Source organism: Sphaerisporangium sp. NPDC088356 (genome assembly GCF_040685555.1).
GTDB lineage: Bacteria > Actinomycetota > Actinomycetes > Streptosporangiales > Streptosporangiaceae > Sphaerisporangium.
This window is the reverse complement of sequence record NZ_JBFBIK010000054.1, coordinates 1-47,324: the sequence shown is the minus strand read 5'-3', so window position 1 is coordinate 47,324 and position 47,324 is coordinate 1. Positions and strand designations below refer to the sequence as shown.

Annotated in this window: 37 protein-coding genes and 1 pseudogene; 19 read left to right on the top strand and 19 right to left on the bottom strand. The window is 69.7% G+C overall.

Going from position 1 to position 47,324, the window contains the following annotated elements; genetic code table 11:
• The first annotated feature begins 890 nt into the window (after positions 1-890).
• Positions 891-2,666, top strand: a complete 1,776-nt coding sequence (locus tag AB0O34_RS20850) for a family 43 glycosylhydrolase (protein WP_363917605.1) — start codon at positions 891-893, stop codon at positions 2,664-2,666.
• 449 nt (positions 2,667-3,115) lie between these two features.
• Here AB0O34_RS20850 and AB0O34_RS20845 read toward each other — a convergent pair whose 3' ends face one another.
• Positions 3,116-5,500 carry a ricin-type beta-trefoil lectin domain protein gene (locus AB0O34_RS20845; RefSeq protein ID WP_363917603.1) on the bottom strand — a complete coding sequence of 795 codons (2,385 nt, stop codon included), beginning with the start codon at positions 5,498-5,500 and terminating at the stop codon, positions 3,116-3,118.
• 1,105 nt (positions 5,501-6,605) lie between these two features.
• Entirely contained in the window at positions 6,606-10,586 is a 3,981-nt protein-coding gene (gene eccCa, locus AB0O34_RS20840; protein WP_363917601.1) for a type VII secretion protein EccCa, read from the bottom strand.
• 280 nt (positions 10,587-10,866) lie between these two features.
• On the opposite strand from eccCa, the gene eccD reads away from it, so the two are divergent.
• Positions 10,867-12,285 carry a type VII secretion integral membrane protein EccD gene (eccD, locus tag AB0O34_RS20835; RefSeq protein WP_363917599.1) on the top strand — a complete coding sequence of 473 codons (1,419 nt, stop codon included), beginning with the start codon at positions 10,867-10,869 and terminating at the stop codon, positions 12,283-12,285.
• A 94-nt stretch (positions 12,286-12,379) separates the two neighbouring features.
• Positions 12,380-12,820: a YbaB/EbfC family nucleoid-associated protein gene (locus AB0O34_RS20830; RefSeq protein WP_363917597.1), complete on the top strand. Its 441-nt coding sequence runs from the start codon at positions 12,380-12,382 to the stop codon at positions 12,818-12,820.
• 19 nt (positions 12,821-12,839) lie between these two features.
• On the opposite strand, the gene AB0O34_RS20825 is transcribed toward AB0O34_RS20830, so the two are convergent.
• Together AB0O34_RS20825 and AB0O34_RS20820 are read right to left on the bottom strand one after the other, a co-directional pair.
• On the bottom strand, positions 12,840-13,499 hold the full coding sequence (locus AB0O34_RS20825) for a hypothetical protein (RefSeq protein ID WP_363917595.1): 660 nt from the start codon (positions 13,497-13,499) through the stop codon (positions 12,840-12,842).
• Positions 13,496-14,701, bottom strand: coding sequence for a hypothetical protein (locus AB0O34_RS20820; RefSeq protein WP_363917593.1), 1,206 nt, complete (start codon positions 14,699-14,701; stop codon positions 13,496-13,498). Before AB0O34_RS20820 ends, AB0O34_RS20825 begins: the two co-directional genes overlap by 4 nt.
• 207 nt (positions 14,702-14,908) lie before the next feature.
• Here AB0O34_RS20820 and eccB point away from each other — a divergent pair, with 207 nt between their 5' ends.
• The 5 genes from eccB to AB0O34_RS20795 all read left to right on the top strand — a co-directional run bounded on the left by eccB (position 14,909) and on the right by AB0O34_RS20795 (position 19,073).
• Positions 14,909-16,345 (top strand): type VII secretion protein EccB, encoded by a 1,437-nt coding sequence (eccB, locus tag AB0O34_RS20815; RefSeq protein WP_363917591.1) that lies wholly within the window; start codon positions 14,909-14,911, stop codon positions 16,343-16,345.
• A 173-nt stretch (positions 16,346-16,518) separates the two neighbouring features.
• The gene (locus tag AB0O34_RS20810) at positions 16,519-16,836 is read left to right on the top strand and encodes a WXG100 family type VII secretion target (protein ID WP_363917589.1); all 318 of its coding nucleotides are present in this window, start codon (positions 16,519-16,521) and stop codon (positions 16,834-16,836) included.
• Positions 16,837-16,867: 31 nt separating this feature from the next.
• Positions 16,868-17,182, top strand: a complete 315-nt coding sequence (locus tag AB0O34_RS20805; RefSeq protein WP_363917587.1) for a WXG100 family type VII secretion target — start codon at positions 16,868-16,870, stop codon at positions 17,180-17,182.
• An 87-nt stretch (positions 17,183-17,269) separates the two neighbouring features.
• Positions 17,270-17,665, top strand: coding sequence for a hypothetical protein (locus tag AB0O34_RS20800; RefSeq protein ID WP_363917585.1), 396 nt, complete (start codon positions 17,270-17,272; stop codon positions 17,663-17,665).
• Between the two features lie 28 nt (positions 17,666-17,693).
• Positions 17,694-19,073 carry a hypothetical protein gene (locus tag AB0O34_RS20795; protein WP_363917583.1) on the top strand — a complete coding sequence of 460 codons (1,380 nt, stop codon included), beginning with the start codon at positions 17,694-17,696 and terminating at the stop codon, positions 19,071-19,073.
• A 339-nt stretch (positions 19,074-19,412) separates the two neighbouring features.
• On the opposite strand, the pseudogene AB0O34_RS20790 reads toward AB0O34_RS20795, so the two are convergent.
• The 5 genes and pseudogenes from AB0O34_RS20790 to AB0O34_RS20770 form a co-directional block, all read right to left on the bottom strand.
• Positions 19,413-19,523, bottom strand: a pseudogene (locus tag AB0O34_RS20790) (PadR family transcriptional regulator); the annotation flags it as partial.
• Positions 19,520-20,830 (bottom strand): hemolysin family protein, encoded by a 1,311-nt coding sequence (locus AB0O34_RS20785; protein ID WP_363917581.1) that lies wholly within the window; start codon positions 20,828-20,830, stop codon positions 19,520-19,522. The pseudogene AB0O34_RS20790 and the gene AB0O34_RS20785, both read right to left, overlap by 4 nt.
• A complete protein-coding gene (gene ybeY, locus AB0O34_RS20780) occupies positions 20,827-21,306 on the bottom strand; it encodes an rRNA maturation RNase YbeY (RefSeq protein WP_358548156.1) in 480 nt (159 codons plus the stop codon). The genes AB0O34_RS20785 and ybeY overlap by 4 nt, the downstream gene beginning before the upstream one ends.
• A gap of 8 nt (positions 21,307-21,314) precedes the next feature.
• Positions 21,315-22,271, bottom strand: a complete 957-nt coding sequence (locus AB0O34_RS20775) for a PhoH family protein (RefSeq protein ID WP_363917607.1) — start codon at positions 22,269-22,271, stop codon at positions 21,315-21,317.
• Positions 22,272-22,516: 245 nt separating this feature from the next.
• Positions 22,517-22,867: a histidine triad nucleotide-binding protein gene (locus tag AB0O34_RS20770; RefSeq protein WP_363917579.1), complete on the bottom strand. Its 351-nt coding sequence runs from the start codon at positions 22,865-22,867 to the stop codon at positions 22,517-22,519.
• A 267-nt stretch (positions 22,868-23,134) separates the two neighbouring features.
• Between AB0O34_RS20770 and AB0O34_RS20765 the strand changes: the two genes are divergently transcribed.
• On the top strand, positions 23,135-23,614 hold the full coding sequence (locus tag AB0O34_RS20765; protein WP_262842804.1) for a SigE family RNA polymerase sigma factor: 480 nt from the start codon (positions 23,135-23,137) through the stop codon (positions 23,612-23,614).
• Complete coding sequence (locus tag AB0O34_RS20760; protein ID WP_363917577.1) at positions 23,611-24,336, top strand: hypothetical protein; 726 nt, start codon at positions 23,611-23,613, stop codon at positions 24,334-24,336. The genes AB0O34_RS20765 and AB0O34_RS20760 overlap by 4 nt, the downstream gene beginning before the upstream one ends.
• A 118-nt stretch (positions 24,337-24,454) precedes the next feature.
• Here the strand turns inward: AB0O34_RS20760 and AB0O34_RS20755 are convergent, their stop codons facing one another.
• The 3 genes from AB0O34_RS20755 to hrcA all read right to left on the bottom strand — a co-directional run bounded on the left by AB0O34_RS20755 (position 24,455) and on the right by hrcA (position 27,407).
• Complete coding sequence (locus tag AB0O34_RS20755; RefSeq protein ID WP_363917575.1) at positions 24,455-25,180, bottom strand: 16S rRNA (uracil(1498)-N(3))-methyltransferase; 726 nt, start codon at positions 25,178-25,180, stop codon at positions 24,455-24,457.
• Between the two features lie 73 nt (positions 25,181-25,253).
• Positions 25,254-26,396: a molecular chaperone DnaJ gene (dnaJ, locus tag AB0O34_RS20750; RefSeq protein ID WP_363917573.1), complete on the bottom strand. Its 1,143-nt coding sequence runs from the start codon at positions 26,394-26,396 to the stop codon at positions 25,254-25,256.
• A complete protein-coding gene (hrcA, locus tag AB0O34_RS20745) occupies positions 26,397-27,407 on the bottom strand; it encodes a heat-inducible transcriptional repressor HrcA (RefSeq protein WP_363917571.1) in 1,011 nt (336 codons plus the stop codon).
• A 311-nt stretch (positions 27,408-27,718) separates the two neighbouring features.
• Here hrcA and AB0O34_RS20740 point away from each other — a divergent pair, with 311 nt between their 5' ends.
• Positions 27,719-28,540, top strand: coding sequence for a DUF3097 domain-containing protein (locus AB0O34_RS20740; RefSeq protein ID WP_363917569.1), 822 nt, complete (start codon positions 27,719-27,721; stop codon positions 28,538-28,540).
• The gene (locus AB0O34_RS20735; RefSeq protein WP_363917567.1) at positions 28,537-29,139 is read left to right on the top strand and encodes a DUF4870 domain-containing protein; all 603 of its coding nucleotides are present in this window, start codon (positions 28,537-28,539) and stop codon (positions 29,137-29,139) included. The genes AB0O34_RS20740 and AB0O34_RS20735 overlap by 4 nt, the downstream gene beginning before the upstream one ends.
• A gap of 110 nt (positions 29,140-29,249) precedes the next feature.
• Here AB0O34_RS20735 and hemW read toward each other — a convergent pair whose 3' ends face one another.
• Positions 29,250-30,467 carry a radical SAM family heme chaperone HemW gene (hemW, locus tag AB0O34_RS20730; RefSeq protein WP_363917565.1) on the bottom strand — a complete coding sequence of 406 codons (1,218 nt, stop codon included), beginning with the start codon at positions 30,465-30,467 and terminating at the stop codon, positions 29,250-29,252.
• Positions 30,468-30,529: 62 nt separating this feature from the next.
• Positions 30,530-32,356 (bottom strand): translation elongation factor 4, encoded by a 1,827-nt coding sequence (gene lepA, locus AB0O34_RS20725; protein WP_363917563.1) that lies wholly within the window; start codon positions 32,354-32,356, stop codon positions 30,530-30,532.
• Positions 32,357-32,723: 367 nt separating this feature from the next.
• Here lepA and rpsT point away from each other — a divergent pair, with 367 nt between their 5' ends.
• The 5 genes from rpsT (at position 32,724) to AB0O34_RS20700 (ending at position 41,018) form a co-directional block, all read left to right on the top strand.
• On the top strand, positions 32,724-32,996 hold the full coding sequence (rpsT, locus tag AB0O34_RS20720) for a 30S ribosomal protein S20 (protein ID WP_363917561.1): 273 nt from the start codon (positions 32,724-32,726) through the stop codon (positions 32,994-32,996).
• 295 nt (positions 32,997-33,291) lie between these two features.
• Positions 33,292-36,597, top strand: coding sequence for an ABC transporter permease (locus AB0O34_RS20715; RefSeq protein ID WP_363917559.1), 3,306 nt, complete (start codon positions 33,292-33,294; stop codon positions 36,595-36,597).
• Positions 36,594-39,296 carry a hypothetical protein gene (locus AB0O34_RS20710; RefSeq protein ID WP_363917557.1) on the top strand — a complete coding sequence of 901 codons (2,703 nt, stop codon included), beginning with the start codon at positions 36,594-36,596 and terminating at the stop codon, positions 39,294-39,296. The genes AB0O34_RS20715 and AB0O34_RS20710 overlap by 4 nt, the downstream gene beginning before the upstream one ends.
• 1 nt (position 39,297) lies before the next feature.
• The gene (locus AB0O34_RS20705; protein WP_363917555.1) at positions 39,298-40,245 is read left to right on the top strand and encodes an ABC transporter ATP-binding protein; all 948 of its coding nucleotides are present in this window, start codon (positions 39,298-39,300) and stop codon (positions 40,243-40,245) included.
• Positions 40,242-41,018 carry an ABC transporter ATP-binding protein gene (locus AB0O34_RS20700; protein ID WP_363917553.1) on the top strand — a complete coding sequence of 259 codons (777 nt, stop codon included), beginning with the start codon at positions 40,242-40,244 and terminating at the stop codon, positions 41,016-41,018. Before AB0O34_RS20705 ends, AB0O34_RS20700 begins: the two co-directional genes overlap by 4 nt.
• A gap of 93 nt (positions 41,019-41,111) precedes the next feature.
• Here the strand turns inward: AB0O34_RS20700 and holA are convergent, their stop codons facing one another.
• Complete coding sequence (gene holA, locus AB0O34_RS20695) at positions 41,112-42,080, bottom strand: DNA polymerase III subunit delta (RefSeq protein ID WP_363917551.1); 969 nt, start codon at positions 42,078-42,080, stop codon at positions 41,112-41,114.
• A 680-nt stretch (positions 42,081-42,760) separates the two neighbouring features.
• On the opposite strand from holA, the gene AB0O34_RS20690 reads away from it, so the two are divergent.
• Positions 42,761-42,910 carry a hypothetical protein gene (locus tag AB0O34_RS20690; RefSeq protein ID WP_363917549.1) on the top strand — a complete coding sequence of 50 codons (150 nt, stop codon included), beginning with the start codon at positions 42,761-42,763 and terminating at the stop codon, positions 42,908-42,910.
• A 20-nt stretch (positions 42,911-42,930) separates the two neighbouring features.
• Here AB0O34_RS20690 and AB0O34_RS20685 read toward each other — a convergent pair whose 3' ends face one another.
• The 3 genes from AB0O34_RS20685 to AB0O34_RS20675 form a co-directional block, all read right to left on the bottom strand.
• Complete coding sequence (locus AB0O34_RS20685; RefSeq protein WP_363917547.1) at positions 42,931-43,278, bottom strand: transposase; 348 nt, start codon at positions 43,276-43,278, stop codon at positions 42,931-42,933.
• A gap of 108 nt (positions 43,279-43,386) precedes the next feature.
• A complete protein-coding gene (locus AB0O34_RS20680; RefSeq protein ID WP_363917545.1) occupies positions 43,387-43,623 on the bottom strand; it encodes a helix-hairpin-helix domain-containing protein in 237 nt (78 codons plus the stop codon).
• Between the two features lie 706 nt (positions 43,624-44,329).
• A complete protein-coding gene (locus AB0O34_RS20675) occupies positions 44,330-45,151 on the bottom strand; it encodes a hypothetical protein (RefSeq protein ID WP_363917543.1) in 822 nt (273 codons plus the stop codon).
• 388 nt (positions 45,152-45,539) lie between these two features.
• Between AB0O34_RS20675 and AB0O34_RS20670 the strand changes: the two genes are divergently transcribed.
• The gene (locus AB0O34_RS20670; protein WP_363917541.1) at positions 45,540-46,970 is read left to right on the top strand and encodes a hypothetical protein; all 1,431 of its coding nucleotides are present in this window, start codon (positions 45,540-45,542) and stop codon (positions 46,968-46,970) included.
• On the opposite strand, the gene AB0O34_RS20665 is transcribed toward AB0O34_RS20670, so the two are convergent.
• On the bottom strand, positions 46,947-47,324 hold a 378-nt coding region (locus AB0O34_RS20665), incomplete at its 5' end, for a transposase family protein (RefSeq protein ID WP_363917539.1). The genes AB0O34_RS20670 and AB0O34_RS20665 overlap by 24 nt on opposite strands.

Genomic DNA, 47,324 nt, shown 5'->3' with positions numbered 1-47,324 from the left:
TGGGGGGTTTTTGGTTTTATCTGGTGTCCCCCCCCCCCCCCCGCCCACCCCCCCCCCCCCGGGCCGGGGGGGGGGGGGCCCCGCCCCCCCCCCCACCACAGGCGTCCCCTCCTCCGGAAAGCCGCCGGGGGTCCCGCGGGAACCACCGAATCGTCGCCCCGATCTCCTCCTCGGAGACAGCCCATCAGGCCGACCGTCACTGAAAATTACATCGCGCGCACCCCACGGCTAACCGGCTTCACCCTGGTAGAAGCGAAGACGGAACATCCGGCACGGCCGGACCGGCGCGCACAATCGCCCGGACCTTGACGGGACTCCGTCGCGTCGTATTTGCTCCGCCGCACCACCACCAATCGAGAAGGCGTGCGCGGCACTGTGGACGTCAGCGATAACAGATGCCGGATCGATCTCGACCGCCGGACGAGGCGGGGCCGCCGACGCCCCCATCCGAACACGGAGACCGACGAATGAGATGTTAGCGCTAACAAAGCCTTGGTGAGGAGACGCCAGACCTCGATCTCAAAGGACATGCGTGAGACGACGGCTCAGGGCCATACTCGCGGCGGACACCCCGCCCCTGGTGGTCGCGGGCATGCTGCTGGCGCCCGACCGGTGGCGGCCGCGTCGTCCGGCACGGTCCCTAGGCCCCCACCTTATTCATCCTCAACGGCGCGGCCTGCTCCATCGCTTGATCTGCTCCGCGGTGCGGCGGCATCCACCGTCGCCATTCAGATCCACCGGATTTCCATGTAGCGACGGCAGGTGGTCAGAGCACGGAGTGTTTACGCGCGTGCACACCATCAGGGGCATGAGCGGGCATGTCGCTCGCCAGAAAGCCGCCCCCCGAATGACGGCGCGCCAGGTGAGAAATTACCACCTCAGGAGTGAACGTGAGATCAGCATTTCCACTTCCGGTCAAAGCCGGGTTCAGGCGCGGAGCCGCCTGGCTCGCGGCCCTGCTGTGCATCATGACGTTGCTTCCGGCGGCTGCGGCCCGGGCGGACAACCCCATCATCCAGACCATCTACACCGCCGACCCGGCTCCACTCGTCTACAACGGCCGGGTGTACCTCTACACGGGGCATGACGAGGACGGCTCGACGTACTTCACCATGAAAGACTGGCGCGTGTGGTCGTCCGCGGACATGGTGAACTGGACCGATCACGGCTCCCCGCTGAGCGTAGCGAGCTTCAGCTGGGCGAAGTCCGACGCGTGGGCGGGCCAGACCATTTACCGGAACGGCAAGTTCTACTGGTACGTTCCGACGACCAACCGGGCGACCGGGCGGATGGCCATCGGGGTGGCCGTGTCCGACAGCCCCACCGGACCCTTCAGGGACGCCATCGGGCGCCCGCTGGTCGAGAACGGTGAGATCGACCCGACGGTCTTCATTGACGACGACGGGCAGGCATATCTGTACTGGGGCAACCCACACCTGACGTACGTGAAGCTCAACACCGACATGATCTCGTACTCAGGTAGCCCGACACAGATTCCCCTCACCACCGCGGGATTCGGCACTCGCACCGGCGACGCCAACCGTCCGACCCTGTTCGAGGAGGGGCCCTGGGTCTACAAACGCAACGGCATCTACTACAACGTGTTCGCGGCGAAATGCTGCTCGGAGTTCATCGCCTACTCGACGGCCACCGGCCCTACCGGCCCGTGGACCTACCGGGGAACGATCATGCCCACGCAGGGCGGCAGCTTCACCAACCACCCCGGCGTCATCGATTTCAACGGCGGTTCCTACTTCTTCTATCACAATGGCGCGCTGCCGGGCGGTGGCGGTTACACCCGTTCGGTCGCCGTGGAGAAGTTCGCCTACAGATCCGACGGCACCATTCCCACGATCAACATGACCACGACGGGTGCTCCTCAGATAGGCACCCTGAATCCCTACGTCCGCCAGGAGGCCGAGACGATCGCCTGGGAGTCCGGCGTCGAGAGCGAGCCCGCCAGCGAAGGCGGAATGAACATCGGGTTCATCGAGAACGGGGACTATGTCAAGGTCAAAGGCGTCGCATTCGGCACCGGCGCGACGTCCTTCAACGCAAGGGTCGCCTCGGCGGCCGGCGGCGGCAAGATAGAACTGCGTCTGGACGGCGCCAACGGCACACTGGTGGGAACATGCACCGTCCCGGGCACCGGCGGCTGGCAGACCTGGACCACCGTCTCCTGTCCGGTCAACGGCGCGACGGGAACCCACGACCTGTACTTCAGGTACACCGGCGGAAGCGGCACCCTGTTCAATGTGAACTGGTGGCAGTTCAACGGCGGTGGCGGCCCGACGCCCACGCCGACCCCCACGCCCACCCCCACGCCCACGCCCACGCCGACCCCGACGCCCACGCCCACGCCCACGATCAGCGGTGCCTGCAGTGCGGTCTACCGCACCACCAACTCGTGGTCCGGTGGCTTCCAGGGCGAGGTCACGGTGACGGCCGGCAGCTCGGCGATCAACGGCTGGACCGTCAAGTGGACCCTGACCGGCGGCCAGACCATCACCCAGCTCTGGAGCGGCACGCTGAGCACCAGCGGCTCGGCCGTGTCGGTGACCAACGCCCCCTACAACGGCTCGCTCGGGGCGTCCGCCTCGACGACGTTCGGCTTCACCGGCGGCGGCACGCCGTCGACACCGACCCTCACCTGCACCAGCCCGTGAGAGCGACGGCGCCCTGATCGGTGACGAGAGTGTGGGTGCACCGCTGTGCCGGTGCACCCACACCGCGCTGTTCCCTACTGGCTCACGCTGAAGTCACTGAAGTTGAGGTGTCCCGTCACGCCGGCGGCGTGAGAGGTGGCGATCAACCCGGCGTGACGACCAGGGCGGCGTATCCGGGCGACGACGCGGCGGCGGTGAGATCGTTGCGGATCACCACACCCGCCTTGGCCCATGAGTTGGTGTTGTCCATCCAGGTGACGACCCGTGGCCAGAACGAGAAGTGCCGCGAACAAGACAGTGAGGGGGCCTCTGGCCAGGCTCCTGCAAGGTCACGAGCCGCGTGAGTGCAGATGAGCGCCTCCCAGGCCGGCAGATCGCGTTGAGAACCCTGCGATCAGTCAGTGGTCGGGTCAGACCCTACCGGGAGGCGCTCACCTACATCCTCACTGTCAGTTACGGCTCCACTTCTGGTTGGCGCCGCCGGTGCAGGTCCACAGCTGTACGAGCGTGCCGTTGGCGGTCGCCTCGCCGGTGACGTCCAGGCACAGGCCTGACTGCACGCCGGTGACCGTGCCGTCGGCGTTGAGGTTCCACTGCTGGTTGGTCCCGTTGCCGCAGTCCCAGATCACGACCTTGGTGCCGGGTGTGGTGCCGCCCGCCTCGGCGTCCAGGCACTTGGTGCCGTATACCTGGAGTTGCTTGCCGGAGGTGAGGTTCCACTGCTGGTTGGTGCCGCCGTTGCAGTCCCAGATCGCCACCTGGGTGCCGTTGGCCTGCGACTGGGCGGGGACGTCCAGGCAGCGGCCCGATGCCGTGCTGCGCAGCACGTTGGAGGGGCCGTTGCCGGGGCCGGGGGTGATTGACAGGTTGTCGAACTGCGCCGTCTCGGTCGCCCCGGTGCCGATGCCGACCTGGCCGGCGCCCCACATGGCGTCGGTGACCGTGCCCACCGTCACGCCGTCGATCTTGGCGGTGATCGTGGAGCCGGAGAAGCCCAGCGACAGGGTGTGCCACCGGCCGGTGCCGAGGGCGGCCACGGTGCCGCTGCGTAGTGTCGTGACGGCGTTGGCGGCGGTGTTGCGCTGGATGGACCAGGCGCCGGTGTCGGTGACCCGAAGGTAGTAGGCGTTCTGCCCGGCCGGGCCGTAGTGCTGGGTGCCTCCTCTGCCGATGAGCTTGACGTAGCCCGCCTGCTCCAGCAGGACGTCGGAGGACACGGTGTAGTTGCTCCAGTTCACATCACCGAGCAGCGCGTACGGGTCGTAGTCGCCGTCCCAGGTGATAGGCATGCGCGGGGACATCTGGCGCACGCACCGGCCCGCGCGGCCCGCGCCGCAGGCGGTCACCTCGAAAGCCCCCTGCTGGTCCATCAGGTACTTAGCCTCCTTGCCCACCGCGTACCCGTCGTAGTCGTCGGAGTACGGCAGCGCCAACGACCCGGGCGCGGGGCTCGTGGCGGTGCCCTTGCCCTGCCCCGTGGTGGTGGTGATGGTGTACACGCGGCCGGGCTGGACGGTCAGCGAGTAGGCGCCGCCCGAGGGCGTGATGTCGCTCCCGCGCGCCATGTAGTCGGCGGGGTTGGTGGAGTTGAGGTTGGTGGACCACACGTGCACGGTGCCGGTGGGCAGGCCGCCGGTGACGGTGAAGTTCAGCGTCTGGGCCGCGCTCGCGTCCACGGTCTCGATGACCGTGCTGTACCCGGAGTTGTCGGGCGACTTCAGCGACACATAGCTGCCGTTGGCGCGCACGCCGCCGATGTAGCCGCTGGAGGAGTCCAGGTAACGCCAGCCCGGTGCGGTGAACTGGGTGGTCTGCGCCATCGTCCAGGCGTTCTTGCCGACCGCGTAGTAGCCCGACCACGGCTGGGGCGCGATGGCGACGCCCATCGTGGGCCACGGGATGTTGGGGGTGATGGCGGCGACGATCGGCCAGTTCAGGTAGGCGGTCATCTTGCCGTCGATGTAGTCGCGGTTGATGCCGCGCGCGAGGGCCTTGGCTCCGTCGTTGTAGTCGTCGGACCCGTTCTCACTGGCCCACAGCTGCTTGCCGGAGTTGACGGCGTTGGTGGAGCTCGGGCAGTTGGTCTGCCCGCTGCGGTAGCCGCACACGTAGTGCGATCCGAAGATGTCCACCGCGTTGCGGAAGGCCGCGTTGTTCACCGCGTCGTCGGCCGCGCCCCAGCTGGTGTCGTCGGCCACGATCTTGACGTTGCCGAAACCGTTGGCATCCAGCGCGGTGTTCAGGTTGATGTACCAGTTCAAATCGCGGCCCCGCTCGTTCCACCCGCCCAGGTAGTCGATGGTCAGCCCGTGACTGTTCTTCGCGCACTTCAACCAGTCGACCAGGTAATTGATCATGTCCTGCGACCAGAAGTTGCGGTTGCCGATCCACCCCGGCGCACCCCACGCCAGGCCCGCCAGCTTGATGTTCGGGTTACGCGCCTTGGCCTGCTCCATCAGCCACCACTCATAACCCCGGCCGCAGTCCAGATCGGCGGCGGTGTGCCGGTGACTCGGCTCGGCGCCGCTGGTGGAGTTGGTGTCGCCGCCGATCTCCACCTTCATGATCTGCACCGCCGCCCCGTAGCCGGGCTTGAACATGTAGTCCAGGATCTGCCCGCGCTGAGGCTCGGGGTAGTCGACGAGCAGGCGGCTGTTGCCTCCCCCGCCGCTGATGGCGCCCACACCGTCGAGTGCACGGCCGCCCGAGCCACCGTTGATCGTGATCGCGACGGCGGCCTGCGCTGACGAGAAACCGATCACGCAGATCGCCGCCGTCAGCAGCGCGACCACAAGCGTCGAGGCGAACACCTTGGTCTTACTTCGTCGGCTCATCAAGCGAGTTCCTTTCGATGTGGGTGAGCGATGGATGGTCGACCGGCCTCGGCCGATGGTGGTTTTCGCGTGGTGCGACCGGTGACGGCGGGGTCGCGGCCGCGCGGCCCTTGGCCAGGACTCGCCAGAGCTTGACGGCGAGGCCGCCGTACGCCCAGGCGTGACCGTCACCTGCGACCGCTCCCGTACCTGGTTTCTCGTGGGCCGCCGTCGCACCACCTCGAGGACGCCCGGATCGATCACCTGCCGGCCATGGCGGAACCGCAGAACCTGGACGTAGGTGCCGGGTCGTCTGTGTGGACGCCGATCCCGTCGTGCTGGTCACGGTCGCGGATCGTCGCTGATCCGTATCGCAGCCGGAGACTCCTGCCGCTCACCACCGACTCCGGCAGGAGGAAGCCGCCATGGAGACCAAGTGTGGAAACCCCCACGAAACATGTCAAGACCATCGACGAATCGGTTCGACAAGATATCTGGGCTCCCGGCAGGCCTGTGTTTCATGTGCGACTTGGTCCCGCACGTCGTCAGGCGAACGCGCCGCCCCGCCACGCCACGCAGCGAACGCATGAACGTTTCATCACCTCGACCCCTCGCGGAAGTGCGACCGCGTCCTGTCAGGGCAGATGACGCCACATGGGCGGGTCGACGAACCGTGATGGACAAGAGGCGGGGCCTTGACAGAGCCTGTCGCGTCGTATTTGCTCCGCCACACCACCACCTCAGCCCACCCCAGTGAAGAAAGGCATCGGTTCACCCTCATCGAAATGTTAGCGTTAACAATATGATCTGAAGCCGTCTCACCGCCGAGTCCGGCCAGGCCACACAGTGTGGGCTGGGCCTTCCACGCGTGGCCGTCTCACACCGGCCCGATCAGTCGCCGGCTTCTCCCCGAAAGGGAGGTTCTCTGGTCCACAACACAGGGTTTGGCGCTTCGCCAAGCCCGTACGCGGGCATCGGGGTGCGAACGCTGGTCGCCGCGTGACCGCGCCAGTTCCCGGATCTCGGCACCACTACCACCCTGAAACCCGGGATCGGGTGCCGTGGCACCGCGACCGGCTTCTCGCGAAGCCGCGGGCCTGGGCGACCATCACAGGGCTCCGTGCGCTCAGCTCTCCGGGCCCGGGGGCGCGGACGGGGGCAGGAACGCCGTCTGGATGAGGCGGGAGCCGTACCTGCGATCGACGTAGTAGGCGCGGCCGGGCGGCAGCGGGTGCGGCCGTACTCCGAACAGCACGCCCTCGTCGCGGTCTCCCGACAGGATGACGGCGGGGCTCGCCATGTCCTTGAGCCGCTGCATGACGGGGTCGAACATCGCCCGCCCCGCCCCGCCCATCGCCCGGGACAGCACGAGGTGCAGCCCGATGTCGCGCGCCTGCGGCAGCAGGTCGAGCAGCGGCGCCAGCGGGTTGTTGCCGGTGGCCACCAGGTCGTAGTCGTCCACGACGAAGTAGAGGTCGGCGCCCTTCCACCAGTTGCGCGAGCGGAGCTGGTCCGGGGTGAGGTCGGCCGGGGGCAGCCGCTTGACCAGCGCCTCCCTGGCCTCGGCGATCATCTCCACCGCCGCCGTGCTGGAGGCCGCGTAGCCGATGCGGTGCTCGGTGTACGCGGCGTCCAGCAGCGAGCGGCGGTAGTCGATGACGATGAGCCGCGCGTCGGCCGGGGCGTGCCGGGCGACGACGCCCTCGGCGACCAGCCGCAGCAGGTTGGACTTGCCGCTCTCGGTGTCGCCGATGACCGTGAGGTGCGGGTCGATGTCGAACTCCGCCGAGACCGGGGACAGCGTGGCCTCGTCGATGCCGATGGGGACGCGCGGCCCGGACTGGTCGGGGCCCGGCAGGGCGTCCACCTGCAGGACGGCGGGCAGCAGCCGCACCCGGGGCGCGGGCGCGCCCTTCCACGCCTCCCTGACGCCGTCGACGAGCGCCCGCACGCCGATCGTCAGGTCGTCGGCCTGGCGTACCCCGTCGACGCGGGGCAGCGCGCTGAGGAAGTGGAGCCCGTCACGGGTCAGGCCCCGGCCGGGGACGCCTTCTGGCACGGCCAGCGCGGTCTTGCGGTTGACCTCCGACTCGTAGGCGTCGCCGAGGCGCAGCTCCAGCCGGGAGCCGAACAGGTCGCGGATGCCGGGCCGGAACTCCGACCACTTGTTGGTCGCGGCGACGACGTGGATGCCGTACCCGAGGCCGCGGGCGGCGAGGTCGGTGATGGTCGGCTCCAGCGAGTCGAAGTCCTGCCGCACCGTGAGCCAGCCGTCCACGACGAGGAAGACGTCGCCGAACTCGTTGCCGGTGATCGCTCCCTCGGCGACCTGGCGCCGGTAGGTCGCGAACGAGTCGATGCCCCGCTCGGCGAACTCGCGTTCACGCTGCTGGAGCAGGCCGGTCACCTCCGCGACCGTACGGCGCACGCGGTCGCTGTCGAGCCGGTTCGCCACGCCGCCGACGTGGGGCAGGCCCTCCAGGGACGCCAGCGTGCCACCGCCGAAGTCGAGGCAGTAGAACTGCACCTCGCGCGGGGTGTGGGTGAGCGCCAGCCCGGCGATCAGCGTGCGCAGGATCGTGCTCTTCCCGCTCTGCGGCGAGCCGACGACGGCGAGGTGCCCCGCCGCGCCCGACAGGTCGACCCCGAGCGGGTCGCGCCGCTGCTCGAACGGCCGGTCGACGATGCCGAGCACGGCGCGCAGCTTGCCGCGTCCGGCCCAGCCGGCGGTGGTCAGGCCGTGCTCGGGCGTGATGCTCAGCGGCGGGAGCAGGTGGCTCAGGGTCAGCGGCTCGGCCAGCGGCGGCAGCCAGATGCGGTGCGCCGGCGGCCCGTACCCCTCGAACTGGCGCACCATGATGTCCAGCAGGCTGTCCCTGCCGGTCGCCGCGGGCTCCGGCTCGGGGTCGGGCTGCTGCGGGGGGACGGGCGGCGGGATGTACGCCGGGCCATACACGACGACCTGGCGCTGGTCGGCCGAGGCGCGGCGCTCCTGGCGTGCCTCCGGCGCGAACGGGCCCGAGACGTACGCCGCCTTGAACCTGGTCATGCCGCTGGTGTCGAACTTCAGGTAGCCGTTGCCCGGCGCGGAGGGCAGCTCGTAGGCGTCGGCGACGCCCAGCACGACCCTGCTCTCCATGGCCGAGAAGGTGCGCAGCCCGATGCGGTACGACAGGTGGGTGTCCAGGCCGCGCAGCCTGCCCTCCTCCAGCCGCTGGGACGCCAGCAGCAGGTGCACGCCGAGCGAGCGGCCGAGCCGACCGATCATCACGAACAGGTCGATGAACTCGGGCTTGGCCGACAGCAGCTCGCTGAACTCGTCGAGCACCACGAACAGCGTGGGCATCGGCCGCAGGTCGGCGCCCTGCTCCCTCGCCCGCTCGTAGTCGCGCAGGGACGCGTAGTTGCCCGCCGAGCGCAGCAGCTCCTGGCGGCGCACCATCTCGCCATGCAGGGCGTCGTACATGCGGTCGACCAGCGGGAGCTCGTCCTCCAGGTTGGTGATGACGGCGGAGACGTGCGGCAGCGACTCCATGCCGAGGAACGTCGCGCCGCCCTTGAAGTCGACGAGCACGAAGTTGAGGATCTCGGAGGAGTGGGTGGCGGCGAGCCCGAGCACCAGGGTGCGCACCAGCTCGCTCTTGCCGGAGCCGGTCGCGCCGATGACGAGGCCGTGCGGCCCCATGCCGCCCTGGGCGGACTCCTTGATGTCCAGCTCGACCATGCGGCCGTCGGCGCCCAGCCCGATCGGCACCCGCAGCCGGTTGCGCGGCGCGCGGGGCCGCCACAGCGCGGGGATCTCCAGGTGGCGCGGGTCCACCACGCCGAGCAGGTCGGTGAGCGTCATGTTGGCGGCGAGGACGTCCTGGCCGTCGCCGCTCTTGGCCGTGGAGGCGCGCAGCGGGGCGAGCTGGCGGGCCAGGCCGTCCGCCTGGAGGAAGGACAGCCGGTCGGGCCGGCCGAGCCCGGTGACCAGCTCCTTGCCCGCGTGGTCGAGCTGGATCCGGTTGAACCGGTCGGGCAGGACCTCCAGCCGCAGGGTGATGCCCTCCTCGGTGAGGGCCGTCGAGCCGCTGAGGTCGATGACGGTGACTCCCTGGATGGCGTCCGCGCCGAGCTGGGAGTCCTGCGGGACGTACCCGCCGTCGACGATCACCACGTGATACGGCAGGGCCTCAAGCGAGGCGCCGGGCCTGAACCTGCCGCGGTCCTTCAGCTCACCGCCGAGCAGCCGGTCGAGATCGCGCAGGTCATCGGCCATGAGCCGCACGGGGCCCGCCGCGTCGATCTCCTCCGGGTGCAGGGCGTGCGGCAGCCACTTGACCCACTCCCACTGGGCCATCCACTCCTTGCTGGCGCACACGGCGACCCGCATCTCCTCCGGGGAGTGGAAGACGGCGAGCTGCCCGATGAGCGCGCGCACGAGGTCGCGGACGGCCCCGGGTTCGCCCGTTGGCATGATGCGGGCGAAGGAGTGGAGCGCCATGGCGATCGGCAGGTCGTCCACGGTCGAGTGGGCCCCGACGAAGCGGCGCAGCGCCCCCGCGGACATGGCGTCGAGGTCCTCGACCGGCTTGGACTCCGGCGGGATGAGCTGCACGGCGAGGCGCTGGGTGCCCGTGCCCACCCGGACGGTGGCGAAGTCACCGTCGCGGGGCCTGCGCTCCCACAGGCGCGGGCCCATGACGACCGACCACAGCGAGTCGGGGTCGGGGCCGTTCCAGTGGAGCGCCTCGCGCTGCTGGCGGGCGGCCCTGCGCACCTTCTTGCGGGTCTGCGACAGGTAGCGGAAGTAGTCGCGCCGCAGGCCGTTGAGCCGCAGCTTGCGCTCTCCCGAGGCCCGGCCGAGCTGGCTCAGGCTCATGCCGACCATCGAGAAGGCGAACATGCCGCTGGCGACGTACATGATGGGGTTGGCGCTGCCGCCCGCCGTGAACATCAGGGCCATCGCGGCCCCGCCCGCCACCATGGGCATGAAGGTGAGCACCTGCGTGAAGCCGCCGGAAGTGGTCTCGGGGATCTCCGGGGGCGACTCCAGCAGGATCTCGCCTCGCGGCGGTGCCGGAGGCGGCCGCCGCTCGGGCCGCCGGACAACGACTATGCCCACGTCGCTCCATAGCTCAGGGGATCTGCCCTGAAACCTCCGTGCCGACCGGGCTCCAGGGACCTTCGTACGACCAACCAACCGTAGCGAATTTCGATCATTCTGCTGGCAGAGTCCCGTGACTACGCCGAACGTCCTAGAAACAGGCACAAATCCTGCTCTCTCGTGTCATGCCATCCCGCTACGGTATTCGCGTGATCTCTTTGGAGCCGGTGTGACGCTGAACCCGATGGCGGGACCCCCCATGCGCGGTCCGGGGGGGCCTGGAGGCGCGCTGGACGTGATGAACGGATCACCGAAGGCCGCGGTCCTCCGCGCGCCCGGATCCGCCGTCGCCATGAGCCGGGTCACCATCGTTACCCCCCGCAAGAGGATCGACCTGGCGGTCCCCTCCGACCTCCCGCTGGCGCACGTGCTGCCGAACGTGCTGGCCGCGGCGGGCGAGAGCGGCGACGAGAGCGTCCTCAGCACGACCGGATGGGTCCTGCAGCGGGTCGGGGGCAAGGGGCTCGACCTGGACGCGAGCATGAGCACGCTCGGCATCCGCGACGGCGAGGTCCTCTACCTCCTGCCCCGCCCCTCCGAGCTGCCCGAGGCCGTCTTCGACGACGTGGCCGACACCATCGCCACGGGGATCAAGGAGAGGTCCGGCCGGTGGCAGCCCCGGCACACGCGGACGGCCGGCCTCGGCACGGCCGTCGCGCTGCTGGTCGCCGGCGCCCTCCCGCTGACCGTGGCCGGACCGCCCTGGACGCTGACCACCCTGGTGGCGGGCCTGTTCGCCCTCCTGCTGGTCGGGGCGGGCGCCGCGCTCTCCCGTGCGCTCGGGGACGCGGCGGCCGGAGCGGTCATCGGGTACACCGCCCTGCCGTACGCCTTCATGGCCGGGGTCCTCGCGCCCACCAAGAGCGGGAGCCTGCTCTCGCTCGGAGCGCCCAACCTGCTCGCCGGCTTCGCCATGACCGCGCTGGCGGCCACGGTCGCCGGATGGGCCATCGCCGAAGGGCTGCCGAACTTCTTCGGCGTCATGGTGGCCGCCATGGCGGGCGCGGCGGGCGCGGCGATCGTGATGGTGTGGAGCGCGCCCCCGGCCGGCGTCGCGGCGCTGGTGGTCGCGGTGGTCCTGGCGTGCACGCCGCTGATCCCGGCGCTCTCGTTCCGGCTCGCCAGGCTCCCGCTCCCGTCGGCTCCGAGGAACGCCGAGGAACTCCGCGACGACAAGCAGGAGCTCGACGGGCCCGACGTGAAGAGGCGCGCGGTCGAGGCCGAGCGGTTCGCCACCGGCCTCGCGGCGGGGGTCGCGCTGGTCGCGCTGGCCTCGCAGCTGTTCCTGTTCGGCGCGACGGGGTGGATCGGCGGGGCCATGGAGGTCGTGCTGGCGCTCGCGCTGACGATGCGTGCCCGCGTGTTCCTCGGGGTCGGGCAGCGCCTGTGGCTGCTCGCCGCCGGGGTGACCGGGCTCGTCGTCGTGCTGGTCTCCGCGGCCCTGGCGGGCCCGCTCGCCGCCCTGCTGGTGAGCCCGGCCCTGCTGGCGATGGCAGGGGTGGGCGCCGGGATGGGTCTCTTCCTCCCCCAGCGGCGCCCCACGCCGTTCTGGGGCAGGGCGGGCGACATCGCCGAGTTCACGCTGATCGCCGCCCTGTTCCCCCTGGCCCTCGGAGTGCTCGACGTCTACAGCTGGGTGCGCGGGCTCGCCGGTTGACGCCGGTGTTCATGCCGGTGTCAGGGTGACTGCCGGGGTTGTAAGGTTCCTCGGTGTCGGCTGTCCGGCGATCATGACGGAAGTTGAGGGGCACGTGACAGAGTTCGGCGACTTCGCGAGCATCGATGTGGACAAGCTGCTCGGCTCGGCCCAGAAGCAGCTGGCCCAGGTGGAGGAGCTGCAGCGCCGCACCGCCGAGCTGGTCGGCCGCGCCCTGGACAAGGACGGGCTCGTCACCGTCGGATACACCGCGCAGGGGCTGCACGAGCTGGAGCTGAACCCCCGTGCGATGCGCCTGGCGTCCGCGGACCTGGCCGACATGATCAAGAGCGTGGCCCGGGAGGCGGCGGCGGATCTCGAGCGGCAGACGCACGAGCTCATGGAGGAGATGTTCGGCGCGGACAACCCCATGAACCTGCTGAAGGATCCCGACGCCGCGCTCGCGCAGGTGAAGGAGGCCGAGGCCGCCTACGACCGCACCTTCGAGGAGGTGATGTCCGATCTGGAGCAGATCCGGCGTCGCCTCCAGTCGTGAGCCATCCCTGGACGCACCGCTATATGTTGGAGAGCGGGATGCGCGTCTGCTTCGCCTGTTCCTGCTGCGCGCTCATGGCGGTGACCTTGGACTCCAGCTCCGCCTGCTTGGACTGGACCATCGTGAACACCATCGCCGCGGCGCCGGCCGCCATGCCGTACTTCTTCACCAGGCCGCCTACGGTCACTTGCGCGCCCGTGGCGGCGATCTCCGACGTCGCCTGCGACGCCACGTTGACGACCGGAATGCCCCGTGTCGCGATGGTGTAGATCGTCAGGGCGGTGAGGAGCGCCCCCACGGCGCCCGACGCCATCCCACCGTAGAAGGACAGCTTGGACATCCCGTGCATGATCTTGGCTGAGTCGAAGTGGACGCCCGCGCCGTCGTCGATGTTCTTGAGCATGATGTCGACCGCGCCCTTGAACGCCTCCTCGTCCTGAGCCGTCCAGTCCTTCGGGGGCACGTCGCTGACATGCTTCTTGAGGTCCGCCCCGACGCCTTCCAGCGCCTTGGCGATCTCACCCCATTTGTCCCCCGCCCCTGACAGATTGCCGGGCCTGGAGGCGATGCCCGCGATGGCGAGCCCGATCATGCGCCCTCTCACCGGGTTCACCACGCAGTACGCCAGGGCGCCGAGGGCTCCGGCGACGTACCCGTACTCCCAGCCTTCGTAGCTCACGGCTTCAACTCCGATTTGACCCCGTCGAGGCTCTTCAGCACGTCGCCCTCCTGCAGCTTCCAGGCCTCGCCGGAACGCCTCAGGTCGTCGCGCCAGATCTCCATCTGCTTGCGCACCGCTTCGATGTAGCTGCCGGAGCCGGCGCACACGCCGCCGTGGGCACCGGAGATCGGCATGCCCACGGCACCACAGTCGAGGAAGCCGATGTGGTTGTTCCCCGGTTCCTTCTTGACGGCCTCGGCCTTGGCGCCGGGCCCGTTGTAGATCTTGACACCGAGGTCGATGACGGCGTCGTGCTTGACCTCGCGGGTGGCGCCCGGGTCGCCCTTCCCGTCGCCGGTACCGGTACCAGTGCCTTTCCCCCCGGTCGGAATGCCGGAGACGTTAGGAAAGCCGCTTCCGCCGCCTCCGCCGCTCGGAGCCGGGGGCAGGGAGATGCCCGGGTCGCCGGATGGACTCCCTGCCGAGGGATCGGACGTCGTGGGCACGTTCGGATTGGGGATGTCGGGGATGCTCGGGTCCGGCACATCCGGAACGTTCGGAACGGGGACGTCCGGGATGTTCGGATCGGGGATGTTCGGGTCCGGGATGTTCGGGTCCGGCACGTTCGGGTCCGGCACGTTCGGATCGGGGATGTTCGGGTCCGGCACGTTCGGATCCGGGACGTTCGGATCCGGGACGTTCGGGTCGACGGAGTCCGGGGAGTACGGGTCCGCCTGGGTGGAGCCGTACGGGTCGTGCGCGTTCGGGCCCGCGAGATCGGCAGGTCCGCCGGGATCGATGGGGCCGCCCGGATCGGCGGGGTCGGCGGGGTCGCTCACCTGCGGGTACGCGTCCCGCGCCTCAGGGTACGACGGCCCCGTGACCTGGTACAGCGGATCCCCGCCCGCCGGATCGCCGGGCGAGAAGGGAGCGCCCTGACCGTCCAGATGGCCGAGGCCGGAGAAGCTCGGATCCACCGGCCCTTCGGCCCCCTGAGGCTGGCCGGACCCGCTCGGGCCGCCGGCGTGCGCCCCGGACCCGCCGTCCGGCACGGCGTACGGCCCGCCCACGACGGTACCGCCCGAGTCCGGCGCGAAGGCACCGCCCCCGGACGCGGTCGAAGATCCGGAGTCGACCGAAGAGGCGGAGCTCTCCGACGAGGGAGAGGTCACCGAACTTTGCCCGTTCAGCAGCGCTTCTATGCCCCGTTGCCCGCTCACTCCCGCCCCCGCCTCGCACCCCGACAGCACTTGATCAACCGTAGAAATGCAGACTAGCCCAGCGTCCATCGGCCGTACAGAAAGGCACGAAGCCCGCCTTCCGGTCGCGTCCGTGCGCGAACCCCCACCTCACCGGCACGCATCCCCGTCCCGGCGGGCGCGCTTCTATGCTGTCCGCGATGACCCGCCAGGCAAGGCTGAGGTGGCATGCAGACTCGTCGTGATCTTTACCAGGCGCATCGGCTGATGATGCAGCGCCTCGGCATGGCCCTGCTCCAGGGAGAGCCAGACGTCCCCGAGTCCCCCATGCGCAGGCACAACGTCGCCATGTTCTGCGGCGTGCTGGTGGCGGTGCTGGTCGTGGCCGGCTTCGGCGTCTGGGGGCTGATCAAGCCCGGCGGCGCCACCGCCCTCACCGAGCCGGGCACGCTGATCGTCGAGGAGGAGACCGGCGCGACCTACGTCTACAGCCGGCAGGAGGCGAAGCTCATCCCGGTCGCCAACTACACCTCCGCCAGGCTGCTGCTCGACAGCGCGGAAGTGAAGGTCCGCACGGTGTCGTCGGCGTCGCTGGCGGGGTTCTCCCGGGGCACGCTGGTGGGCATCCCCGGCGCGCCCAACTCCCTGCCCGCGCCGGAGAAGCTGGTCCATGGCCCGTGGACGGCGTGCGTGGCCGAGAGCGTGGATCCGAGCGGCACCCGCAGGCCGTACGTCTCCCTGGTCGGCGGCATGGACGTCGGCGGCAGGCCGTTCGGCGGCGACGCCATGCTCGCCGACGACGGCCAGCAGTCGTGGGTGATCCTCGCGGACCGCCGCATGCGGGTGTCGGACGCGGGTGTTCGCGCCCTGACCGCCGAGCGGCCCCGCCAGGTGCCCGCGACCTGGCTCAACGCGCTGCCCATCGGTCCCGATTTCCGGGGTCCGAGCATTCCGGGCCTGGGCGCGAAGGTCCGCGGGCCGGACGGCCGCCTCTCCGCGGTCGGCCGCGTGTACACCGTGCCGGCGGTGACCGGCGGCGCCCCCCGCTGGCACGTCCTGCTGCGCGACGGCCTGGCCTCGATCACCCAGACGCAGGCGACGCTGCTCCTGCAGGATCCGGCGAGCAAGGGCGCGTACGGCAGGAGCCCCGTGCGCGCCATCGAGCTCGACGCGGCCCGCGCCAACGCGGCCCCGCAGTCGCGCACGTCACTGGCCGCCGACGGCCTGCCCTCGACGATGCCCGAGGTCACCACGCCCGACCCGGCGTCCCAGCTGTGCGCCGTCTACCCCGACACGGCCAAGGGGTCCACCCGCGCGCGGCTGACGATCGGCAGCCGCGTCGCGATCCCCGTACCGCAGGGCGCCGCCTCCGACCAGGACCACGTCGACCAGGTGATGCTGCCTCCGGGCGGCGCGGTGCTCGCGGGCCTGCTGCCCGGAGAGGGACGGCTCGACGCGGTCCAGAACTACTCGCTGATCACCGACCAGGGGCGGAGGTTCGCCCTCGCCTCGGGCGATCTGCTGCCGAAGCTCGGCTACGAGCAGAGCGAGGTGGCGCCGCTGCCGGCCCAGCTGCTGCACCTGATCCCGGAGGGCCCCGCCCTGGACCCGGCCGCCGCTCACGTCCCCGTGCCCGTCGACCGCGCGGAAGTGCTGAAGCCTTGACTGCGCGAGCGACCAGGGGTACGAGAAAGCGTTACTGACTCGCAATGTGACCCCTGTCCACTGTGTTGCGAATGATCCTAGTGTTGAATTGATCAGCATCGCGGGGGCCGACGATGCGTGTCGCAGTGTGGGCCGCCGTGTGCATGGCCAGGCCACTTCCATGGAGGTATCCCGTGGACCAGCAGACCGCAGCCGCGCATCTTCCCCAGATCGTCGAAGCTGGAAAGAAGACCGATCTGACCCATTCGATCATCGGCAGCATCCAGACCCAGCTCCAGGGCCATGTCGCCGAGCTTCGGGCGGGCTGGGGCGGCCAGTCGGGCATGGCATTCGAAAGCGTTTACACCCGATGGAACGACGAGCTCAGCGTCGTGCTCCGCGAGCTCCAGAACCTGTCGATGAAGCTTCACCAGGCGGAGAAGCGGTACCGCGCGACGGAGCACGACCAGACGGCCGTCGCCCAGCGGCTCACCGCCGACATCAACGTCTGACGCGACCGGCATCTGACGAACGGAGATCATCATGGCTGGCATCAACAACGACATCGACCGCACACTGGTCAACTTCGGGTCCATGACCACCGGACGCCAGGACTTCGCCCGCCAGTGGCAGGCGATGGAAGGTACGCTCCAGCAGCTCGAGACCGACCTCGACCTCCTGCTCGGCGAGTGGGCCGGTGACGCCCGCGCCGCGTACTGGCAGGCGAGGGGGAACTGGGACGCGGCCTCCGGGCGTATGGCAGGCCTGCTCCAGCAGCTCGGCGCCGTCATCGAGCAGGGTCACGAGAACTTCTCCCTCGCGGAGAAGGCCAACGTCGCCATGTTCGACGGCAAGTGAGATAGAGCTCGGCGGACTCACGGCGAGCGGACCGCCCTTTTGGCGCGACGCGCCGGCAGGGCGGCCTGAGAGCTTAGGGGGACAGACATGAGCGGCAACGGCGCGAGCGGGTTCGCCTACGACGGGTTCCACATCGAGGAGAAGTGGCCGGGGCTCGACGTCAACGACGGCGTCGACATCCACCATTCGACCGTCAAGAACCTGATCAAGGCACTTGAGGACGACGTCGAACGGCTGAAGGGCATCGGGGCCGGTACTGCGCAGCACCTCAAAACGTACGGGAAGGTCGCGTCCGAACACCTCGGCGAGTGGGACGCGGCCCAGGACCTTGCCCTCGTCTTCACGCAGGGCCACGGGGCGATCTCTTCGGGCTACGAGAGCCTGGTCGCCCAGTACGAGGCCGCGATCGCGGTGACGAAGGCGTCCTTTCTCAACCTGGGCAAGGCCGACCACAGCAGTGATGTGGGCACGACCAGCGCCTGAAGTGATCGACGATTAACGGTGGGTCGATATGGAGCGCATCAGCCAGATTCAGGCGGTCAAGGCGGGCACGGCTCCGCCGCGCGGGGACTCCGGCACGTACGGCGGCGTCGAAAGCGTGCGGAAGAAGCTGGAGAACACCAACCCCGACGCCGTGACCACCGCCGGTGACGCGTACATCTCCGCGGCGGGGTACTTGGAGGACACCTATGCCCTCCTGGAGTCGGTCGCCGGGACGATGGCCGGGGACTGGAAGGACAAGTCCTCCCAGCAGGCCCAGCAGGCGCTCCGGCTGCTGCACGCCTCGGCCAGGGAGCTCGCCGCCAGGGCCCGCCAGGTGGGCGCCGCCCACAAGGACTACGCCGACGAGCTGCGCAAGGCCAAGGCGGACCTCCCCGACAGCGGGACGTTCACCTTCGACGACGACATCTCCGAGAACGTGAAGTCGATCTCGCCCGTCACGATGATCAGTGGATGGATCGCGGGAGAGACCGACACCGACAACGACAAGGCGCGCAAGCACCTCGAAGCCCTCAACGAGCGCATCGTCACGGTGTACAACACGCTGCCGCAGGACGTCACCACGGTCCTTCCCAATCCGGGTCCTCCCGCCATGCCCGACTTCACGCCGCCCACCTACCCGACGAATACCTTTAGCCGCCTGCCAGGCTCAGGATCCGGAGTTCCCGGCTATTCCGGAACCGGGCAGCCGAGCGGTTCGAACGGGTCCGGGTACCCCGGTCCGGGATCGACGGACTTCCCGGCGGGAACGGGCGGCCCCGGATCCGGAGGCACTGACGGCCCAGGGGCCGGCGGCACGGGATCGGGCGGCACGGGCCGGCCGGGCGACGGCTCGAACGGCGTCCCCGGGAACGGCGTGCCAGGGGGCGGCGTCAACGACCCCTCGAACGTTCCGGGCGGCCCGGGAGCGAACGGCGGCGGCACGTCGGGCGGGCTGAACCCGAACGACCCCCGGAACACCGGCCTGGCGGGGCTCGACCCCGCCACCGGGCTCAACACGCCGAACACCACCGGGCTGAACACCCCGACGGGCCTCAACACCCCGAACCTGAACGGCCTCACGACACCGAACCTGACGGGCCTGAACAACCCGTCGGGTCTCGGGACGACGGGTCCGCTGGGCACCGGCCCCTTCGGTTCCACCCCTCTCGGCGCCACCCCCGTCGGCTCCGGCCTCAACGGCGGTTCCTCGTACGGCGGCGCCGGCGGCGTGAACCCGGCCCTGGCCTCCCGTGCCGCCAACGCGCCGGGAATGGGCGGCATGCCGTTCATGCCCATGGGCGGGCAGGGCGGCGAGGGCAACCAGGAACGTGAGCGTTCGACCTGGCTGACCGAAGACGAGAGCGTCTGGGGCGGCGACGGCCCCGTCGCCCCCGGCGTGATCTGCTGATCGAGCCGGATCAGTCCAGGATCGGCACCCGGTCAGATCTGGATCAGAGCCCGGTCAGATCTGGATCAGCCCCGGCAGACCAAAAGGGTGCCCCACCCGCCCAGCGCGGGTGAGGCACCCTTTTCGGCGTGCCGGACCCGGCCGGTCGCCCGGCCAGGGCCGCCACGCGTCCCCCCCGGCTCTGCCGGTGCCCCGCGAACCCCTCCCCGGTGCACCGGCCCTCCCCTTACCGGCGCCCCGAGCCGGTGGGCGCCTAACAACAAGTTTCCATGAACCACTTGCAGAACGCTTAAAGGATGCTTGACGCATATCCCCACAAGTTGCACATAGCGGGGCGGTGGACCACTCGTGCGCGCCCCAGCTCTCCAGATCGCTGCGTACCTGGTAGCCGTGCGCGCGGCCACGTTCGCGGGCGGCGCCGAGCACCAGCAACCTGACGGCCGGCGTCACTCGCGTTCGGCGGAGGCGTGCACGGCGACGTCCTCGGCGGGGACCACACGGTGCACGACGACCGTGCTGATGCGGTTGCGGCGGCCCGCGGTGCTCTCGGCGGTCAGGCTCAGGCCGTCGACCGTGGCGCGGGAACCCGCTATCGGGACCCGGCCGAGGGCGTGGGCCAGCAGGCCGCCGACCGTGTCGACGTCGTCGACCTCCAGCTCGATGTCGAACAGCTCCCCCAGCTCGTCGACGGGAAGCCGGGCGGTCACCCGGGCGCTCCCGTCGTCGAGCCACTCGACGCGCGGGGCCTCCTGGTCGTACTCGTCGGCGATCTCACCGACGATCTCCTCAAGGACGTCTTCGATGGTGACCAGGCCGGCCGTGCCGCCGTACTCGTCGATCACGATGGCCAGGTGGATCTGCCGCGCCTGCATCTCGCGCATGAGCTCGTCGATCGGCTTGCTCTCGGGCACGTAGGTGGCCGGGCGCATCAGCGAGCCGACCTTCTCCTGCTCGGCGTCGCCGCCCGTGGTGGACTCGTGCACCCGCCGGACGATGTCCTTGAGGTAGGCGATGCCGACCACGTCGTCCTCGTTCTCGCCGACCACGGGGATGCGGGAGAAGCCGCTACGCAGCGCGAGCGACAGGGCCTGGTTGAGGGTCTTCCCGCGCTCGATGAACACCATGTCGGTGCGCGGCACCATCACCTCGCGCACCAGGGTGTCACCCAGCTCGAACACCGAGTGGATCATCTGGCGCTCGTCGGGCTCGATGACCCGGCGCTCCTCGGCGAGGTCGACGAGATCACGCAGTTCGGCCTCGGAGGTGAACGGGCCGTCCCGGAAGCCCTTGCCCGGCGTGAGCGCGTTGCCGAGCAGGATGAGCAGCTTGGGAAGGGGCCCGAAGATGCGCGTGAGCCCGTACACGATCGGGGCGCTCGCCAGCGCGACCGGCTCGGCGTGCTGGCGGCCGAGCGTGCGCGGCGAGACGCCGACGATGACGTAGCTGATCAGGATCATGACGCCCGCGGCGGCGGCGTACGCCTGGCCCTCGTCGCCGAACCAGTCGATGAACAGCAGCGTCGCGATCACCGTGGCGATCAGCTCGCAGCTGAGCCTGAGCAGCAGCAAAAGGTTCAGGTAGCGGGGCGGGTCGGCGACGATCGCCTGGAGGCGCTGCGCGCCGCGCCGCCCCTTGCGCGCGAACTCCTCCGCGCGCACCCGCGAGATGCGCGCGAGGGCCGTCTCGGCGCTGGCCAGAAGGCCGCCGATGACGATCAGAAGGGCGGCTGACAGCAACCACCCGCTGGGGGAACTCACGGCTCCCGCCGCACCTCCCGCCACGCGTCGAGCAGCTCGCCCTGAAGGCCGAACATCTCGGCGTGCTCCTCGGGCTCGGCGTGATCGTAGCCGAGGAGGTGAAGGATGCCGTGCGTGCAGAGAAGCTCAAGCTCGTCGCGGGTGCCGTGCCCGGCCTCCGCGGCCTGCTTGGCCGCGACCTGCGGGCACAGCACGACGTCGCCGAGAAGGGCCGGGTCGAGCGGGGCGTCGCCCTCCTGGCGGGAGCCGCCAGGGCTCGGCCGAAGCTCGTCCATCGGGAATGCGAGCACGTCCGTCGGGCCGGGCTCGCCCATCCACTGCTCGTGGAGCTGCGACATGGCCGCCTCGTCCACGATCAGGATGGAGAGCTCGGCGAGCGGGTGGATGCCCATGCGCCCGAGCACGTGACCGGCCAGCTTCACGAGCGAGGACTCGTCGATCTCCACGCCGGACTCGTTGGCCACCTCGATACTCATGGTGTTTCTTATCTCCCCCGAGGGCGCTTGGCGCCCTTGATGGCATGAGGCTCGGCGGTCGCTAGGTCGTAGCGGCTGTAGGCGTCGACGATGTCGCTCACCAGCTTGTGCCGCACGACGTCCGCGCTCGTCAGCCTGCTGAAATGGATGTCCGGAATGCCCTCCAGGATATCCTGGACGACCTTCAGACCGCTCTCCGTGCCGCCGGGGAGGTCGATCTGGGTGACGTCACCGGTCACGACGATCTTGGCGCCGAACCCCAGGCGGGTGAGGAACATCTTCATCTGCTCGGGCGAGGTGTTCTGCGCCTCGTCGAGGATGATGAACGCGTCGTTGAGCGTGCGCCCGCGCATGTAGGCGAGCGGCGCCACCTCGATCGTGCCCGCCGCCATCAGGCGCGGGATCGAGTCGGGGTCGAGCATGTCGTGGAGCGCGTCGTAGAGCGGGCGCAGGTAGGGGTCGATCTTCTCGTACAGCGTGCCGGGCAGGAAGCCCAGCCGCTCCCCCGCCTCGACCGCCGGCCGGGTCAGGATGATGCGGTTGACGTCCTTGTTCTGGAGGGCCTTCACCGCCTTGGCCATCGCCAGATAGGTCTTGCCCGTGCCCGCGGGGCCGATGCCGAACACGATCGTGTGCTTGTCGATCGCGTCGACGTACCGCTTCTGGTTGACCGTCTTCGGGCGGATCGTGCGCCCCCGCGCCGACAGGATGTCGAGCGAGAGCACGTCGGCGGGGCGGGCGGAGCTCATGCGGAGCATGGCGATGCTCCGCTCCACCGCGTCGCCGGTGAGCTGCGCGCCGGACCGGACGAGCTCCACCATCTCCTCGAAGAGCCGCACCAGGAGACTGCTCTCCTCGGGGCTTCCGCTGATGGTGATCTCGTTGCCGCGGACGTGGACGTCGGCGCGAAAGGAGGCCTCGATGACCCGCAGCAGCTCGTCACGGGAGCCGAGAAGGCTCACCATGGGGTACTGGTCGGGTATGACCACCTTGGCCTGCGTGCGTGAGGGGCCCTTGGTGCGCGGCGGTTCGCTGGTCTGCGCGCCGTTCGGCGCGCTGCGGGATTCGTGTGACTCGGACATGGGCGGCCCTGCGGCCTGCTCGCCTCCCGGCCTGGTGTACTTGTCTGTCGCGCTCGCTGGGATGACCGTACAGCCTGGCATCCGGCCCGACCGCGCCGCTGGCTAAGCCCATCGTATCCGGGCGGGGCTCAGCCCGGAGGCCAGTGCATGGCCCTGCCGCCGAGCACGTGGCCGTGCACGTGGAAGACCGTCTGACCGGCCTGCGGGCCGGTGTTGAACACCAGGCGGTAGCCGTCGCCGGCCACTCCTTCCTGGACGGCGACCGCGTGGGCCGTCTTGAGCACCTCGTCGGCGAGCCCGTCGTCGGCCGCGGCGAGCACCGCGGCGTTCTCGTAGTGATCCTTGGGGATCACCAGCACGTGGGTCGGGGCCTGCGGGTTCACGTCGCGGAAGGCCACCGTGCGGTCGGTCTCGTAGACGATCGCAGCCGGGATCTCCTTGGCCACGATCTTGCAGAACAGGCAGTCTGTCACGCCCAAAGGGTAGTCACCTCTGTTGCCAATCGGTAATACCGAGGAGGTGCCGTCGAAAGATCCTCGGGGCTAGGGTTGGTGTGCGACACTTCAGCGTCAGAAAGCGGTCAGTGTCGGCGAGGCCACCGGCGAGGACACAACTGGGTCATGCCCCCTAAAGAACCGGCAGAGAGTAAACCCTCTGGGAAGGCCGTGCGTCCAACAGATGTGACCACCGAGACCCTCGTGGCCGAAAGGTCGCTGGGGGCGGTGCCCGTCGGATGGGACGCCGACATGGCCGTTACGGCGCTTTACAGCGCCCACTATCGGTCGCTCGTGCGTCTCGCCATGCTGTTGGTGCGCGATACCGCCACCGCGGAGGAAGTCGTGCAGGACGCGTTCGTCGCCCTCCATGGGGCGTGGCGCCGTCTGCGCGACACCGACAAGGCACTCGCCTACCTGCGCCAGTCGGTCGTGAACCGATCGCGCTCAGTGCTCCGTCATCGTGCCGTCGTGGAGAAGTACGCCCCCAAGGGCCTCCCCGACGCGCCGAGCGCGGAGAACGGAGCCATAGGAGAGCTTGAGCGGTCCGCCGTGATCGAGGCGCTCCGCGGGCTCCCCACCAGGCAGCGCGAGGCGTTGGTGCTGCGGTACTACGGCGACCTCTCGGAGGCGGAGATCGCCAGCGCCATGGGCATCAGCAAGGGTGCGGTGAAGAGCCACACAGCCCGCGGCATGGCCGCCTTACGCACCGTACTGGAGCAATTGTCATGACCGAGTCCCCCGACGAGTACGGCGAGGTCCTCAGCCGTGTCTTGCGCGCGGAGGCGGATTCTGTCGTGCCCTCCGCAGAAGGACTGCAGATCATCCGCACCCGCATCGACCAGCGGGGCCTGCGGGGTGTCTTTTGGTGGCGAGCCGCCGCGTCGGCGTGCGGTGCCGTCCTGGTGGCCGCCACGGTCGTGATGATCGTGCCACCACTTCGCGAGCACATCAGCACGGACCAGCGCATCACCCAGGTGCAGTACGACACCTCGCCGCCTGACGAGTCGAGCACGCGCAGGCCCTGGACCGGCGTCCAGCCCTCGGCCGGCGGCACCCAGCGCGCCGCGCAAAGCCCCAGCGGCACCACGACGCCGCTCATGACGCCGACGCCGGCCCCGACGAGCTCTCCGGGCAACGACTGCGCCGTCCCGGTGCCGACGACGGTGGACGAGCCGGAGCCGGAGCGGCCCTGCCCCTCGGGCACGGGCGACTCCCAGCCGGAGGGGACCACCAAGCCGGCGCCCCCCAGTTCGAGGCCCCCCACCCCCACGCCGACGAAGACCACCGCCAAGCCGACCGCCAAGCCGACCGCCAAGCCGACCACGAAGCCGACGGCGGACCCGACCCCGGACCCTTGCCAGACGTGCTCTCCCACGCCCACGGATCCGCCGCCGCCCACGATGACTCCGCAGATGACGACGGACACCGAGTCGGCGGCGCCCCAGAACTAGGCGCTCTCCGAAAGGCCGGACTCCAAGGAGTCCGGCCTTTCGGCGTGTCACCAACGAGCCGGGCGGTTCCGGACAGGGCCGAGCCGCACGAAATCAGGTCACCGGACAGGAAGCCGGGTCACCAGCGGCCGGAGCGGGTGAGCAGAACCGCGGCGGCGGCCACACCGGCCGTGGAGGTGCGCAGCACGGTGGGGCCCAGCAGGGCCGTCGTGGCGCCCGCCTCCCTGAACCGCTCGACCTCCTCGCCGGTGATCCCGCCTTCGGGGCCGACCACCGTCACGATGTCGCCGGCCGCCGGAAGCTCAAGGTGGGACAGCGGCTCGGCGGCCTCCTCGTGGAGCACGGCCGCGACCGCCGCGCCCCGCAGCAGAGCCGCCACCTCGGCCGTCGTGGCCTGCTCCGTGACCTCCGGCAGGTGGAACCGCCGGGCCTGCTTGCCGGCCTCCCTCGCGGTGGAGCGCCAGCGGGCCAGCGCCTTGCCCGCGCGTTCGCCCTTCCACTGGGTGACGCACCGGGCGGCGGCCCAGGGGACGATGACGTCGACCCCGGCCTCGGTCATCATCTCGACCGCAAGCTCGCCCCTGTCGCCCTTGGGCAGGCCCTGGACGACCACCAGGCGCGGGGCCGGCGCGGGCACCATGTGGCGGCCGAGCACCTCCAACCGGAGCGAGTCCCTGCCGACGTCTCTCACGACGCACTCGGCGACCGCGCCCTTGCCGTCGGTCAGGTCGACGCGCTCGCCGGCGCGCAACCTTCGCACGGTGGCGGCGTGCCGCCCCTCGGGGCCGGAAAGGACGATCTCCTGACCGGACAGGTCGTCGGCGAGGAAGACGGGGACGCTCACCCGCAAACCTTAGCCACGCGCGCGCGAACTCCGCGAACCACGGGGCCCATGCCGGTGAAGCGTCCCCCTGGGGTCAGCGACCGTTGAAGGCGTCCCTGAGGCGGGAGAAGAAGCCCTGCTGCCCGGGGGCGAACTTGCCGGGCGGGCGCTCCTCTCCGCGCAGCTTGGACAGCTCCTTGAGGAGCTCCTCCTGGGCCGGGTCGAGGCGCGTGGGCGTCTCCACGTTCACGTGGATCAGCAGGTCGCCGCGGCCGGTCTCGTTGAGCCGCTGGATGCCGCGCCCGTACAGCGGGAGGACGTGACCGGCCTGGGTGCCCGGCCGCACGTCGATCTCCTCGGCGCCGTCGAGCGTCTCCACGGTCAGGATCGTGCCGAGCGCCGCCGCCGTCATCGGGATCTGCACCGTGCAGTGCAGGTCGTCGCCACGTCGCTCGAAGATCTCGTGAGGCCGCTCGACGATCTCCAGGAACAGGTCTCCGGGCGGGCCGCCGCCGGGGCCGACCTCGCCCTCTCCGGCGAGCTGGATGTGGGTGCCGTCCTCGACGCCGGCCGGGATGCGCACCTTGATCGTGCGGCGGGTGCGAACCCGCCCGTCGCCGGAGCACTCCTGGCAGGGATGCTGGATGATCGAGCCGAACCCGCCGCACTGCGGACAGGGGCGGGCGGTCATGACCTGGCCGAGGAACGACCGGGTGACCTGGGAGATCTCGCCGCGGCCATGGCACATGTCGCAGGTGTCGGGGTGGGTGCCGGACGCGGCGCCCGACCCCTGGCAGACCTCGCAGAGCACGGCGGTGTCGACCACCAGCTCGCGCGTGGTGCCGAACGCGGACTCCGCCAGGTCGAGCTCTACGCGGATCGTCGCGTTGCGCCCGCGCCTCGCCCGGGACCGGGGCCCGCGAGACCCGCCGCCGCCGCCGAAGAAGGCGTCCATGATGTCGCTGAACGGGAAGCCCGCGCCGAAACCGGCCGCGCCGGCTCCCGGCCCGCCGCCACCGCCGCCGAAGGGATCGGCTCCGAGATCGAACATCTGGCGCTTGTTCGGGTCCGACAGGACCTCGTACGCCTGGTTGATCTCCTTGAAGCGCTCCTGCGTCTCGGGATCGGGGTTGATGTCGGGATGAAGCTCGCGCGCGAGGCGGCGATACGCCTTCTTGATCTCATCCTGGCCGGCGTCACGGCGGACCCCGAGGATGCCGTAATAGTCGCGGGCCACCTAGGACCCCGCCAGGATCTGGCCGACATAGCGTGCCACTGCGCGCACCGCTCCCATAGTCACCGGGTAGTCCATTCGCGTCGGGCCCAGCACTCCGAGCCGAGCCAGTTCATTGTCGCCCGAACCGTATCCGGCGGCGACGATCGAGGTGCCGTGTAGCCCGGAGTAAGGATTCTCCGAGCCGATCCGCACGGTGAGCGCGGCCGAGTCGCTCGCCTCGCCGAGCAGCCGCATGAGCACGACCTGCTCCTCCAGCGCCTCCAGGACCTCGCGCAGGCCGACGCTGAAGTCGCCGGCGAGGTTGGCGGCCCCGGCGAAGACGATCTTCTCGTCATGCCGGTCGACCAGGGTCTCCAGGAGAACGGACAGGATCGTGGTCGCCACCGGCCGGTCCTCCTCGGGAAGCCGGTCGTGCAGATCGGCCACCGTCTCGGGCACCCGGTTGAGGCGGCATCCGTCGAGGCAGGCGTTGAGCACCGCCCGCAGATGCGCGATCCGGTCGTCCTCCACCACATCGGGAAGGTCGACGACTCGCTGCTCGACCCGCCCGGTGTTGGTGATCAGCACCAGCATGATCCGCCGCTCGGCCAGCGGCACGAGCTCGACGTGCCGGACCGTGGAACGGATCAGCGATGGATACTGCACCACGGCGACCTGCCGAGTCAACTGCGCGAGCAGCCGCACCGTGCGGGTGACGACGTCGTCGAGGTCGACGGCGCCCGCGAGGAAGGTCTCGATCGCCCGGCGCTCGGCGCCGGACAGCGGCTTGATCTGGGACAGCCGGTCGACGAACAACCGGTAACCCTTGTCGGTGGGCACGCGGCCCGCGCTGGTGTGGGGCTGCGTGATGTAACCCTGCTCCTCGAGCACGGCCATGTCGTTGCGCACGGTGGCCGGAGAGACGCCCAAATTGTGCCGCTCCGCGAGCGCTTTCGACCCGACCGGCTCGTTGGTGGACACGTAGTCCTCGACAACGGCGCGCAGAACTGCGAGCTTACGCTCATCGAGCAACGTGCTCACCTCCCTGCCCTGCGTTCGTGCCTGCATAAACGGCTGGTCTGGCACTCTGTGTTCCCGAGTGCCAAGTGTACGGCTCCGGCCGACAGGGTGCGATAACCCATCCTCAGGACCTCACCCGGTCAGCGACAAGTCGCTTGCTATCGGGCGGCAAGTCGGCCCGCCCAGACTCGGGCTTCATGAGTGAGAACGCCCCTCGGCTGAACGACGCGACCACCAGGCTCCCGCGTCCCAACTCCCCTGGCGAGCATGCTTCCCTGGCAGGCCCGCCGCCCGGAGCGTGATCTTTGCTAGCGTGCCCAGTTATGCGGGACTACGGACGGGACGTTCTGGCCGGAGACTGGCGGAGGCCGCTACGCGGGAAGATCCCGCAGGTCGCCGCCGAGCCCGACCTCGTGGTGGAGGACGCGGAAGGCGGCTTCTGCGGGGCGGTGGTGGCCTGTGACAAGGAGGCCGTCACGCTGGAGGACCGGTTCGGGCGGCGACGGGTGTTCCCGCTCGCGCCCGCCGCGTTCCTCCTCGACGGCAAGCCGGTGACGCTCGTGCGCCCGGCTCCGGCCACGGCCAAGGGCCCGGCGCGCAGCGCGTCCGGCTCGATCGCCGTGGGCGGGCTGCGGGCGCGCGTCGCGCGGGAGAGCCGCATCTACGTCGAGGGCGTGCACGACGCGTCCCTGGTGGAGAAGATCTGGGGCCACGACCTGCGCGTGGAGGGTGTCGTCGTCGAGTACCTCGAAGGCGTCGACGACCTCCCGGCGATCGTGGAGGAGTTCGGGCCCGGTCCGGGGCGGCGCCTCGGGGTACTGGTCGACCACCTGGTGCCCGGGTCGAAGGAGAGCCGTATCGCTGCCCAGGTGTCCTCGCCGGGGGTGCTCGTCGTCGGGCACCCGTTCGTGGACATCTGGCAGGCGGTCAAGCCCTCCGCCGTGGGCATCCCGGCCTGGCCGGCGGTCCCGCGCGGGGTGCCGTGGAAGGAGGGCGTGATCGACGCCCTCGGCTGGCGGCTGGAGCCTGCGGACGCCTGGCGGCGCATCCTCGGCTCCGTCCACACGTTCACCGACCTGGAGCCGGAGCTTCTCGGCCGCGTCGAGGAACTGATCGACTTCGTGACCACCGAGGAGCAAGCATGAGCGAGACCCCGCAGGACCGCCTCCCCGACGACTTACCCAGCGACCGGGACCCCGAGCACGGCCGGCCCGGCTACGGGCAGCCGGAGTACGGGCAACCCGGCCAGGGGCAGCCGCCGTACGAGTCGTCTGGGTACGGGCAGCCAGGGTACGGGCAATCCGCTTACGGGCAGCCCGGTCATGGGCAACCCGGGTACGGGCAACCCGGGTACGGGCAGACGGGGTACGGGCAGGTGCCCTATGGGGCGCAGCCGCATGTGCCGGGCCGGTATGGGCCGCGCCCGGGGACCGACGACACGACGCTGTCGATGCTGGCCCACCTGCTCGGCCTGCTCACCTCGTTCATGGGCCCGCTGATCTTGTATCTGGTCAAGAAAGACGAGTCCCCCTACGTCCGCGACCAGTCGGCCGAGGCGCTCAACTTCCAGCTCACGCTGTTCATCGCCTACGCGGTGTGCTTCGTACTGGCCTTCTTCATCATCGGCATCCTGCTGATGCTGGTGGTGTGGGTCGGCTCGCTGATCTTCATGATCATGGCGGCCGTGGCGGCGAACCGTGGGGAGAACTACCGCTACCCGATGAACATCCGCTTCGTCAGCTGAAGCGGCTGAGAGCCGCACGCCCGCCGGGATCCCGGCGGGCCACGTCGGCGCGGGGCCACGTGAGGCCAGGTCGCCCTGAGCCCTGGGCGCTGGGGCAGGTGGCCCGTGGATCAGGTCAGGTCACGCACCAGGGCGTCCGCCAGCAACCGTCCCTTCAGCGTCAGCACGGCGAGGCCCCTTCTGAAGGGCTCCGGCTCCAGCAGCCCGTCTCCGAGGGCCCGGGCTACGGCCGTACGGGCGTCCACGCCGATCTCGGCGAGCGGGAACCCCGAGTCGAGCCGCAGCTCCAGCATCAGCCGCTCCACGTGCCGGTCGCTCTCGGAGACCACCTCGCGCGCGTGGGCGGGCGAGGAGCGGGTGGCAAGGCGCGACGCGTAGGCCGCCGGATGCTTGACGTTCCACCAGCGGGTGCCGCCCACGTGGCCGTGCGCGCCCGGGCCGACGCCCCACCAGTCGCCGCCGGTCCAGTAGAGCAGGTTGTGGCGGCACCGGGCCTCCTTTGAGGTGGCCCAGTTGGACACCTCGTACCAGGAGAACCCGGCCTCCGACAGCATCGTGTCGGCGATGACGTACCGGTCGGCGGCCACGTCGTCGTCGGGCATGGGCAGCTCGCCCCTGCGGATCCGCGCGGCCAGCCGGGTGCCCTCCTCGACGATCAGCGAGTAGGCCGAGACGTGGTCGGGACCCGCCTCGATCGCCGCCGCCAGCGAGGCCCGCCAGTCGTCGTCGCTCTCCCCCGGCGTGCTGTAGATCAGGTCCAGGTTGACGTGCTCGAAGCCCGCGTCGTGGGCCTCTCGTACGGCCTGCGCCGGACGGCCGGAGGTGTGCCGCCGGTCGAGGACGGCCAGCACGTGCTCCTTCGCGCTCTGCATGCCGAAGCTGACGCGGTTGAACCCGCCGGCCCGCAGCCCTTCGAGGTAGGCGGGATCGACCGACTCGGGGTTGGCCTCGGTGGTGACCTCGGCGCCCGCCGCCAGCCCGAACTCCTCGTCCACGGCCCGCAGGATCCGCACCAGGTCGCCGGCGGGCAGCAGGGTCGGCGTGCCCCCGCCGAAGAACACGGTCTCCACCGGCAGCTCCACATCCCCGAGCACCCTGCGCGCCAGCCGTACCTCCTCGATCGCCGTGCCGGCGTAGTCGGCGCGGGACGCGCCAGGGCCCAGCTCGGTGGCGGTGTAGGTGTTGAAGTCGCAGTAGCCGCAGCGGGTCACGCAGAACGGCACATGGACGTAGAAGCCGAACGGCCGCGCGCCGAGGCCCTCGTGGGCGCTCGCGGGCAGCTCACCCGACGCGGGAACGGCATCGCCGTCGAGAAGTACGGAAGGCACGCTCCCAGTCTGCCGCTCCGGGACCCGTGCCCCGGACGGGCCGCCCTCAGGCGGCCACGCGGCTACTTCTTGGCCTTGTCGCCGGCGGGGGCCTCCGTGGAGAGCGCGGCGACGAAGGCCTCCTGCGGCACCTCGACCCGGCCCACCATCTTCATGCGCTTCTTGCCTTCCTTCTGCTTCTCCAGCAGCTTGCGCTTACGGCTGATGTCACCGCCGTAGCACTTGGCGAGCACGTCCTTGCGGATGGCGCGGATGTTCTCGCGGGCGATCACCCGGGCGCCGATGGCGGCCTGGATCGGCACCTCGAACTGCTGCCGGGGAATGAGGTCCTTGAGCTTCTTGGCCATCTCGACGCCGTACGCGTAGGCCTTCTCGCGGTGGACGATCGCGCTGAAGGCGTCGACGGCCTCGCCCTGGAGCAGGATGTCGACCTTGACGAGGTCGGCGTCCTGCTCGCCCGAGGGCTCGTAGTCGAGCGAGGCGTACCCCCGCGTGCGTGACTTCAGCTGGTCGAAGAAGTCGAAGATGATCTCGCCGAGCGGCAGCGTGTAGCGGATCTCCACGCGGTCCTCGGAGAGGTACTCCATGCCGAGCAGCGCGCCGCGGCGGGACTGGCAGAGCTCCATGATCGCGCCGATGTGGTCGGACGGGGAGAGCAGCGTCGCCTTCACCACCGGCTCGTGGATCTCGGCGATCTTGCCGGCCGGGAACTCCGACGGGTTGGTGACGACGAGCTCCTTGCCGTCCTCCATGACCACCCGGTAGATGACGTTCGGCGCGGTGGAGATCAGCGAGAGGTTGAACTCGCGCTCCAGCCGCTCGCGCACGATCTCCATGTGGAGCAGCCCGAGGAAGCCGCAGCGGAAGCCGAACCCGAGGGCGGCGGAGGTCTCGGGCTCGTAGACCAGGGCCGCGTCGTTCAGGCGCAGCTTGTCGAGGGCCTCGCGCAGCTCGGGATAGTCGTCGCCGTCGATCGGATAGAGGCCGGAGTACACCATCGGCCGGGGGTGGTCGTACCCGCCGAGCGGCTCGGCCGCGGGATGTGCGGCCGAGGTCACCGTGTCGCCGACCCGCGCCTGCCGGACGTCCTTCACGCCGGTGATGAGGTAGCCCACCTCGCCCACGCCCAGCGACACCGACGGCACCGGCTCCGGCGAGATGACGCCGATCTCCAGGGTCTCGTGGGTGCCGCCGGTGGACATCATGACCGTGCGCTCGCGCTTGGAGAGCTGCCCGTCGATCACTCGGACATAGGTGACGACGCCGCGGTAGGTGTCGTACACGGAGTCGAAGATCAGCGCCCGCGCGGGGGCGTCGGCGTCGCCGACGGGGGCGGGGACGTGCTGGACGACGTGGTCGAGCAGCTCCTTGACGCCCTCTCCGGTCTTGCCGGACACCCGCAGCACGTCGGACGGGTCGCACCCGATGAGTCCGGCGAGCTCCTGGGCGTACTTGTCGGGCTGCGCGGCGGGCAGGTCGATCTTGTTGAGCACCGGGATGATGTGCAGGTCGGCGCTCATGGCCAGGTAGAGGTTGGCCAGCGTCTGCGCCTCGATGCCCTGCGCCGCGTCCACCAGGAGCACGGCCCCCTCGCACGCCTCGAGCGACCGGGACACCTCGTAGGTGAAGTCGACGTGGCCCGGCGTGTCGATCATGTTGAGAACGTGGCCGTCCCACGGCAGGCGGACCGCCTGCGACTTGATGGTGATGCCGCGCTCGCGCTCGATGTCCATGCGGTCGAGATACTGCGCGCGCATCTGCCGGGCGTCGACCACACCGGTGAGCTGGAGCATCCGGTCGGCGAGCGTGGACTTGCCGTGGTCGATGTGCGCGATGATGCAGAAATTGCGGATCAGCGCGGGGTCGGTCTGGCCAGGGTGGATGCGCACCGGGGTCCGTTCGGCAGGATTGACGACGATCAGAAGGCTGGCAGGGCAGCCGCTAACCATGGTGGCACGCCCGGATGGTCACCCGGACAGCGTCACCTGGACAGCAGATCGGCGCGGCGTCGCGCCCGCACACCGCCCGGACGAGGAGTTTCGCCTCGCCGCGCCGGCGTGCCGGTGCCGCGCTCAGGGTCCAGTTTACCGGCACCAAGACCACCAAGCTCGCCGCTGCGCTAACATAAGGGTGCAGGGGTGTGCCGTGGCCTCCGATTTGAGCGTGGTCCTGGCATGTTGGTATCCTGTTCAACTGCGTGTGGCGCGCCCTCTCTGCCCGCGCGCCCCATCCATCGACTTTCACCGAGGCTTCTTCGTGGCGAACATCAAGTCCCAGATCAAGCGCAACCGGCAGAACGAAAAGGCCCGGCTGCGTAACAAGGCCGTCAAGTCGTCCCTGAAGACGGCGGTTCGCAAGTTCCGCGAGGCCGCCGAGCAGGGCAACGTGGATGAGGCGGCCGTCCTCATGCGCGCCGCCTCGCGCCAGCTCGACAAGGCTGTCAGCAAGGGCGTCATCCACAAGAACCAGGCGGCGAACCGCAAGTCGGCGATCGCCAAGCGCGTCGCCGGCCTGGAGCCCGCCAAGTAGGCTCAGGCTTTCCCACAACGCCGTGTCCCTCGCGGACGCGGCGTTTTGGCATGCCCTGGGCCCGTGCGTGATCCCCGCTCGCGTCCGGCGATCCGCCCTGGTGCCGGGCCCTCACCGCCCGGGGCACGAGCGATCCGGATATGTCACGATTTCAATATCACATGGCAATTTCCGCCGCATATCGGATGTATCACCCCTGATGCCCGCACTCTTTTGCCAGCCGGAACGATAACTAAGGTGTGCGAAACGAGCACGGGGCAGCGGAAGGCGGGCCATGCGGGGGCGGACACCTTTGGTGCTGCGGCGTGCGTTCAGCGAGCCACTGCTGCTCTTCGCCGCCTTCGGCTCCATCCTTCTCGCCACCACGACACTGGTGGCGCTCACCATGTACGCCTCCACGGTCGCCGACGTCGGCGTGCGGCGCGCCATGGAGACGGCCTCGCTGCGGACCACCGCGACGACGATCACCTCCCCCGTACAGCAGGGCACCTTCGCCGGCATCGACAAGGCCGTGCGCGCCCGGCTCGGTGCTCTGGGCGGGGACGAGGGCGACGCGCCCGTACCCCACGAACTCACCCTCAGCGCCCGCTCGGACTCGTACGCGCTCCCCGGCCAGGACAAGCTCAACCACCCCGAGCTCACCCGGTTCGGGACCTACGAGGGGCTTGAGCGGCAGGCACGGCTGGTTGAAGGCGCGTGGCCGAAGCCCGCGCCGCAGGGCGCCATCGAGGTCGCCCTCTCGCAGCCCGCCGCGCAGGCGATGAAGCTGGCCGCCGGCGACGAGTTCAGTCTCGTGGGACGCCTCGACCACAAGACCGTACGCGCGAAGCTCACGGGCGTCTTCCAGCTCGCCGACCCCTACGCCGACCGCTGGAACAGCGAGGAACTGCTGCGCAGGGGCATGGAGCGCGGCGGCTACACCACCTACGGCCCGCTGATGGTGCCGCGCGACACCTTCCTCGCGCGGTTCACCTCCACGACCGTCACGGTCACCTGGACCGCCGCGCCCGACCTGCGGAACCTCACCCAGCAGCGGCTGCGGCCGTTCGCGACCTCGGTGGCGGCCCTCGGCGACTCCCTCAAGCGCGAATGCCCCTCGTGCGACACCTTCAGCCGCCTGCCCGAGATGCTGACCCAGCTCGACCAGGCGGCGCTGGTCGCGCGGTCGACCATGCTCGTGCCGGTCCTGCAACTGCTGCTGCTCGCGGCGTACGCGCTCATCCTGACGGCGCGGCTGCTGGTCGACCACCGGCGCATGGAGGTGGCGCTGCTGCGGTCGCGGGGGGCGGGCAGCGTGTGGCTGGCCCTGCTGTCGGGTGCGGAGGCCCTGCTGGTCGCCGTACCCTGCGCGGTCATCGCGCCTTTCCTGGCCCCGCGGCTGCTCGGCCTGATCAACGCGATCCCGTGGATCCAGGCGGCCGGGGTCCGCATCGTCCCCGAGCCGGGGATCAGCACCTTCGCCGTGTCCGGCGGCGTGGCGCTGGCCTCCGCCGTACTGCTCGCGCTGCCCGCCCTGCGCGGCGCCCGCCGTACGTACGTGGAGGAGCAGGCCGCACGCGGCCGGGGGGACGCGCAGGGCGTGCTGCAACGGGCAGGTGGTGATCTGGCGCTGCTCGTGGTGGCGGCGCTGGCGATCTGGCAGCTCCAGCACTACGGCGCCCCGGTCACCGCCACCACGGCGGGCGACCTCGGCATCGACCCGCTGATCGTGACCGGTCCCGCGCTGGCGCTGCTCTGCGGCGGCATGCTCGGCCTGCGGCTGGTGCCCCGGGTCTCGCGGATCGCCGAGCGGTTCACCTCCCGCCGTCCGGGGCTCGCGCCCGCGCTCGGCGCCTGGCAGGTGAGCAGGCGCCCGCTGCGCTACTCCGGACCGGCCCTGCTGCTCACCATGGCGGTGGCGATCGGTGTGGTCTCCATCGCCACCGCCGCCACCTGGCGCACGTCGCAGGTGGATCAGGCACGGCACCAGGCGGGCGCCGACCTGCGCGTGTCCGGTCTGGCGGAGTCCGGCGAGCTGGGCCGGCTCGGCGGAGGGGCCGTGTACGCGGCGCTGCCGGGGATCACCGCGATCAGCCCCGTCTACCGTGGCTCGGCCTCCTTCTCGGGCGGCACGGGAACACTGCTGGCCGCCGACGCGACCAAGCTGGGCCCGATGATGCTGTTCCGGCCCGACCTGACCACCCATCCGGTGAGCACGCTGGCCTCGCGCCTCCTCGCGGGAAGGCCCGAGGCTCCCGTCGTCCCGCTGCCCGGCACGCCGAAGGGCCTCGTGCTGGACGTACGGCTCCGCCTCGACGCGCCCGCCGCCGCGCCGCGGGACTCCGACCTCGACCTGTCGATGGTCGTGTCCGACGCCCTCGGAACGCAGCGCCAGGTCCCCCTTCCGCCCTTGATCACCGACGGGGAGCCCCACCGGGTGTCGCTGGACCTCTCCGCGCTCGCCGGGCGGTCAGGAAAGCTGAGCTACCCGCTCGGGATCCGCGGGTTCGCGCTGCGGGTCCCGATCACCACCGAGAGCACCGGCTTCGCGCTGTCGGTGGAGGCGGCCAGGACCGACACCGGCGCCGGCATCACGCTGCCGGGGAGCCTGCGGTGGGGCCACGGCGTGCGGGGTGCCGGGTACCTCTCCGGGGAGGAGGCCGGGCCCGGTGCCGGGCTGTTCACCATGACCGTGCCCCGGCCGAAGGAGGTCGTCCCCGGCGAGATGGCCGACCCCGAGTACATCGCCCTGGTCGTCGCCCCCCAGGGAGTCCAAAACTCCGACCTGTTCCTTCCGATGAGCGGGGGCACACTCGGCAAGGCGGTGATCTTCCGGCCGCTCCCGGTGGTGATCACCTCCGACATCGCGGCACGCGAGAAGCTGGCGGAGGGCAAGGACGGGACGCTCACCCTGGACGGCCAGCCGACCGAGGTCAGCGTCGCGGGGATCGTCCAGGCCGTTCCTGGAACCCCGGCCGGGACGCCGGCCGTCCTCGCCGACCTGCCGAGCCTGCTCAGCCGTGACGTCGCCACCGCCCGTGACGCGCACGCCTCCGGGGAGTGGTGGATGTCCGCCCGCGACGGCGACCCATCGGCGGCGGTGGCCACGCTGACCCGCCACCCGGAGTGGGACCAGACCGTGACGGACATCGGCTCGCTGACCCGCCGGTTGCGCGACGACCCCCTCGCCAGCGGCCTGCAGGGGGCGCTCATCCTCGGCTTCGCCGCCGCGCTGGTCTTCGCGATCCTCGGCTTCCTGGTGAACGCCGCCGTGGCCGCGCGGGAGCGGGTCGCCGAGTTCGCGATCCTGCGTGCCCTCGGGGTCAGCTTCCGCCAGATCTTCGGCCTGCTTGCCGTGGAGCAGGCGTTCCTCATCGGGCTCTCGCTGGTGGGCGGCACGCTGCTGGCCGTCGGGGTCGCCGCGCTGGTCGTCCCGCATATCGTGCTCACCGGCCAGGCGGCCCTGGTCACCCCGGCCGTGCTGCTCGACATCCCCTGGCCGGCGACGCTCGCGCTGCTGGTCGCGGTCGCGGCGCTGCTGTTCTCGATCGTCGCGGGCCTCGCCCGCTCACTGCGGCGACAAGGTCTCGGCCGCGCCCTGCGCATCGGGGAGGACCGATGAACCCCCTGCTCCTGCTCAGGGTCCACCGGGGCGCGGCGGCCGTGCTCGCGCTGCTGGCGCTGAGCGCGTCGCTGCTGGTCGCCGGGCTGCCCCGCGGCTTCGAGGCCACCTACGACGACGCCCTGCACGGCATCCTCGACGACACCAGCGCCAACCTCACGGACCTGGTCGTCGCGCTGCGGCCGAGGATGGCCGACCAGGACATCCCCGGCGAGGAGGCGTTCCGGACCAAGGACCGCAAGTGGCGGACCAACCTGCCGCCGATCCTGACCTCCGTGCTGGACACCCATCCGGGCAACGACAGCCACTTCGCCGCCAAGACGTTCGGAACCCCGGTGGCGGGACGCGTCGGCCCCGGCGACCGGCCGTTGCAGTACGTCGACGTGGCCTGGCTGTCCGGGGCCGAGAAGCGGATCCGGTACGTGGAGGGAGGCCCGCCCGGACCACCGGGCGTCGTCGCGCGGGTGCCCGGCTTTCCGGCCCTGCGTGACGTCAAGCGGTTCGACATCGCGCTCGTCAAGAGCGCCGCCGACATGATGGGCATCCCCGTCGGTACCACGCTGGTGCTCGGCAACAGCCACACCGCGCTCGGGCGCGTCACCGGGGTGTTCGAGCCCGTCGCCCCTTCCGACCGGTTCTGGGAGCACAATCTCGACACGATCAAGGTGACCGTCCGGCGCACCCCCTCGGACATGGACGAGCTCCACATCACCGCGCTCACCGACGAGAACACCCTCACCCAGCTCAGCGGTGCGGACCGCGACCTGAACTACAGCTGGGTCGTCGCGGTCGACTCCAAGGCCCTCACGGCACGCAACGCGACCTCCGTGGTCACCGGCGTGGCGGAGTTCCGGCGCTTCCTCAACAGCGAGAACGGCAAATCGGTCACCACGTTGGGGCAGGTCGCCGGGTTCGCACCGTTCGAGCTGGACACGGCCCTCCCCGACATCCTGACCGACTACCTGAAACGGCTCGCCACCGCCCAGGCGCTGCTGTTCCTCGCCCTGTGCGGGCTCGCCGTCGTGGCCGTCGGCGTGATCGCGCTGGCCGTGCGGCTGCTGACCGAGCGCATGGGCACGGCCCTCTCGCTGGCCCGCGCGCGTGGCGCGTCGGTCGGGCAGGTCGTCCGCGCGGGCGCGGGCACCGTCGCCCTGGCCGCCGTTCCCGCCGTCCTGGCCGGCTACGGGCTGTCGTACCTGCTGCCGGGGCCCATAACGCCCATCGTCCACATCGGCCCGCTGCTCATCGCGGCGGTGACGACGGCGTTCGCGGCGGGTCGCGTCGCCCTCGCCCATCGCAGCCCGCTCCAGGACCACCGCGACGACGTGGTGGCCCGCCGCCCGTCCCCCCGCAGGACGATGCTGGAGCTCCTGGTGATCGTTCTCGCGCTGGGCGGGGCGTACCTGCTGCGTTCGCGCGGTCTCACCACCGGGGTCGACGCCCAGGGCGCCGATCCGTTCCTCATGCTCGTGCCCGCCGCGCTCACCGTGGCCGCCGCGCTGATCACCCTGCGCTGCTACCCGTACCCGCTGCGCCTGGTCGTCCGGCTCGCGGCCAGGGCGCGCCCCGCCGTCCCCTTCGTCGGCCTCACCCTGGCGGCCCGCGCCAAGTCGGTCACCGCGCTGCCCGTGCTGATCCTGCTGCCCGCGCTGGCCGTCTCGGTGTACGGGGCCGTCGTCGGGGCGACGCTGGACACCACGCAGCGGCTCGCCGCCTGGCGGGCCACCGGGGCCGACGCGCGCGTGCTCCGCGAGGCCGAGCTGCCCTCGGACGTCATCGAGAAGATCCGCCGCGTGCCCGGCGTCCGGTCGATCGTGCGGGCGGACAGGGGCTTGGCGCAGGTCGGGTACGGCGGCAGGACCGCGACCGTGCTCGCCGTCGACCTCGACGCCTACCGGCGCATCCTGTCCCACTCCCCTCTCAGCGCGCCGCGTCCGGCGCCGGAGATGGCCGCTCCGGCCATCCCGGCCCTCGTCTCCCCCGACCTGGCGAACCTGGACACCTTCACGATCGGCTGGCACGTCCGCATGAACCTCACGAAGAGGGGTGTGATCACTGGCGGGCTCCCGGGCCTGAGCTACACGGAGAAGAACCTGATCGTGGTGCCGTACGACGCGTCCAAACGGGCCGGCGCGCGGACGTACACCAACACGCTGCTCATCCAGGGCGACGACATCGACGGGGCCGAGCTGAGGGCGGCGGCGGGGAACAAGCCCGACATCCTGGTGGAGACCTTCGGGGAGTCCCTCCGCCGGGTGACCGATTCGCCGCTCAGCAACACGATCAAGAGCAGTTTCCTGGTCGCGACGATCGCCCTGGCCGTGTACGCGCTGCTGGCGGTGCTCATCGCCCTGGTCGTCGGCGCCGCCGAGCGGTCGCGGGCACTGTCCTACCTGCGCACCCTCGGCCTTTCCGAGCGTCAGGCGGCCGGCCTGACCGTACTGGAGATCGCCCCGCTGATCGTGATGACGGCGTGCGCGGGGCTGGTGCTCGGGCTCACCCTGCCCGCGGCGCTCGGCCCCGGCCTCGACCTGAGCGCCTACGCCGGCGACATCGCCGTGCGGACGTACGCGCTCAGCCTCACCACCCCGGTCCTGCTGGCCGCCGGGCTCGCCGCCGTGGCGCTGGCCGGCGCGTTCCTCCATGCCGTGATCGGCCGCGGCCGGTCCCTCGGCTCCATCCTGCGAGTGGGTGAATGAGTTGGACACACCGACCGAGCTGGAAACACCGACCCTGTCCGAGCTGGAGGCACAGGCCTCCCACGTGCGGCCCGCCTTCGGCGAGCACGCGCACATCCTCTGCGACAACCTGGTGCGCATCTACAAGACCGAGGGCGTCGAGGTTGTGGCGCTCCAGGGCCTGGACCTGCTCATCGAGAAGGGCGAGTTGATCGCCATCGTGGGCGCGTCGGGCTCGGGCAAGTCGACGCTGCTGAACGTGCTCTCCGGTCTCGACATCCCGACCGCCGGCGTCGCGCGCGTGGCCGGGACGGACCTGCTGTCCATGACGGCCAAGGACCGGCTGCGCTACCGCCGCGAGGTCGTCGGGTTCATCTGGCAGCAGACCGCCCGCAACCTGCTGCCCTACCTCACCGCCAGGGAGAACGTGCGGCTGCCGATGCGCCTGGCGGGCACGCGCGCCCCCGTGGCACGCGCCGGCGAACTGCTGGAACTGCTGGGGGTCGCCTACTGCGCCGACCGCAGGCCCGACCAGATGTCCGGCGGCGAGCAGCAGCGGGTGGCCATCGCCGTCGCCCTGGCCAACTCTCCCGAGGTCATCCTCGCCGACGAGCCGACCGGCGAGCTGGATACCGAGAACTCCGAGCAGGTCTTCGCCGCGCTGCGCCAGGCCAACCGGGAGCTCGGCGTCACGGCCGTGGTCGTGACGCACGACGCGCTGGTGTCGGAGCAGGTCGACCGCACGGTGGGCATCCGTGACGGGCGCACGAGCAGCGAGACGCTGCGCCGCGCGTCCGCGGAGGGCGAGATCATCGCCGAGGAGTACGCGGTGCTCGACCGCGTGGGGCGGCTCCAGCTGCCCAGGGACTTCACCAACGCGCTCGACATGGAACGCCGGGTACGGCTGGAGCTCGAACGCGACCACATCGGAGTATGGCCGGACAAGCCCCGCCCGGAGGACCCCCAGTGACCACCCCACCCAGCCCCGGCCACTCCGCTGCCCCTGTTCCCACTGGGCGTCAGGCGGCCCCCGGGCATGATCCGCTGGTCGTCGTCGAGGGGCTCCGCAAGGTCTATCGGACCGGGCCCAAGGAGGTCGTCGCCCTCCACGACATCTCCTTCGAGGCGTACCCGGGCGAGCTGATCGCCATCCGAGGGCGCTCAGGCTCGGGGAAGACGACGCTGCTCAACCTGGTCGGAGGCCTGGACAGCCCGGACAGCGGGAACGTGGTCGTGGCCGGACACCCCGTAACCGAACTGCCCGAGGCAGGTCTCCTCGGGCTGCGGCGCGACGTGATCGGGTTCATCTTCCAGTCGTTCGGGCTCATCCCGGTGCTGTCGGCGGCGGAGAACGTCGGCGTGCCGCTGCGCCTCTCCCGCACGCCCGTCGCCGAACGCGAGGAGCGCATCCGCATGCTCCTGTCGATGGTCGGGCTGGAAAAGCACATCAACCAGCGGCCCTACGAGCTCTCCGGCGGCCAGCAGCAACGTGTGGCGGTCGCCCGCGCACTCGCCAACCGGCCCCGGTTGCTGATCGCCGACGAGCCGACCGGACAGCTCGACTCGCAGACCGGACGGCAGATCATGCGGCTCCTGCGCGCCGTCGTCCAGAGCGAGGGCGTCACCGCCCTGGTCGCCACCCACGACCCCAGCCTGATAACCCTCGCGGACCGCGTGCTCGAACTCCACGACGGCGCCTTCGTCACCCCGACCTCCCCCCCCAAAACCCCCACCCCAGCCTGACCACAGGTAGGCCTCGGTCCAGCGGCCCCTGCGGCTGGTGACGCATCGTTACGGTCCAGCGGCCCATACGGCCGCTGATGCGTGGTTACGGCTTCAACGGCCGGTGCGGCTGGTGACGATGACCTGCACCGTGCGCTCCAGAGCGTAGGCAGGGTCGGTGCCGCCACCCTTGACCTGCTCGTCGGCGACCGCGACGGCCTGCATGGCGCGGGCGATGCCTTCCGGCCCCCAGCCGCTGAGCTGGCGCTTCACCCGGTCGATCTTCCACGGGGGCATGCCGACATGGCTCGCGAGCTGCCCACCACGCAGGTTGCGCGGAGCGCTGCCCACCTTCGCCAGTGACCGCACCCCTCCCGCCAGCGCGCTCACGATCAGCACCGGGGCCACTCCGGTCGCCAGCGCCCACCGAAGCTGTTCGAGCGCTTCCCCCAGCTTCCCCTCGACCGCCTTGTCGGCGACGGTGAACCCGCTGACCTCAGCCCGGCCCCGGTGGTAACGGGCGACCGCGGTCTCGTCTATGGCCTTCCCCGGAGTGTCGAACGCGAGCTGGCCGCACGCGGCGGCCAGCTCCCGAAGGTCGTTGCCGACGGCCTCCAGGAGAGCCTGGGCGGCCCCGGCGCTGATCGAGCGGCCGGCGTTCCGCATCTCGGCCTTGATGAAGTCGAGGCGCTCGCCCGCCTTGGTCAGTTTGGTGACCGTGATGACGGCGGCGCCGGCCTTCTTGACGCCGTCGACCAGCGCCTTGCCCTTCACACCGCCCGGGTGCACGAGAACGACCACGGCATCCTCGGACGGCGTCTTGGTGTAGGCCACCAGCTCGGCGATGACGTCCTTGCCGAGATCCTGCGCGGACCGGAACACCACGATGGCACGGTCACCGAAAAGGGACGGCGACGTCAGACGGGTCAGCTCGCCGGGCTCGACCTTGCCGCCGACCAGATCATGCACCTGGGCACTCGGGTCACCGGCACGCGCCGCCGCGATCACGGAGCTCACCGCCCGGTCGGCGAGCAACTCCTCGTCGCCGACCACAAGGGTTACCAGGGCTGGATCCGTCGCCATGCGAGCAGCATGCCACGTCAGGGCAGCGGCGTAGAACCGGAGCCCCCGCTCTCCGCGGACCCGCCGGGTCCACCTGTGGCGGGTCCCACCGGCCGGCGAGGCAACTACCAGGTAAAACGCTGTAACCTGGAGTTGCCCTTCGAATAACGTCCCGTGGTGCGGCTCTGGAGTCGGAGCACAGTGCTGTGCGAGTCACGGCGCCGGTCTCCCGCCCTTTTCCACCCGGAAGACCTCAGGTGCCCGTGTTCGGGGGCAGGCGGGTGGAGCCCTTCATCAAGGGACGGGCGTATCGAAGCTGAGGCCGGACGGCCGTATCGAAGCTGAGGCCGGACGGCGTTCAACGGCACCACGGATGCCGTCACCAGTCGCCACATTCGAACACTGGGCGCCCCCTCGAACCGTAGGTCAGGCTCTGGGAACAGACAGGCCCTGCCCGTACGGCGCGAGCCGGCAGCCGGTATTCGCATCAGGCAAGACCCCGGAGTCGGTGTCACGAGCCTTGGCAAGTGCCGGACGGGCGCCCACGCTGTGGTGATCCAGGGCATCGATATCCGGGCCCACCCCACCACAGGATTTCGCTGACGTACCAGTGGTAACAGTGCAAGCCATTGGCAATCCAACTGCAGGTATCCTCGGCCAGTCTGGAAGCAACGACCAGCAAAAGAGGAGGTGAAACCGCTATGAAGACCAACCCGAACCGCCACGACTGCCCTCGCTGCGGAGCGATGCTCGACGACGGTCCCATCCTCTATCGCTGCGCCGCATGCCGTCGCTCGATCTACGCCGCGGACCTCGACACCGAGTTCCGCGCCAAGCGCACGAACGCCTGAGGCTGAGCGACCCCGGCTCCTCACGCCGACCAATCGGCGCAGGACCTGTGCGACACCCCGAAGTCGAAGCACCCCCGGCGACCGTACGCCATAGCACCCGGCGACCGCCCACATTCGAACACCCCATCGCGGACGGCGTCGGCGTCCCACACCGTCGTGCGCAGCAGCCGCTGCATCGCCTGCGGATCGCAGTGGCCAGCCCGCTCCGCGAGGGACCAGCAGGTCTTGCGCTCGACCCCCGACAGCAGCCCTGCCACGAACTGGCCGGCCGTCGCACGCGGCTCGGCCCGTGCGAACCGGTCAGCGATACGCGTTACCGCCTCGTCCAGGATGACTCGCCACCCAGCGGGGTCTACGCTGTGGCCCACGGCCACCGCACGATCTTCGGTTGTCCTCACAAACCATCGATGATCAATGCGGTGGCCGTCTGCATGCCCACGCCACGCCCGACGCCGAAGCCAAGTGACGGTGGAGTGCTAACCCAGACTCAGGTTGTGCTCCTCAAGCGCGCTCTGGATGATCTCGAGCGCTTTCGGGCCCATGCCATGTAGCTTGGCCAGCTCAGTACGCGGCACCCCGGCAAGCTCAATAAGAGCCGTGTAACCAGCGTTGTTCAAGGCCCGCGTCGCTGGCGCACCGATCTTCGGCAGGGTGCCGAGGGAAGAGTCCACGCTCCTCATAATGTCGGGTCCGGTCCACAACTGCACCGTCATCCCGTATCTCACCGCGATCTGCCCCAGCCACGCCCAACGCCGAAGCCAAGTGACGTTGGAGTACTAAGACCGACGCGAAGACCAAGTTCTAGGGCCGCCAACGCCCGCACCTCGCCAGCGTATTTCAGGAGCCAGCTGTTTTGGGGGTGTCCCAGAACGCGATTCTCGATGAGCCAGGAAACGTGTGGGGCGGGAGGGCTGCAGCGGCCTAGAGTGGCCATGTGACCGATCTGTGGACCCCCTTTGGCAAAGGGGGCGCCGCATTTTTGACCTGCGGGAACGCTGTCGAGCCGCAGAAAATGCGCCCTCGGCCCGGCAGCCGGGGAAATCCGATCCCGTCGCGACGGCTCCTGGCCGAGGCCTCTGCCACGGCGTCGAGGGGCACGGGCATGGTCGTCAGCAGGGGTATGCAGGGACCCGGAGGCAATCCGCGGTGGGCCATTTTCCGTGGTCCGCGATTTTCTCCGGCTGTCTGGACGGGATCCGGGGCGGCCTACGCGACGCTGGCGCCCGAATTCTTGCTACGGCCGAGCAGGCAATTCGAACCAACCCGCGCTCTCACGCAATCTCGAACGCACAACCCGTAACCTGTGCTTGAGCCAGCAGGCTTCTGACCAGGGTTCCCATGAGTTGTTTGGTCAGACCGCGCGGCTACTCACGCTGGCAGGTGAGTGACTGTCCGGGGAAGACGTCGCAATTAAAGACGTCAGACGGTGTGCCGTTCTGTGACGACGAAGGTCGTTCCGGCCAGCGCCGCTCCGACGGGAGTCGCGGCCCACGCAGCGAGTTGCTCCGCGCTGCAGTCCAGTAGATCAGCGATCTCCAAAACCGTGGGTGGCGCCGAGCGGGCGCAGCTCAGCATCGTGTGCCCTGTCGAGCTACTACATTCCTCCTCCTCTGGATCATCCGGTTCCCAGTGGCCTATCTCGACGCGCCAGGCACCATCATCATCGTCACCGGGCTGTGGTGCATCTACCGTCAGGTAGTACCCAGTCGAGCGGTCCGGCTCGGCGAAGATCTCGAAGTCGGCCATCTCCAGCCTGGCGTGACCGCCACGGTGCTGCGCATATGCGGTGACCAGCAATCGCAGATCGGCGACCGCCTTCTCGCGCTGCTCGGTGGTGATCCCCTTCTCATGACCGTCCAAGGACTCGCGAGCCTCACGGCTCAGCGCGTCCATCCCACCGTCGAAGGCCACGAACGGGGACCCGAAGTCCCAGTGTCGCGGGTTGTCCGTCTCTGGTGGTGAAACCGCCTCCGAGAACTCGGCCAGCGCATCGCGCAGCTCACGTGCTTCTGTTTCCAGTTCCGCCTCTATCGCCGTCCGGACGGGCGCGGGGACTGCTGCCATGATGTCGTCCAGATCCGTCAGTGCCTGGTGGAGCAGCAGATTGACATGCTCGTACCACAAGCTGTGCGCACCGTTTAGCAGGTCGGCACGGGCACTTCGGTCGGTCAATGACGCGAGATGCTTCTGCGGGTAGCGGTCGAAGAAGTCGTCACGCGAGTCAATGACGCTGAAGTGCACGGGACTACAGGCTGGCCACAAGAGCAAATCCGTAATGATGTACGTGTTTTCCGCGATGGGCCCGGTTCGGCAATACCGATACGATACGGCTCTTTATTTTGACCTAAAATTGTAGCTGAATGTATCAGGAAAGAAGCTCTCCGTCCCGCCGCATTTTGGCTGATTTACAGGTCAAGCATTGAAATCACATCTGAGGTCTACTAGCTTCGACCTTGCCCAATGTCGACCCGGCAAGTCAGAGACCCGTTAGGACAGTTGTGTAGGTCAGCCTCAGAGATGGACTCAGGGTTCGTCAGGCATGCCAGTGAGGAGTTGCTTTTCCACGTAAATCCCGGCGACTTATCGATATCTGACCTGTAAGAGCCAATGTCTCTTGTAGAGGAGCACGATGGCAACCCATCGCTTCCTGCCAACACGCATGTACGCGCTGGTCGCTCTACTAGCCGTACTCACGACGAGTTTCGTGTCAATCTCGGCCGAACCTGGACACGCCGACACCGTGCAATTTCCCTACTCAGGAATGACGGCCAAATCCGTCGTCAGCGGCGTCGTCGCAAGCAATGGTGCCCCCGTATACGCCGCCGACATCATCGCGGTTGCTCATCCGACAGGGGACGCCCTGGATGCTCTTCCCCTGGACACCGAAGTACCGACGCTGCTGGTCGGAGCCACGAGCAGCAATGCCGAGGGACGCTTCTCCGTCAACGTCGACCCGGCAGCACTGCCAAGCCAGTACGTCGACGAGAAAAGAAGAGTTCAGATAGAGCTTGTGGTAGCCGACGGCACGAAGGAAGTACGGTGGGACACCACCGCCGTGCCGGCAGGGCATCCGGTTCCGATCGGCGGTGGCGAGGAACTATGCGGCGTCGATGTCACCAATGGCTGTGACCTCGGGGAACCCGTGTACGTGGTTCCGGGGGCGGCTGGTGCCCCATCCATCAACGTGGTCGTTGCCACCGCGGGAGGCGAGGCAGTCACGCCTCTGTGGTCGACCGCAAAAACAGACGCCATCGGGGCTTCGGTTCCCCAGCAGCTTGTCATCGATCTGGGCGATCAACCCAAGGTCTACGATGCGAACGACAATCCCTCCACCTGGATGACTGCTCCTGCCGGCGAGGAAGTCCAACCCGTCCCCGAAGGTCAGGAACCTGCTCCAGTAGCGACGGAACCAGCGCCATCCGGGCCAGTCAGCGCAGCAGTCGCAGCCGCGCTTCGGGAAGCATCGACGGCTCCGCGCTCGACGGACTTCTCCTTCGTCGACCAAGCCGTTCAGGCCGGCACCATAACGGCAGGACAGATGTCGGCTGGACAGATCGCAGCAGCCGCCAAGCGGGTACCCTGTGGCTGGTTCCTGAGACAACATTTCTACGGGCGCGAAGAGCAATACATGGGGGTACACACCTGGTCAGGCGGCATGGGGACAGTAACCCAATCGACCGGATCCGATCACACACTGAGCGTTGGCGCCAAGGCTGCCAAAGAGAAAAAATACTCGGTGAGCGGCAGTATCACCCTGTCCCTCAAGAGAGGGCAGGAGGACGAGATCTCGCGGGTGAATGAGGCCTGGGTGATCGGTACCGTCAACTACGCCCGATTCGAGAACATCTGCGGGCAGGGACAGCGCATCAAGCCCACCAGCATGGGCGACCCCATCAAGACATTCAAACGAGCGTTACATCCGACGTTCAACCGCGCCTGCATTGATCGCTTCGCTGGTAGCCGGACCACCATGACGCAATCCAGGAACGCAACGGTCGCCGCCGCAGTCGAGGTGGGAGGCTTCAGTGAGCCTATTTCAGCGGGCTTCCCGGAGTTGTAGGACGAGGATTGCTTTGACGATCTGACCTGCGCGAAGTGGGCAGCAGCGGAGCTTTCGCAGGATGCGCCAGGCCTTCAACTGGGCATTCGCGCGTTCGCCAGGGCCACGGAGCTTGGCATGAGCGCGGTTGGCGCTCTTCTGTGAGGCCGGCTTGTTCTTGCCCTTGTACGGCACCAGCACCCGCTCACCAGCGCCGACGTACGCCTTGTCCGCCAGTGCGATCACTTCCGCGGCGTGCAGGCGGCGCAGGACGCCCCAGATCCGGGCCGCCCGCAGATCGTGTACCGAGCCGGGAACCGAGCCCGAGGTCCACAGCGGCGTGCCATCCGGGGCGGCGATGACCTGGATGTTCAT

Coding starts and splice junctions, on each gene's coding strand:
- AB0O34_RS20735 (WP_363917567.1), top strand. CDS start 28,537: ATGAGCGAGACCCCGCAGGACCGCCTCCCCGACGACTTACCCAGCGAC.
- AB0O34_RS20765 (WP_262842804.1), top strand. CDS start 23,135: ATGGCCGTTACGGCGCTTTACAGCGCCCACTATCGGTCGCTCGTGCGT.
- AB0O34_RS20760 (WP_363917577.1), top strand. CDS start 23,611: ATGACCGAGTCCCCCGACGAGTACGGCGAGGTCCTCAGCCGTGTCTTG.
- AB0O34_RS20710 (WP_363917557.1), top strand. CDS start 36,594: ATGAACCCCCTGCTCCTGCTCAGGGTCCACCGGGGCGCGGCGGCCGTG.
- ybeY (WP_358548156.1), bottom strand. CDS start 21,306: ATGAGTATCGAGGTGGCCAACGAGTCCGGCGTGGAGATCGACGAGTCC.
- AB0O34_RS20670 (WP_363917541.1), top strand. CDS start 45,540: ATGGCAACCCATCGCTTCCTGCCAACACGCATGTACGCGCTGGTCGCT.
- AB0O34_RS20740 (WP_363917569.1), top strand. CDS start 27,719: ATGCGGGACTACGGACGGGACGTTCTGGCCGGAGACTGGCGGAGGCCG.
- AB0O34_RS20680 (WP_363917545.1), bottom strand. CDS start 43,623: ATGACGGTGCAGTTGTGGACCGGACCCGACATTATGAGGAGCGTGGAC.
- AB0O34_RS20775 (WP_363917607.1), bottom strand. CDS start 22,271: ATGGTGAGCCTTCTCGGCTCCCGTGACGAGCTGCTGCGGGTCATCGAG.
- AB0O34_RS20795 (WP_363917583.1), top strand. CDS start 17,694: ATGGAGCGCATCAGCCAGATTCAGGCGGTCAAGGCGGGCACGGCTCCG.
- eccD (WP_363917599.1), top strand. CDS start 10,867: ATGAACGGATCACCGAAGGCCGCGGTCCTCCGCGCGCCCGGATCCGCC.
- AB0O34_RS20845 (WP_363917603.1), bottom strand. CDS start 5,500: ATGAGCCGACGAAGTAAGACCAAGGTGTTCGCCTCGACGCTTGTGGTC.
- AB0O34_RS20805 (WP_363917587.1), top strand. CDS start 16,868: ATGGCTGGCATCAACAACGACATCGACCGCACACTGGTCAACTTCGGG.
- holA (WP_363917551.1), bottom strand. CDS start 42,080: ATGGCGACGGATCCAGCCCTGGTAACCCTTGTGGTCGGCGACGAGGAG.
- AB0O34_RS20800 (WP_363917585.1), top strand. CDS start 17,270: ATGAGCGGCAACGGCGCGAGCGGGTTCGCCTACGACGGGTTCCACATC.
- eccB (WP_363917591.1), top strand. CDS start 14,909: ATGCAGACTCGTCGTGATCTTTACCAGGCGCATCGGCTGATGATGCAG.
- AB0O34_RS20690 (WP_363917549.1), top strand. CDS start 42,761: ATGAAGACCAACCCGAACCGCCACGACTGCCCTCGCTGCGGAGCGATG.